This is a genomic window from Mycobacterium sherrisii, from assembly GCF_002102355.1.
In the GTDB taxonomy this organism is placed as follows: Bacteria; Actinomycetota; Actinomycetes; order Mycobacteriales; family Mycobacteriaceae; genus Mycobacterium; species Mycobacterium sherrisii.
Genome location: NZ_LQPT01000045.1, coordinates 1 through 54,633, shown reverse-complemented (window position 1 = coordinate 54,633; position 54,633 = coordinate 1). Strand labels below are relative to the sequence as shown.

Sequence of the window (54,633 nt, the reverse complement as noted above, 5' to 3'; positions counted from 1 at the left end):
AACTTGCCCGGCAACCCACCCAAATCCGTGGCACTCTTCCGCCGCACCAACTCCCGCGCCTTGCGCGCCGCGATGCGCGCCTGCGCCGACGAAACAGCTTTGTTTACAACGGTTTTGGCTTCCGACGGGTTGGCCTCGAACCAGTGGGTGAGCTGTTCGTTGCAAACTTTCTGGACAAACGACTTGACTTCGGTGTTGCCGAGTTTCGTCTTGGTCTGGCCCTCGAATTGCGGCTCGGCGACTTTCACCGAAATCACCGCGGCCAGGCCTTCCCGGATGTCGTCGCCGGTCAGGTTGGGATCCTTGTCCTTCAGCAGCTTCTTGTCCTTGGCGTACTTGTTCACCACCGAGGTCAACGCACTGCGGAAACCTTCCTCGTGGGTGCCCCCCTCATGGGTGTTGATGGTGTTGGCGAAGGTGTGCACCGACTCTGAATAGCCGCCGTTCCACTGCATCGCGATCTCGACTTCGTGGCCCGTCCCCTTGCCGTCGAAGTCGATCACGCTCTGCTGGATGGGATTTTTGGTGCGGTTGATGTGCTTGACGAAATCGACCAACCCGCCCGGATAGTGGAAAGTGCGATGCTTGACCTTATGCGGCTTGGCCGATTCGGCCGCCTGCTCTTCCGCCGACCGCGGCGCCTCGGCGGTGTCGCTCACCACCTCGTCGACCACCTCGTCCTGCTCGACGCGTTCGTCGGTCAGGTTGATCGTCAGGCCCTTGTTGAGGAATGCCATTTCCTGCAACCGGCGCGCCACCGTCTCGAAGTCGTACTGGGTGGTTTCGAATATCTCCGGGTCGGCCCAGAACCGAATGGTGGTGCCGGTCTTCTTGGTCGCCTCGCCCTGCTTGAGCGTGCCCGGCACCGCGCGGTCGTAATGCTGGAACCATTCATACCCGTCGCGTTTGACGTTTACTTCCAACCGGGTGGACAGCGCGTTGACCACCGACACACCGACACCGTGCAGACCACCGCTGACGGTGTAGCCACTGTTCTCACCACCGAATTTGCCGCCGGCGTGCAGCTGCGTCATGACGACGTCGACGGTGGGAGCCCCGGTGGCGTGCATCGCCACCGGGATGCCGCGCCCGTCGTCGGCCACCTCAACGCTGCCGTCATCGAGGATGCGGACGTCGACGCGGGTGGCGTAGCCGGCCATCGCCTCGTCGACCGAGTTGTCGACGACTTCCCAAATCAGGTGGTGCAGTCCTCGTTCACCGGTGGACCCGATATACATGCCGGGGCGTTTGCGGACCGCCTCCAGCCCTTCGAGCACGGTGATCGCTGACGCGCCGTATTCGTCTTGCGCCTTCTTCTTCTGGGCAGCCACGGTCGGAATGCTCTCCTTGGGGTTTCATGCGGGCGGTTCCAGTCACCGCAGCAGTCGCATCAGTCCACTCTACCGTGATTGAGGCCTGGGACCGATTCTCCGGGCGCGTTTCTGCCTGTCTGGACGCGCCGTGTGCCCAATTTCTTTATTGACGGTGCGTCCGGACGTGCGTCGTAGGGGTCCGTTTCGTTCTCGCGGCTCTGAGCCGTTGCTCATTTCTCCATCCCGACCGGCCTCAACGGGTGCGCGGACAAGCCGAAACGTGTCACCCGTAGGTGTCGCGCGGCCCACGACCGGAGATGTGCCTTGGCCCCTTACGCCAAGACGGCGCGGCCGGACCGGTGATTTTCAACGAGGTCACCACCCCGTTGCCGACCGCCGCGGCGATCTTGGCCAACAACTGCGCCTGGATCATCCGCAACTGGGTAGCCCAAGCGGTCGATTCGGCGGCCACGCTGAGCACACCGTCGTGCAGCGCGGTCGGCGTGGCGTGATCGGCGATCTGCTGGCCCACTACCGCCGCCCAATGACCGAAAACGGTGCCCTCGGCGACCCGCCCCGACCAGCCACGCTTTTTCGCGAGGTCCCGGGTAAGCCGACCGAGCGGCTGCGGGTCGCGAATATCGGGTCCCGGACCCGACCAGCTGCGCCGCCGGCCGGCTACCCGCCGCGGCGTCATGCCGCTGCCGCGGCCACGTCCGGCGTCCTTGCCCTGCGCCCGCGCCGCGGCCCGGGCCTCGTCGAGCGCGCGCCGCACCAGGTCGATTCCGCGCAGTTCGCTCGATAACGATGCCGGGCCCGCGTCGGGCTCCTGCTCTGAGCCGGTCATGCTTGCATCACCGAGATCCGGCCCGAGTCATCGTCTTGCAGATCGATGTGCACCTGCCTAGCGTCCCAGCCCGCGGGAATATCTTCCAGCACCGCCGCGGTAACCAACACTTGCTCCGCAGATTCGGCCACCGTGGCCAACGCCTGACGGCGCGCCGCGTCAAGTTCGGCGAAAACGTCGTCGAGTAACAACACCGGTTCCCCGCCGTCGGCCCGCAGCAATTCGTACGCGGCCAACCGCAATGCCAACGCAAACGACCACGATTCTCCGTGGCTCGCAAAGCCTTTCGCCGGCTGCTCGCCGAGCCGTAACTCCAAGTCGTCGCGATGGGGTCCAACCAGACAGACCCCGCGCTCCAGCTCCGCGTCCCGCCGCGCCGCCAGCGCGGACAGCAGCGTGGCTTGCAAGAATTCGCGGTCGCCGCCCACCTCACCAAGATTCTCGATGCCCATGCGATCGATGCTCGTTTTGTAGCCGACGGCGGCCTGTCGCGAACCCGGGGCCAACAATTGGTAGGCCTTCTCCACCTCGGGCGCCAACTGGTTCACCAAATCGGTGCGCGCGGCCATCAATTCGGCACCGTGCTCGGCGAGCCGCGCATCCCACACATCGAGGGTGTCCAATGCGCCCCGGTCGCCGCGATAGCGTGCCCCCGCCAGTGACTTCAACAGCGCGGTACGCTGCCGCAGCACCTTGTCGTAATCCGCGCGCAGCGCGCCGAGCACCGGGCGCCGTACGGTTGCCAAATCGTCGAGGTATCGGCGACGGTCGGCCGGGTCACCGCGCACCAGGGCCAGATCTTCGGGGGCGAATAACACCGCACGTAACACCCCCACCACCTCGCGGGTACTACGCACCGGCGATCGATTCAACCGCGCCTTGTTGGCGCGGCCGGCGGCAATCTCGATATCGATCGCGCATTCCCGACCGTCGTTGACCACGATCGTCGACACCACTGCCCGGCCGCTGCCCGCACGGATCAACGGCGCATCGACGCCCACCCGGTGAGAACTCAAAGTAGTCGAATACCACAGCGCCTCAATGAGATTCGTCTTTCCGTAGCCATTGGGCCCGACGAACACCGTGCGGCCCGGCCCCAGGTCGACGTCGGCGTGCGCCCAGGACCGGAAATCGCGCAGCCCTAACTGCCGGACGTACACCTATTCGGTCCTATCCAGGCAACCGAACAGGCATCAGCAAGTAGACGTAATCCGTGGGCAACGCCGAGAACGGGCCGGTGCCCGTGGGATGACTGTCCGCATCGAACGCCGGGCGCAGCAATGCCGGTTTGCCGGGAGTGGTAAAGCCGAACGACACCCGCTCGGCGTGCACCGATCCGAGCCCGTCGGTCAAATAGGTCGGGTTGAACGCGATGGTCAATGGCTCACCGGCGAAGTCGACGGCAACTTCTTCTTCGGCGCGACCGACGTCGTCGGCGCCCGCCGATAGCCGCAACGTGCCCTCGGAGAATTCCATCCGCACCTGCGCGCCACGGTCCGCGACCAGCGCGACCAGTTTGATCGCCTCGGTCAGTTCGGCCACGTTGATGGTCGCCACGGCGGTGTGTTCGGCGGGTAGCAGTTGACGGAACTTCGGGAATTCGGCGTCCAGCAGCCGGGTGGTGCTCCGCTTGCCGTTGCCGCTGATGCCCAGCAAACCGTCTTTGCCGACCCCCGAACCGCTGCCCAGGGACAACCGCACGTCGGAGCCGTCGGTGCCGGTTTTCGCGGCCTCCGCCAGCGTCTTGGCCGGAACCAGCACGGCCGCCTCGATGTCGGGAGACAACGCCGACCAGGTCAGCTCGCGAACGGCCAGCCGGAACCTGTCGGTCGCCGCCAAAACGACGGATTCGCCGGAGATCTCGACCCGAATGCCGGTCAACATCGGCAGCGTGTCATCCCGACCGGCGGCGATCGCGACCTGGCTGATCGCCTCGGCGAACAGATCCGACGGCAGGCTGCCGGTCTCCTCCGGCAGGGTCGGCAACGTCGGGTAATCCTCGACCGCCATCGTCGGCAACGAAAACTTCGCACTACCGCAGGTCAATGCCACCCGGTTGCCGTCGACATAGAAATCGATCGGCTTGTCCGGCAACGCCCGAACGATGTCGGACAATAACCTTCCCGAAACCAAAACACTTCCCGGAGAAGCGATTTCCGCTGCAATTTGCGCCTCTGCGGAGACTTCGTAGTCGAACCCGGAGACGGTCAGACCCTCGTCCGAGCCGGTCAGCAGCACGCCGGACAGGACCGGCACGGCCGGCCTGGAGGGCAGGTTCTTCGCCACCCATGACACGGCGTCGGCGAAAGAATCTCGGACCAGTCGGAACTTCAGGTCGGTGAGGCCAGCATTCGTCGTCGCCACGTCCATAGCGTCCCTTCACCTACCCCAATCCGAAACCGGCGGCTTGCCTGTGCGCCGCGCCACGACGTCCACTCGGCAGTCGAAGGCAGCCGAACAACAACCGTAGAGCTTCCGCGCCCATCTTGAAAGCTAATCGCGAAGGCCGACAACCCGAGTGGGTGACGACCAGACGTGCGGCGCGCAACGGTGCGTCCCCAGGGCTGTTCTTCAAAGAAGAAACAACGAAGAGATCTCAGTACCAGTATTAAGGCCTGTGCATTCTGGGGACAGCCGCCACTTGACGCAGCTAGCGCGGTGGCGGCCCTGTGGATGACGGACCGGGTAATTGTGTAGCCGGTGTGGGGCCGTTGGGGATGGCTCTGATGTGTGCACGTCGGTGCCCAGTACTTCACCGACAGTTGGCACGTTTGTGCACAACGCTGCGCACATCTGCGGGCTGTGGCTGGAGTTACAAACGAGCGAGAAGTTTTTGCAAAAAAAATCGGCGGCCCGGCGCGAGACGGGCCGGTTCAGCGCTTGGAACGCTGCCGGATCCGTGTGGTGAGTTCCTTGACGTGATCGAAGACTTCACGTCGCTCGGCCATCTCCGACAAGATTTTTCGCTGCGCGTACATGACCGTGGTGTGGTCCCGACCGAACGCCTGACCGATCTTGGGCAACGACAGATCGGTGAGTTCGCGGCAGAGGTACATGGCGATCTGGCGCGACTGGGCCAGTGCCCGAGTCTTGCCCGGGCCGCGCAACTCTTCGACGGTGGTGTCGAAGTACTCCGCGGTGGCGGCCATGATCGTCGCCGCGCTGATCTGCATGGTGCTGGCGTCGGCGATCAGGTCCCGCAGCACGATCTCGGCCAACGACTTGTCGATCGGCGTTTTGTTCAGGGACGCGAACGCGGTGACCCGGATCAGCGCGCCCTCGAGTTCACGGATGTTGCGCTCGATGCTGCTGGCGATCAGTTCGAGGACGTCGTCGGGCACCGCAAGGCGTTCCATCTGTGCCTTTTTGCGCAGGATCGCAATGCGGGTTTCCAGCTCGGGGGGCTGGACGTCGGTGATCAGACCCCATTCAAACCGCGTCCGCAGCCGATCTTCGAGGGTGGCCAGCTGCTTGGGCGGCCGGTCCGACGAGATCACGATCTGCTTGTTGGCGTTGTGCAACGTATTGAATGTGTGGAAGAACTCTTCCTGGATTCCTTCCTTGCCCTCGATGAACTGAATGTCATCGACGAGCAGGACATCGACGTCGCGGTAGCTCCGTTTGAACGCGACCTTGCGGTCGTCGCGCAGCGAGTTGATGAAGTCGTTGGTGAATTCTTCGGTCGAGACGTACTTGACCCGCATCCCGGGAAACAACCGCTGCGCGTAATTGCCTGCGGCGTGCAGTAAGTGGGTCTTGCCCAGCCCCGACTCACCCCAGATGAACAGCGGGTTGTAGGCGCGGGCCGGGGCTTCGGCGATGGCCAGGGCCGCCGCGTGGGCGAACCGGTTGGAGGCACCGATAACGAAAGTCTCGAACGTGTAGCGCCGGTTGAGGCTGGTGCCGCCCGCGGCGCCGGCGTCGGCGGCCAGTGGCCGGTCGGCGAAGTAGTTGGGCCAGTTCTGCTCGGCCCCGGAGATTTCGCCATTGTCGCTGCTCTCGAAGGCCTCGTCAACGTCACTTGACGTTTCTTGCCCGGGATCATCGGCGAAGGTGTCGCCCTGGGGGTAGGGGAGTTCGTCGGCGTCGTCGGCCGGTGGTGTGATGCGAACGCCGAGTTGGATCTGCTGTCCGAGTCGACGACTGAGTGCGTCGGTGATCGGGGTGCGTAGATGGCGTTCGATCTCGTTTTGCACGAAGCTGCTTGGCACCGACAGCAGTGCGAAGCCTTCGACAATCGTCAGGGGCTGGACGAGATTGAGCCACGCGCGCTGCTGCGGAGTGAGCGGGGTGACGAGCGTCGTGCGGTTGCCCGCGGCACCGTCTCCGTCGAAATCGCCGTTGAGTTCGGAGACGACCGCGTTCCACACGGTCGTGAAACCAGAACCGGGGTCATCGGTCAACGACGCATCTCCCTGGTCCGACGTCAAACCCTAACCACTTGCCGACAAAGCGACTGTCCACATAGTTATACACAGGTGTGGACAGGATAGACGGATGCGGGCCGAAACCTGCCGGTGACAGCTCGCAACCTTCGGGCCGGAGACAACCCGGGCCAGGTCGCCTACACCGCCAGTAGATCCGCCATCGTGCTTCGTTGTCACGCGCCGTCCCGGGTCTGAGACGGCATTGCCCGAAGCTAACAGTTTTCCGGGGCGCTGCCAACAGTTCTGTTGCATTCCAATGACGTTGATTGGCGGCAACCTGGGGAAGTGCGGCGCGGCCGGGCGGCGAAGCTGGATTGGGCCCGCGTCTTGTTGGCAGCGGCCAAGTTTGACCCAGCGAATCTGCGTCAGTACCCTCATACAGTCGCCCGAAAGTCGGCGATACGGCTGCGACCCAGGAGTTACGTCACCCGGGGACCGCGCCGGCCAGCAGCAGGACCACGTTCCGACCGACACGAAGCAATCTGGCTGAGCCAAACGTGACCGGCCGGAGGGCTGGGAAAGCTTCTAGCGAGACACAACGAGGAGAACGCCGTGGCCAAGGGCAAACGGACTTTCCAGCCGAACAACCGGCGCCGCGCGCGTGTGCATGGCTTTCGCCTGCGGATGCGGACCAGGGCCGGGCGTGCCATCGTGTCCGGCCGTCGCCGCAAGGGTCGCCGCGCGCTCTCTGCCTGATCTGACCGACGGGCTTGTTGGCGGTGCTTCCCGCACGTAACCGCATGCGGCGGTCACGGGAGTTCGACGCGACGGTGAAATACGGGATGCGCGCGGCGCAGCCCGACCTCGTCGTGCATATGCGGCGGGATACCGAAGACATGACTGACTCTGGGCCCCGCGTCGGGCTGATCGTGGCCAAATCGGTGGGCTCGGCCGTGGATCGGCATCGCGTCTCGCGGCGGCTCCGGCACGCGGTCCGCGGCATGTTGGCCGATCTGGAGCAGGACCACCGAATGGTGATCCGGGCGCTGCCGACTAGCCGGGAGGCGTCGTCGGCGCGGCTCGAGCAGGAACTGCGGCGCGGACTACGGCGCGTCCTGGAGCACGCGGGGTCGGGCCGTTGAGTGTGACGGCGCCGGCGGGCCAGCGCGTAGCCGGAGCGGGCGCGACCATCGTGCGCGGGCTGGTGTTCGCGATTCAGCTGTACCGGCACATGGTGTCGCCGCTGCGCCCGCCAACATGTCGTTTCATGCCGACCTGTAGTCAGTACGCCGTCGAAGCCCTCACCGAGTACGGCTTGTTTCGGGGAAGTTGGCTGGCGGTAATCAGGCTGGCCAAGTGTGGACCATGGCATCGGGGAGGATGGGATCCAATACCCGAGCGCGCCCCGGTAGAACGGGGCGGGCGGGTGATCGGTGCAGACACCAGCGCCGTCGGGGACGCCCCGGCGCCGCGAGGGGAGAGTGGATCTTTTGTTTGACGTGTTCAGCCTCGACTTCGTCTACTACCCCGTGTCGTGGATCATGTGGGTTTGGTACAAGTTGTTCGGGGCGTTGCTGGGACCCTCGAACTTCTTCGCCTGGGCCCTGTCGGTGATGTTCCTGGTGTTCACCCTGCGGGCATTGCTGTATAAGCCGTTCGTGCGGCAGATCCGCACCACCCGCCAGATGCAGGAACTGCAGCCCCAGATCAAGGCGCTGCAGAAGAAGTACGGCAAGGACCGTCAGCGGATGGCGCTCGAAATGCAGAAGCTGCAACGCGAGCACGGGTTCAATCCGATCCTCGGCTGCCTACCGATGCTCGCCCAAATTCCGGTGTTCCTGGGGCTCTATCACGTGTTGCGTTCGTTCAATCGGACCACGGGCGGGTTCGGTCAGCCGCAGATGTCGGTGGCGCAGAATCGCGCGACGGGCAACTACATGTTCAGCCCGGTCGACGTCGGGCAGTTCCTGGATGCGAATTTGTTCGGCGCCCCGATCGGCGCGTCGATGACGCAACGCACCGGGTTGGACGCCTTCATCGACTTCAGCCGCCCAGCCGTGATCGCGGTGGGCGCGCCGGTCATGATCTTGGCGGGCATCGCGACCTACTTCAACAGCCGGGCATCGATTGCGCGGCAGAGCGCGGAGGCCGCGGCAAATCCACAGACGGCAATGATGAACAAGCTTGCGCTGTACGTCTTTCCGCTCGGTGTGGTGGTCGGCGGCCCGTTCCTTCCGATCGCAATCATCCTGTACTGGTTCTCGAACAACATCTGGACGTTCGGTCAGCAGCATTACGTGTTCAGCATGATCGAGAAAGAGGACGAGGCCAGGAAGCAGGAGGCTCTGCAGCGGCGCGCGGCCAACGCTCCGCAGCCGGGCGCCAAACCGAAACGAAAGGGCGCACCGGCGAACGGGAACGCCGCGCCGCCCGATGAGGCGCCCGGCTCGGACGCCGGCGGCGACGGTAAATCCACGGGAAGTACTGCCGGACCCGATGCTTCCGGCGCTGACGGCGCGGCGAACCGGACGCCCGGCCAGACACCGAGGCCGGGGGCTAGACCCAAGAAACGGAAGCGGTAACGCCACAGCTTTACCGGGCCGTCGCCGAAGAGTGACTCGAAAGAGACAGGGACGGACCCATGGATGAGGGAGAGAAGATGACGGACGCTGACACCACCGAGCGGGACGTGGAGCCGCAGCCGGCGGTTGAGGATGCAACCGACGACACGGCCGAGGCGGCCGGCGGCGCCGACGAGACCGACGACCTCGAAGAGCGGTTGGTCGCCGAGGGCGAGATCGCCGGCGACTACCTCGAGGAGCTCTTGGACCTGTTGGACTTCGACGGCGACATCGACCTCGACGTCGAAGGAAACCGGGCGGTCGTGAGCATTGACGGCAGCGACGACCTCAACAAGTTGGTCGGTCGGGGCGGTGAGGTGCTCGATGCACTGCAGGAGCTGACCCGGCTGGCGGTGCATCAGAAGACCGGGGTGCGGAGTCGGCTGATGTTGGACATCGCGAGCTGGCGCCGTCGGCGCCGCGAGGAGCTGGCTGCCTTGGGCGACAAGGTGGCCCGACGGGTGCTGGAAACCGGGGAGCGCGAAGAACTGAAGCCGATGACGCCGTTCGAGCGGAAGATCGTCCACGATGCCGTCGCCGCCGTCGACGGGGTGCACAGCGAGAGCGAAGGCGTGGAGCCGTCGCGTCGCGTCGTCGTCCTGCACGACTGACCACCCGGGATTACAGCGGTGTAGTTCGCCGCACTGTAGGTCCCACGACCGGAGGAAATGTTTCACGTGAAACATGGCGGGGATGTTGATCCGGAGGAAGCGATCGTGGGCCGCGCCGCCACGGCACCCGACCCGGTGCCGCCGGCGGCGACCGAGGTCTTCGGCACTCGGCTCCGTGTCGCCGTGCAGTATGCGGAGGTGCTCGCTGCGGCGGGGGTGGAGCGCGGGCTGCTCGGTCCGCGAGAAGTAGATCGGATCTGGGAGCGCCACATACTGAACAGCGCGGCGGTGGGCGAGCTGCTCGCGGAGGGCGAGCGCGTGGTCGATATCGGCAGCGGCGCGGGGCTGCCCGGGATACCGCTGGCGATCGCCAGACCGGATCTGAACGTCGTCTTGCTCGAGCCGCTACTGCGCCGGAGCGAGTTTCTCAAGGAGACGGTTCTGGAACTAGGGTTGACCGTCGAGGTGGTGCGCGGCCGCGCCGAGGAGCCGTGGGTCCGGCGGCAGTGGGGCGATCGGGATGCCGCGGTGTCGCGGGCGGTCGCCGCGCTGGACAAGCTGACGAAGTGGAGCATGCCGTTGCTACGCCCGGGCGGACGGATGATCGCGATCAAGGGGGAGCGCGCCCCAGAGGAAGTCGAGCAACATCGGCGTGTGATGACGGCACTGGACTCAGTAGATGTCAGGGTGGTGACATGTGGCGCGAGCTATTTGCGTCCGCCCGCAACCGTGGTGGTAGCACGGCGCGCAGCACGGTCGCGACGCGGATCGACAGCACGGGCGGACAGGAGAAGGCCATGAGCTCGCCCCAGGATTGTGCGGACGGTGCGGGGCCGCAGGGCACGCCAGCCGCGCCGACGCAACCGCCGCAGACGGCGAATCAGTCCGCCGATGTTTCACGTGAAACATCGAACGAATTCGACACGCCAATCGGCGCCGCCGCCGAACGGGCGATGCGGGTCCTGCACACCACGTATCCGCCGCTGCCTAGGCCGTCCCACCGCCGAGTGTTCACCGTGGCGAACCAGAAGGGTGGCGTCGGGAAGACGACCACTGCGGTAAACCTCGCGGCCGCGCTTGCATTGCAGGGTTTGAAGACTCTCGTTATCGACCTCGACCCGCAGGGCAACGCCAGCACCGCGCTCGGCATCACCGACCGCCAGTCGGGCACGCCATCCTCATACGAGGTGTTGCTGGGGGAGGAGACGCTGGAGTCCGCGCTGCGGCGTAGCCCGCACAGCGACCGGTTGTACTGCGTGCCCGCGACCATCGATCTGGCCGGCGCCGAGATCGAGTTGGTGAGCATGGTGGCGCGAGAGAACCGGTTGCGCACCGCCCTCGCGGAGCTCGAACGATTCGACTTCGACTACGTCTTCGTGGACTGCCCGCCCTCGCTGGGGCTGCTCACCATCAACGCGCTCGTCGCCGCCCCCGAGGTGATGATCCCCATCCAGTGTGAGTACTACGCCCTGGAGGGTGTGTCTCAGTTGATGCGGAACATCGAGATGGTGAAGGCCCACCTCAATCCCCGGCTGGACGTAACCACGGTGGTGCTCACCATGTACGACGGCCGAACCAAGCTCGCCGATCAGGTCGCCGAGGAGGTCCGCCGCTACTTCGGCAGCAAGGTGCTGCGGACCGTCATCCCGCGCAGCGTGAAGGTCTCCGAAGCGCCGGGCTACAGCATGACAATCATCGATTACGACCCCGGCTCGCGCGGGGCGATGAGCTATCTGGACGCGAGTCGTGAACTCGCACAGCGCGATTAATTTCCGTTCGTGAAGGGACCACAATGACGCAGCCGTCACGCAGGAAGGGTGGCCTCGGCCGGGGCCTGGCTTCGCTGATCCCCACCGGCCCCGCCGAGGGGGACTCGGGTCCCGCGACCCTGGGCCCGCGAATGGGCGACGCGGCCGCCGACGTGCTGATCGGCGGGCCCGGTCCGAGTGTGAACGAAATGGGCGCGGTATATCGGGAGATTGCGCCGTCCGACATCGAGCCCAACCCGCGCCAGCCGCGCCAGGTGTTCGACGACGAGGCCTTGGCGGAGTTGGTGCACTCGATCCGAGAATTCGGCCTGTTGCAACCCATCGTGGTGCGGGCCGTGTCCGGATCGCCCAGCGGTGCCCGTTACCAGTTGGTGATGGGGGAGCGCCGTTGGCGTGCTGCGCAAGCCGCCGGCCTGGCCACCCTGCCCGCGATCGTGCGAGAGACGACCGACGACAATTTGTTGCGCGATGCCCTCTTGGAGAACATCCACCGGGCCCAGTTGAACCCCTTGGAAGAGGCGGCGGCCTACCAGCAGCTGCTCGACGAGTTCGGGGTTACCCACGACGAACTCGCGGCCCGGATCGGCCGATCACGACCGTTGATCACCAACATGATCCGGTTGCTCAAGCTCCCGATTCCGGTGCAGCGTCGCGTGGCGGCAGGGGTGCTGTCCGCCGGCCACGCCCGCGCGTTGTTGTCGTTGGAGGCGGGGCCGGAGGCGCAGGAGGAACTGGCGACCCGCATCGTCGCCGAGGGCCTGTCGGTGCGCGCCACCGAGGAGGCGGTGACGCTGGCCAACCGCGGCGACGCGACGCCGTCCACGGCGCCGCGCCGCAAGCCAATTCAGATGCCGGGCCTACAAGATGTCGCCGAGCGGCTGTCGAATGCGTTCGAAACCCGCGTGACGGTCAGCCTCGGCAAGCGCAAGGGAAAGATCGTCGTCGAATTCGCCTCGGTCGAGGATTTGCAGCGAATCATCGACGCGATGGACCCGCCCAAGGCGTGACCGGTCACCCGCTGTAATTACGTCACTGTGACACAGCACGGGGTTGGCGGGCATACCGCCCCGCCCCGAACCCCGCGATCAGACGGAGATCCATTGTGCACCAAATGATTTCGCGTCATCGCGGTGCCCCGCGACGCGGTCCGGGCCGATTTTGCGACCGGGATGACGTGGCAGGGTCAACACTGGCCCGGGACCGACAAACTCTCCTATCCTGGAGAGGTTCGTGGTGCACATCGGGCTGGAAACAGCCGGTTCGCGGCGATCGGCCGCGGTACGCACGGAGGCCAGGAGGCTAGTGTCTGCTCGAATCACGCCACTGCGGCTCGAGGCCTTCGAGCAGCTTCCCAAACATGCGCGCCGGTGCGTGTATTGGGAGGTGGATCCCGCGACGCTTGGCGACCAGGACCATCTGGCCGATCCAGAATTTGAAAAGGAAGCCTGGCTGTCGATGGTAATGCTCGAATGGGGCTCGTGCGGCCAGGTCGCGACGGCGATCCCCGACGAACGGAGTCAGTCCGAGCCACCGTGTCTGGGCTACGTCCTGTACGCCCCACCGGGGGCGGTACCGCGGGCGCGTCGGTTCCCGACCGCCCCGGTGTCGGCCGATGCCGTGTTGCTGACATCCATGGGTATCGAACTCGGAAACGACACAGACGATTTGGCGCACAGCCTGCTTGCCCAGGTGATCGACGAATTGATGCGCCGCGGTGTCCGGGCCTTGGAAGCCTTCGGCCGGACCCCGGCGGTGTCGGAGCTATCCGATCCGCGGCTGGCCGACCCCGCCACCCGGCCCGTGCTGGAATCGCTGTGCGACTGCTCGGTGGAGCGCTGCATCATCGACGCCGAATTCTTGCAAGACGTCGGTTTCGTTGTGGTAGCACCTCATTCGTACTTCCCGCGGCTTCGGCTCGAGCTCGACAAGGGATTGGGTTGGAAGGCCGAGGTGGAGGCCGCACTGGAGCGGTTGCTGGCGAATGCTCAGCTGCAGCAGCCGGTCGGGGCGGGGTCAGTTGCGGGAAATACGTTGCAGAACAAGAAGAATGGTTAAGATCCGCCGAGGCGGGTGGTCCGTTCCACGGACAGTTCGTGGGCAAGCAACTCCGCGAACGTGAAAGTGCCGGTGGGCCGGTCGTTTTTGCCGAGCAAGTACAGGCGTTTGACCGCGGCGAGGATCCCCTCGGCAATCGCGTCCCGGGTTTGGGTCGAGATCAGCCGCTCCCGGTCACCGGGGTTGGTGATGTAACCGACGTCAACCTGGACGGTGGGCATCCTGGTCAAGCGCAGCAGATCCCAGGTGCGCCCATGGGTCCGGCAGTCCCGCAATCCGGTGCGGGCCACCACTTCACGCTGAATGAAGTCGGCAAGGTTACGCCCGATCGTCGATACCGAGCCGTGCGAGTTGCCGAAGTGAAACGAGGCCACACCATTGGCCGAGGGGCTGCGCTGCGACTCGCAGCGCAGGCTGATCATCAGGTCCGCGCCCACGTTGTTGGCGGTCGCGGCCCGCTCGGCGTCCGACGGGCTGCGGTTGGTAGGCCGGGACAAAAATGTCTCCATGCCGATGGCCGTCATCCGGCCTTCAAGCCGACTGGCCAAGTCCCACAAGATATCTGCTTCGCTAATTGGGCCGCCGGGACCCTGCGCGATCAGCCCGTGGTCGTCGCCGCCGCGGCCCGGGTCGATGATGATCCGTTTGCCGGACAGGCGCGGACCCGACCGCCGGACCAGCTCTTCTTCCCGGATGGCGTGGGGCGAACCGCCGCTGACTCGTGAACTCAGAAAGTACAAGGAGCGCAACGTCTCCGGGCCGCAGATTCCGTCCGCGGACAGGCCGTACTCACGCTGATAGGACATCAATGCGTTGTGCGTTTGCAGACCGAAATGCCCGTCGACCAGACCGGTGTAGAAACCGAGATCTTGCAGCCGGGCCTGCAGCGTGGCGACGTCATCACCGTAGAGCGGTGCCCCGAACTGGTGATACAGGGTGCGCGCGCCGAGCCGGTAGGAGGCTTCTTTGAGTGCCCGGTAGGTGGCCTCGCCGACGATGCCGTCCACGAGCAATCCGCGGTGCTGCTGAAAAGCCCTTACGGCCTGGTCGAGTTGCGAATCGAAGACGTCCGGGGCAACCTGGCGGCCGGTGCTCAAGTCGTCCCCCGAGTTGTCCAGTAACCCCAAAGCGGCTAAGGACGCCCGGATTTCGGTCACAGCTGCGCTGCGGTCACCACAGCGCAACGCGTCGCCGTTTTCGCGGCGCGGACTCGACATACCAAGGGCCCTCCGGGACATCCTGACAGGCTGACAAAAGCATTACAGCTAATCGGTATTGTCGCAGATACTTCTTGATTTTCGGAAAACCCCAGGCCGAACGGCGGGGCACCGCTCAGGCGGATCGATGTCAGGTCAGGTTGGGGACCGCGTCCGACAACTCACGCAACAGCGCAGCCTTACCCTTGGCCCCGACGATCCGCTTGACCGGCTGGCCGTCCTTGAACAGGATCATCGTCGGGATCGACACCACCTGGAAGTCGCGCGCCGTCTCCGGGTTGGCGTCGACGTCGAGTTTGGCGACGGTCAGCTGATCCGAGCGCTCGGCAGCGATCTCCTCGAGAACCGGGGCGACCATCTTGCACGGTCCGCACCAGGTCGCCCAAAAATCAACCAACACAGGCTTGTCGCTGGACAAGACATCGCTGGAAAAAGACGCGTCGGAGACTTCCTTTGTGGCTCCGGCTTTTTCGGCATCGCTCATCGTGGTGCTCCAATCAGATTGGTACTGTCCGCATTCCCGGCTTCCGGCTCCCCGGCCTCGTCGTGTTCGGCCAGCCAGCGCTCTGCGTCAATCGCTGCGGCGCAACCGCTTCCGGCCGCCGTGATCGCCTGGCGGTAGCTGCGGTCGACCAAGTCGCCCGCGGCGAACACACCCTCAACCGTCGTGTATGTGGTGTGGCCCTTGACCTGAACGTAGCCGTCGGCGTCGGTGTCAAGGACGTCGCGCACCAGAGCCGACCGCGGATCGTGACCGATCGCGACGAATACGCCCGTCACCGGCAACACGGTCTCTTCGCCGGTTATGTTGTCGCGCAACCGCAATCCGGTCACCGTCGTGTCGCCTTCCACCGCGACCACGCTCTGGTTGGTCTTGAACGTGATCTTGTCGTTGGAGCGCGCACGGTCCAACATGATCTTGGAGGCTCGGAATTCGTCGCGCCGGTGCACCAGAGTCACGCTGCGGGCGAACCGGGTCAAGAACGTCGCCTCTTCCATTGCTGAGTCGCCGCCACCGATCACCGCGATGTCCTGGTCGCGGAAGAAAAACCCGTCGCAGGTGGCGCACGCGCTCACCCCGCGGCCCAGCAACTCCTGCTCGCCGGGCACCCGCAGGTACCGCGCGGCGGCACCCATCGCCAAGATCACCGACCGCGCCTTGAAGGTTTCGCCCTCGGCGGTGGTGACCGATTTGATCGGGCCCTGCAACGACACCGATTCGACGTCCTCCATCCGCAAGTCCGCCCCAAAGCGCAGGGCCTGCTCGCGCATCTGGTCCATCAGCTCGGGGCCGGTGATGCCATCGCGGAAACCGGGGTAGTTCTCCACCTCGGTCGTCGTCATCAACGCCCCGCCGAAGGACGTCCCCTCGAAGACGAGCGGCGCCAGTTGCGCGCGGGCGGTGTAGAGAGCGGCGGTATACCCGGCCGGACCCGAACCGATGATGATGACGTCGTGAATCTTGTCATGGGCGGTGTCGGTCATGGGTGCCTTTCCGGTGCGGATGCTTCAACCGTGTCGAACGCCAGCGTAGGCGCGGCTGTTCCCGGCCGTGTCGCGCAACACGTCACCACTCTAAGGGCGCGGAATCTGGGTGCTGGCCAACAGCCCGGTGTCGGCGGCGCTGCAGTTCAGGGCCACCGCGAAGACCGCCAGGTCGGTTGGTGTATCCGCGGGGAGAACCAGCAGTACACCGGGGCGTGCATTGATCTCGACCGGCCGCGCCCCGAGCACCGGAGTGGCGGCGGGATACCCCAACCCGGCCAGGCAGGACGCTCGTCGGGATGCGTCGGAGAGCGGACCGTAGTCGGGAGTGCGACCGAGTAGCCCGCTGATCTCGGCCGCCGACAGCGGGATCGTCATCGGTGGTGTCGACACCGTGATGTGCTCGATGGTCGTCGGCGTGCTTGGCGCCGCGGGCTGCTCGTGCAGCAGGGCGGCCGTGCCGAAGGCCACCGCGGCGAGGGCCGCGCCGATACCGGCCAGCCCCGCGAAGATTTTGGCCGGACGGATGCCCGGACGCGCCGAGTGAGCCGCCGTTGCGGCGTGGTCGTCGCGCAGCGCGCCGGCGATCCGGGCGGTCATGGTGGCGGGTGGCTCCGGCGCCGATTGCGGATCCGCGCCGACCGCGGCGACGTCGCGGCGCACCTGGTGCAAGGCCTGCAGCACGCGTTGGGCGTCCGGGTCGTCGCGAACCTGCCGGCGCACCCGGGCCGCCGTGTCGTCATCCAGCAGACCGGCCTGCAGGTCGGCGAGCAGCTCCACGCTCGGCGCCGGTTCTGACCCCGGTGACCCGTGCGGGTCCGGCTGGTCAGTCTCCGGTAGGTTCGCGGGGTTTTCCGTGTCGCCCATCCACCCCAGTCTCCGTCATGCCCAGGGCGAGGGTGGGCTCCGGCCCTGGCCGCGGACCCGGGGGGCGCGCCGGGGTGTGAGTGCCGGCGTCGAGATAACCGAGCAGTTCGGCCAGCCGCACTCGGCCGCGGGCGCACCGGCTCTTGACGGTGCCTTCCGCGACACCCAGCAGCGCCGCGGTGTCGGCGATCGAGTAGCCCTGCATGTCGACCGCCACGATGGTGGCCCGCTGCTCGACCGGCAGGCGCAGCAGCGCCCGTTGCACCATCATCGCGGTCTCGACCTGACCCGTGCGGTCCGGCACCGGGTACACATCCTCGAGCGGCGCGGTGCGGTGAGACCTGGTGCGGCGCAGCCGATCCAGGCAGGCGTTGACCACAATCCGGTGCAGCCAGCTGCCGACCGCGGCGTCGTAGCGAAACGAACCGGCACCCCGGTGTGCGGACAGCATGGCCTCCTGCAGGGCGTCCTCGGCGTCTTCGGGAGTGCGGCTGGTCAGCCGGGCCAGGCGGTGCAGCTGGCGGCGGTGACGGTGGAAAAGCTCGCCGAAGGCGTAGCGGTCACCGGCGACGTGGGCCGCGAGCAGCTCGGCGTCGCTGCGGTGCTGCCGTGTCTGTTCGCCGATGCCCACGGGCGGACACTAACCAATCGGTGATCCGCCAGCACTTCACTTGACCGCGGAGCTGTGAGTCTCAGGAGGCCGCCTGGATGGTGATGTTCGAAAGCTCCGAGCGGTTCTTTCCGTCGGTGTTGCCCAGGGTGGTGATCCACACCAACACGTTCGACGTCTTCGCGCCCGCGCGCACCGGGATGGTGTTGTGCCCCGGCTTGAGCGCGGTGGCCGGCACCAGCAGGGAAGTGTCTTCCAGCCGGCTCGGTGTCGGGGTGGACGAGGAGCGGATCTCGACCTTGGTGCCGGTGCTGGGGGTGTCGACGGACACCGCGCCGACCACCGTCGGGCTCGGCAACTGCAACATCAACCCGACCCCGTTCTTGAAGCTGGGGAAGGGCACGGCGTCGGTGTAGATGTCGGTCTGCCAGCCGGTGGTGGAGTTACCGTCGATGGCCATGCCCGCCTGGCCCGGGTTGTCGGCCTCCCCGTCGGGGGAGTAGACCGTGGCCCGGATGGGTTTGACGACACTTCCCGACGGCGCGGCACTCGCCGACGACGACGCACTCGACGAAGTCGGTCCATTGAGCCCGAGCTCGTCCTTGTTCAGGCCGCCGCCGACGTTGCCGAAGATCTTGCTGACGATCGAGGCCAGCACCAGCAGCGCGACCACGATCACGGCGATCGCCGCGGCGCCACCGATCAGCAGGTTGCGCCGTCGCCGCGCCAGCGTCGCATACTCGTCGCGTTCCACCGGTGCAGCGGGCGGCGGCGGCGGGGAATCGTCGACCGGACCCAGCACCTCGGTCCGGTCAGCGACCGCGGTAGCCTGCTGCAGCAAATTCAAAAGCGTTGAAGCGCTGCGGATTCCGCCGTCTTCCTGCGCTGCCCGGACGGCTACCGCGGAGACCTGGAAAGGAATGTCGCGGTCGATGGTGCTGGGCTCCACGGGAAGGCCCGACGCGTCCCGCTCGGCCGGCGCGAGCCCGCTGCGCACCCCGGACTCGGGCAGCGGCCAGCGGTTGACCAGCAGCGCGTACAGCGAGGCGCCGATGCCGCGGATGTCGTCCTCGGGATTGGCGTCCGGCATGGTCGCCGGATAGGCCAGCACGACGTCGCCGTCGATGCTGACCCGGATGCGGCTGGGGTGATCGATCGACAGGGCCACCCCGGCACGGTGGGCGGCGTCGGCGGCCGCGGCCAGTGACTGCATGGCGCGGACCGCGCCCAGCGGTGACGGAGCGGTGTCGGCCACCTCCTGCAGCGAGCCGCCGCGAATCCACTCCGCGACCACCAGGCCGCCCTGCTGGCTGTGCACGACGTCGAGCACCCGGGCAATGCCCGGCTTGTCGATCCGGCTGAGCCGCAGCGTGCGGGACAGGATCTCCTGCAACACGTCGCCGGGCAGACTGCCGTCGGGGTCGACGAAGGTGAGCGCCACCTGGCGGTCCAGGGCCGTGTCGAGTGCCTGCCAGAACTGCAGCGGCGGCGCACCGCCATGGAAGACCAGCAACCGGTACCGGCCGCCGGCGATCCGGGCGCCGGGAACTAGATGGGCATCGTCGCCGGGCGACTCTGCACCGCGATCGCGCGACGCGTCGGCCGGCATCGAGCCGCGGCCCGCGTCGCCGACGGCCCCGCCATTGCGCTGGTCAGGCGGTTGCGGAAACGCCGGGCCCGGCTCCCGGGCGGTCGGGATTTCCGGCTGGAAGTCACCGGCAGCGGCGCGCGGCCGGTCGCCGCCGGCTCCGGGGCCGGGTGCGGCGCTTTCGACGGGGCGATCGGTCACCTCCGGTCCTTTCATCAGCCGGGCATTCCCTGCTCGTTCCGGAGGCCTACGCCGGATCGGCTCCTGGACCGCATTGACCCCCGGCGGGGACGAATTCCTCTGCTCAGGGTACGTGACCGGGCGGCGGTGAGACGATGCCCGGGGCGTAGCCGTCGCGCGGGATGGCGGGGCCGTGCGGAAGCCCCCGCCGACGCGGCGCCGGACCGCGGCCACGACCGCCAGCGCCTCCGGCACCTGCGCGCGGACCATGACCGTCGCCATGATCGGCAACATGAGGCACCCGAGGATCAGCAGCCGCAGCAGCGAGCCGGCCGCACCGCCGTGCGCCGTCAACTCGGCCAGCCCCAGCAGCCGATCGACGACATGCGCGATCAGCCCGCCCAGCATCGACGCGACGGTGGTCACCAGGACCGTTCGCACCTCCGTCCGTCCGACCAGATGGCCGCCGGCCGGCAACAGCGTGTGACGCAGCAGGACATAGCCGACGATCGCGCCGGCCAGAAAGCCGATGCCGTTGGCCAGCCCGAGGAAACCCGCCACCAGTTGTGGGTCGTCGATGACGTGCGGGGCCAGCACCGAGCCGGCGATCTTGACGGCGGTGATGACGAGGATGATCACGATCGGCGTCCAGGGCTGCTCGCGCGCGTAGAAGACGCGCAGCTGCAACAGCACCAGGCCGTAGGGGATCAGCGTGAACGCCGACAGCGCGATCGCGGCACCCAGGTAGCCGGCGTCGGTGCCGCCGAAGTGCCCGTAGGCGAACAACGCGCTGCCGATCGCGGGCCCACCGACGGTCATGAACGCCACGATCGGAATGAGAGTGATCAACGTCAGCCGGGTGGCCAGCGATAGGTCGGCCAACACGGCCCCGGTGTCGTTGGCTGCGGCGTTGCGACTCAACCGCGGCATCACCACGGTCAGCACCGTCACGCCGATCATGCCGAACGGCAGCATCAACACCAGCCAGGTGTAGTTGTAGATCGCCGGGCCGGAAGCCGCTGCGGTACTGGCGATTTGGTTGCCCACCACCAAGCCGAGCTGACTGATCAGCACGTAGAGCACCATGGCCGCGGCCATGGTGCCGAACCGCTTGAGCCGCTCGTCGATGCCCCACAGCGGCCGTAGGCTCACGCGTTCACGCCGCAGCGCGACCAGCAGCACGGCGGTCTGTGCGAATACGCCCAACGTGGTGCCGATACCGAGGACCAGCAGCTTGGCGTTGCCCATCCGGACAGGGTCGACCGAAAGTTGGCCGGGGACAACCAAATACACTGCCAACGTCAGCAGCGCGACGACATTGTTGACGACCGGGGCCCACGCGGTGGGCCCAAAGACGTTGCGAGTGTTCAGGATTGCCATGAACACCGAGGTAAGGCCGTAGGCCAGCACCTGGGGGAGCAGCAAATAGGCGAACGCGGTGGTGAGCGGCTCGTTGACTTGCGGGTCGCGGCCGAGCATCAGCCGAACCAGCAGCGGCGCGGCGGCCACCGACACCACCGTCGCGAACAACAGCAGCGTGGTCGTCACCGTCACCAGTCGGCGCACGAACGCCGCGCCGCCGTCGGGGTCGCTCTGCTCGGCGCGGGCCAGCACCGGCACGAAGATGGCGGTGAACGTCGCCTCCAGTACGAGCGCGGCGACCAGGTTCGGCAACTGATTGGCCACCGAGAAGGCGCTCGACAGTGCCGCACCCAGGATGGCGGCCAGCACCACGATCCGGCCGAAGCCGGTGATCCGGCTGACCAGTGTCGCGAAGGCCATCGCCCACGACCGGGAGACCAGCGCGGAGTCGGACAGTTCCACCCGCCGCGTGGGCAGTTCGGTTACCGGCGGCAGCGGTCCGGTCGGTGGCGGCTGATGCCGCCGCGGCGGCTGGTGTGCAGGGGGCCGCCGGTAGGCGGGGTTCATACTCGGTGCTCTTCGTCCACGCGAGCGCCGACACCGTGCCGGTCGGGTGGCTGCTGGTGCGGTGGGTCGGGACGGTCCAGGTCGGCACGGTCCGGTTGACCCCGGAACCGGTGCCACAGCCGTCGGCCAGCGAGGACGAACAGCACCGCGGCGGCGGTCAGGGTGATCGCAAAGAGCACCTTGCCGTAGGCGTTGGAGTGCACCGACAAACGCACCGGTTCGCCCAGTCGGGTGCCGTCCGGGGTGCGCAGCGTGACGTCGATGGCGACGCGCTGGGTGAAGTTCACTTCGATCGGCACCCGCAACGGCAGATAGCCAGGGGGCAACTCGATCTGCCCGACGTCGGTCACGGTCATCCCGGGCGGCGCGTCGACCTGCAGGCGGACCTTGATCGGGACGGCGAGGCCGTTGTGCAGGGCCAGCGGCAACGGGCTGTGCTCGGTCGCCAGGGTGTAGGAGCCGCCCGGGTTCACGATCGTCACCGCGCCGAACAAGTCGTTGATCGTGGTGCCGACCACCTGCAGCCGTTGCCTGGCCAACTCGTTGCGGCCGTCGGGCGGATCCGACTGGCTCAACGCGCGCAGCATGTCCTCGCGCAGCGGGGCGGTGTACTGGACGCCGGTTAATCCGGTGCGTTCATCGGTGCTCAATGCCGCGGTCAGCCGCCACAGCCGGCCGGTCTGACCGTTGATGTCGGTGGTGACGGTCTCGGTGAAGCGGCCACGACCCGGGCCGGAAGCCATCGGCGGCGCGCCGGGCTCGGTCCGCGCGGCGGCCTCGGCGATCACGGCGCCGAGCGGGCGGGGCACGCCGAGTCCGGACCGGATGGTGGTTGCCAGCGCCGTGAGGATGACCTGCGCATCGTCGGCCTGCAGGTTCCAGGTTGCCGGTGGGACCAGGAGCTGGGTGCGTGGCGGGGCGTCGTGGTCCAGGGCATGCCAGAACATGGAACCCAGGGCGTCCTGGCGGCGCGCGGTGTTGGAGTCATGCGTGAGCCGGACGGTCAGCGACGGGTCCAGATAGGTGGGCACGCTGGGGTCATTACCCGCTCCGGCCAGCGCCGCACCCACGGCGGGATCGAACGGCGCCAGCACCACCTGCGGGGATAGCCGCCGGGGAGTGGTGTCGACGTTGCCCGATCCGTCGGCGGAGGACTGGGAATCCTTGGCGACCAAATCGGCCGCGGCGATCGCCACCGTGCTGTTGTTGGCGTTGAGCAGATCGACCGCACCGGCGGTGAGCGGACCGTCGGGCAGCAGCGTGGCGCCGCGGGCGGACGAAACGTCAAGGATTCGGTCGACGATGTCACCCACGCTGGTGGTGGCGACGGCACTGAGTCGCGGATCGTTGACCCGCTGCAGGGCGTCCAGGTCGGCCTGCGCGTAGGGCAGCGGGGTCACGCAGACGCGGTGAGCCAGCGCCCGCAATCGGTTCAGCCAGCCCGTCGCCGCGCCCTGGCCACCGCCGGGGTGGGTGGGTGTGCCCGGTTGCTGGGCCGGCCCGTCGGGGGAGTTGGACACCACGTATCCGGCGGTCATCGCGTTGACGGTGACCAGCAGATCCGGATCGACGGCCAGGCACAAGGCGCGGCCCACGGCGCCGTCGGGATCGACGTCATGGCTGGCGGCGACCTCGGCAGCGGATAGCAAGATGTCCAGCCGGCCGCCGGTGCCCAGCGAGGTGGCCAGGTCGTCGTCGACCAGTCGGACCGGGACGGTGCCACCGGGTTGCCCCGGGGCCAGCCGGGGGCGGTCGGCCAGCGGCCACAGCATGGTCACCCAGACGGGTTTCGACGTGTCGGGTGCCACCGCGGATTCCAGGGAGTCGGCGCGGTCGGGCGGCACTCCGATCACCGGCAGCAGGAACCGCGCGTTGTCGAGCCGGGCGGGCGCCCCGTAATCGGGTGTGCCGTTGACGTTGACCAGCAGCGGATAGATGCCCGGCTGTTTGATGCCCAGCGACGGCTTGTTCAACGAGCGCAGCGGCGCGGACAGGGTGAAGCCGACCTCCTGCCCGCGCTGCAGTTCGGGCGCGATGGTCAGGAAATCGGCCGCCGGCTGGTACTGGTCGGTGGCGCCGTCCAGTGACGTGCGCAGCCCGACCGAGGTGTCCACCGCGGCGGCATGTTCGAGCCGCACCATCACGTCCCGGACGGGGCGGTCGCCGATGTTGGCCACCATTCCGCTGACCGTGACGACCGGCGGACTGGTGGTGGTGACCACGTCCGGGGTGACCTGATCGATGCGGACGCGGATGAACGGCGTCGACCCGGGTTCGTCGGCGACGGCGTGCGGCACGCCGGCGGGTCCGGTGAGCAGCACCGTAAACCCGGCCACCAGGGCCACCACGGCGGCCAGCCGCAACCAGCCGGTCCAGCAGGAGCGCGGCGCGGTCACGACCCTGGCCCGTGGCCATTGCTGCGGCCGGGGGGTTTGTTGTCGGAATGGCGGGTGCGCGAGTGGGTCTGCGGATTGCGCCGCGGCGTGCTGGGCGGCAGCGGCGGGAGCGCGGCGGGCCCGTCGCTTTGCAGCTTGCCGATCAGTTCGTCGGCAACCTGGGCCAGGCGGCGCTCGTCGGCGTAGGCCAGCCGCGACGGCAGCTCCCGCATCGGCACCCACGCGACCTCGGCGACCTCGAGGTCCTCGTCGGACAGCTCGCCGCCGGAGAAACGCATTAGATAATGGTGCACGGTCTTGTGCACGCGGCGACCATCGGTGACGAACCAATAGTCGATACGGCCCAGCGCCGCCAGCACGCTGCCCCGGATCCCGGTCTCTTCGGCGACCTCGCGGATGGCGGTCTGTTCCGCGGTCTCGCCCTGTTCGATGTGCCCCTTGGGTAGCGACCACAGCATCCGGCCGCGGCGGTCGATCCGGCCGATCAGGGCCGCCACCTGCGCGTCTCGCGGGCCGTCGATGCCGTCGATGACCAGCCCGCCCGCGGAGGTCTCGTGTACGGTGCGCAGCCGTTCGGGCATCCCGCGTTGCGTGCGAGACCGGCGCCGGTTGCTCGTCTTACTTGCCGGGGGGTCGGCGGTTACCTTGGTTTCGGAGTCCTTGTCGGAGGCTTTGGCGCCGCCACGACGCCGACGGCGCCCGCGGCGCCGACGTGGTTTGGCCTGTTCGCCATCCGACACCCAAGCGATAGTAGCTGGCACGAACGGGTCTTCCGGACATACTCGCCGCCGATGGCGCGCGGCGGCGGTGCCCGTGCCCTCGGGTTGTTCACCGGGCCGTCCCGGCCCGCATCGTCACCCGTGGGGGTTGTTGGTCGGGTTCCTCACCGGGCCGTCCCGGCCCGCATCGTCACCCGACTAGGCTGACCGAACGTGTCCGACGCCGCCCAAGATGTGGAGCTGCTGGCTTCAGCTGCCGTCACCCTGAACCGGCATGCCGAGGTGCTGCGCGAGCTGGGCACGTTGTTCGAGGCCGCGGGGCACCAGTTGTATCTGGTCGGCGGATCGGTACGAGATGCTTTGTTACGCAGGCTGAGTCCGGATCTGGATTTCACCACCAGCGCCCGACCGGAGCAGATCCAGCAGATCGTTCGCGGGTGGTCCGATGCGGTGTGGGACACCGGCATCGCATTCGGCACCGTGGGTGTCGGCAAGGGCGAGCTCCGGCTGGAGATCACCACCTTCCGCGCGGACAGCTACGACCAGGTGTCGCGGAATCCTGAGGTGCAATTCGGTGATCGCCTCGAGGACGACTTGGTGCGCCGAGATTTCACGGCCAACGCGATGGCGGTGCGCATCACGGCAGCCGGCCCGGGTGACTTCGTGGATCCGCTCGGCGGTCTGGCCGCGCTGCGCGCCCGGGTGCTCGACACCCCGGCCGCGCCCGAGGTGTCCTTCGGCGACGACCCGTTGCGGATGCTGCGCGCGGCGCGGTTTGTCGCGCAACTCGGATTCACCATCGCCCCCCGGGTACGGATGGCGATCGAACAGATGGCGCCGCAGCTGGCCCGGATCAGCGCCGAACGGGTGGCCGTCGAACTGGACAAGCTGCTATTGGGAACCGACCCGGTGGCCGGGATCGACCTGATCGTGCAGACCGGAATGGGTGACGTCGTCCTGCCCGAGGTCGGGGGCATGCAGATGGCCATCGACGAACACCACCAGCACAAGGACGTCTACCAACATTCGCTGACCGTGCTGCGTCAGGCCATCGCCCTGGAAGACCCACCCCCAGAAGGGGGCCCAGATCTGGTGCTGCGCTGGGCCGCGCTGCTGCATGACATCGGCAAGCCGGCGACCCGACGCCACGAGCCGGATGGTGGTGTCAGCTTCCACCACCACGAGGTCGTCGGCGCGAAAATGGTCCGCAAACGGCTGCGGGCACTTAAGTACTCCAAGCAGATGGTTGACGACGTCTCCCAGCTGGTCTATCTGCACCTGCGGTTCCATGGCTACGGCGACGGAAAGTGGACCGACTCGGCGGTGCGCCGCTATGTCACCGACGCCGGGCCGCTGCTGCCCCGCTTGCACAAGTTGGTGCGTGCCGACTGCACCACCCGCAACAAGCGCCGGGCCGCCCGGCTGCAGGCAAACTACGACCGCCTCGAGGCGCGCATCGCCGAGTTGGCCGCGCAGGAGGACCTGGCCCGGGTACGCCCGGACCTGGACGGCAACCGGATCATGGAGCTGCTCGGCATCCCGGCGGGACCACAGGTCGGGGAGGCGTGGCGCTTTCTGAAGGAGCTGCGATTGGACCGCGGGCCGCTTGCCGAAGAAGAGGCGACCGCGCAGCTGCTGGCCTGGTGGCAGGCCCGCGGCAACGCCTGACCGGCCCCGCCGTTCGCCGTCCAGCGTCCCGTGCGGCCCGCCGATCGGTTCTGGGATTTGCCCATGCCGTTGGGCGTGGTCTACGCGGTGCGCCACCCGCGTTTGCCGCGGCTGGAGGCGTTCAAGATCTGCGGTGTCGTCCACGGGTCGCGCAATACCGAAGTCGCTCAACAGGATTCGCGGGCGCCGCCGTCATCGGGCCGGCTGATCACGATGCCGCCCGGTTTGACATCGCGGTGCAGCAGCCCGCGGTGATGCGCGCGGTCCAATGCCGCGGCGACCGCGGTCACAGTCGCCACCACATCCCCCCGGGGCATTCCACCCGGGTAGTGCTGATCCAGCAGCGCGCGGATATCAGGGCCGTTGGCATAGTCCATGGCCATCCACAGCTGGCCGTCGAATTCGCCGCGGTCGTGCACGCCGACGATATGTGGATGCCACAGACTGCCCGCCAGCTCGGCGTGGTTCGCCCGCCTGGCTGGCATAGCGCGAGCCAACAAGACCGGTTGGGAACTGGCCGCGATCGAGACGCGTCGGAAAGGTTGTGGATTACTGCTTGGCAGCGGACGACGGCTCCGCGGCATTCTGGCACGGACAACCCGACCTCGACCTCGACCACGACGGTCGACTGGAATCAATCGGTCTGGATTTCGACCATGACGGGCTGCGCGACGACGCCCTGGGCGATTTCGACGGCGACGGTGTCGTCGACCACGCCGTGCTCGACCTCGACAACGACGGCACCCCCGAGGCGTACTTCACCGACGACGGTACGGGGACCTGGGCCGTTGCCGCGGATCGGGGCGGGGGCCTGCGATGGTATGGGCTCGACGGCAGCGAGCACACCGGCGGTCCGCTAGTCGACTTCGACGGACGGGGCCACCCCGACGACCGGCTGGTGGACAGCGACGGCGACGGCCTGGCCGACCGGGTGCTGTGTACAGATGAGACGGGTGTGACCGGTTATGTGGACACCGACGGCGATGGGCGGTGGGACGTCCGGTTGACCGATACCGACGGCGACGGTGCGGCCGACGGCGCCGGCACGCTTTGAGAAAGCCTGAAAAGGCCTGACAAGGCGTTTTGCGGTCGCCGCCCCGGGGTAATTCGACGCCTGTATAGCAGCCGAGAACTGAAGTGACAACGTGCAATACCTGTCTAGACTGCTATCCATATCCCAGGTCGGGGAGCTTAAGGAATCGAGGGAGAAACATGGCGGGGACGACAGTTGTCACTCCGGAACTATTACGCAGTGCAAAACAGCGCATCGAAGCGCGACTGGAAGAGGCAGCCGCGATTGCCAATCAGTATTTGAGTGGCCATGAAAACATTGTCAGTGCCACCGGGTGGGCCGGCCAAGCCGGCTCGACCTCGCTGAACACGGCCGGCCAAATCGCCAATGACCTGCATCAGGTCATGACAGGCGGCAACCGTCTGGCACATGGCCTTGGCCAGACGGCAACGCTGATGGAACATCACGAAGCGGATTCCGCCCACAGCCTCAATGGCGTGTTCGGCGGCGGTGTGCAGTCGACCTAGTTTGACCTGTCGTTCGACGTGTCACCCGAGACATTTACAGACCTATTTAGTTAAGGACCAACGAACATGGCAGATCAAATTGTTTACAACCACGCCGCCGTCAGTGGGTTGTCGGGCGATATTGCGGCGCAGGCGTCACAGTTGATGGAAATCCACGACGACGTCCTGCACATCACCCAACAGCTGGCCGAGTTCTTCCAGGGCCACGGTGCGACGACGTTCTTCGATGCGCAACAACAGATGTTGCGTGGGTTGCAGGACATGATCCAAACCGTCAGCCTGCACGGGCACACCGTAAACACGGTGCACGAGAACGCGATAACCACCGATCACAACACGAGCCTGTTCTTCGCATAGTCCCGGCTTTGCGGGGCGCACGCGAGCGTGCGCCCCGCGCCTGGCTTTAAGGGAAGACCGTGCTAACCACCTCCCTGGACGGCCTGTGGGTTCTGCAGGTACTCACCGGCATCGAGGTCCTCGCTCCCGAAATGGGGCTGCGGCCCCACCTGCCCAGCGTCGAGCCGAAGCACAAGGCGCTGCAACATCCGGTGACGCCCGAGCTGCGGGCCGCCGGGGTCGTCGACGAGACAGACTCCGTCGACGGAACCATCGTCGAATGGCTGACGGTGTTGTCCCGCCGCGACATCGGGCTGATGATCCACTTCCGACTGCCCGGCGACGGTGAGCCCACCCGCGCACTGCTGGCCCGGTTCGCGCATTGGTGGGTCTCCATCGAGCGCTCGGGAGACCTGGTTCGCATCAGCGGGGCGGGCATCGCGAGCAACGAGAGCGCCGCCGGCGCTGCGCTCAGCGCACAGATCGAACGCCTCTGCGGCGCAAGCGATCCCGCGCCGCTGCGACCCGTGACGCTGGACGTGGACGCGCTGCGCGTCGCGGCCACCGACCAGAACCGTCTGCAGGAATTCCTGGCTGGCCAGGGCCTCGAGCCCGACCAGCTGCACCTGCTGAGACTGGCCACCGACACCGACCAGTCGGCCCAGGCGTCCATTGTGGCCATTCAGTCGGGGGTGGATAACGGCCGACCGACCCGCACCCACATCGATCAGGGCGCGGTGACGATCATCGATACACCGGAAGGCCGGCTCGTCGCCGAACATGTTCCGTCCGCGGGTAAGCAGTGGATGATCATCGCCCCGGGCACAAAGAACAACATCGGATCTGCGATCAGCCACATGATGCGGCGGCTGCCCGCCCACCAAGAATGGTATTCGTACCGAAAAGTCGTGTAGTCGAAAGGTAACGCGAAAATGATAGCATCGGCATCGTGACGAATCCGTGGACGGGCTCATCCAATTCTCCTGAACAAAGCGGACCGACTCGGCGAGACGTCCCCGCCGCGCGTTACCAGAATCAGGACTCGGTATCCGGAACATTACGCATTTCCGACATGGTCGCGCCGCGCAAAATCCCGCCGGGTAGCGGCTGGCGAAAATTTGTTTATCAAGCAACGTTTCATACCGTCAACTTCGGTGAGTCACCCGCCGAAAGACATTATCGGGAATTGCAAGAGCGAATCCGACGCCACATTCGCAAGCAGTACGTGATCGGGGTGGTTTCGGGTAAGGGCGGTGTCGGCAAGACCACGATGACGGCGTGCATCGGCGCGGTCTTCCGGGAGTGTCGCCCCGAGAACGTTGTCGCGATTGACGCCGCGCCCGGCTTCGGCACGCTGGCCGGGCGGATCGACGAGTCGCCGCCGGGTGACTACGCCGCGGTCCTCAACGACACCGATGTCCAGGGCTACGCCGACATCCGGGAACACTTGGGGCAGAATAGCCTTGGTCTTGACGTACTGGCCGGGAACCGGGCGTCGGACCAACCGCGGCCGCTGGTGGCCTCGATGTTCTCCGGGGTGCTGTCGCGGCTGCGTCGCACCCACACCGTCATCGTGGTGGATACCTCGGACGACCTCGAGCACCCGGTGATGAAGGCGGTGCTCGACGCGTGCGACACCCTGGTCTTCGTTTCCGGTCTGACCGCCGACACCTCGTTACCGGTGACCCGGGCGATCGACTTGCTGCGCTCGATGGGATATCACGAACTCGTGTCGCGCAGCATGGTCATCCTGAACGACAGTCGCGACAAATACGATGCCGAGGCGCGTACTTATCTCACCGAGCGATTCGCACAATCCGGCGCGACGGTCGAGTTCATGCCGCATGACCCATTCCTTGCCAAAGGCGGGATCATCGATACGCGGCACGAGTTGAAGAAGAAGACTCGGCTGCGCCTATTCGAAATCACTGCGGCATTGGCTGACAAATACATTCCAGATGCCGACAGGCCGCGCTAGTGTCCGCGTTTGTGGGTAAGGTTTCTTTTCCAGCCCGCTGCGCGGTCGCGGTCGTATGTGGCGAACATCTGGTTTCGCAGGTCTACCCCGCCTCGGTGCCGATCGAGGCCTTCCTCGACAACGTGGTCGAGCTGCTCAACGAGGAACTGAAGCGCCGGGGGTTCACCGGACTCGAGCCCGGTGTCGGGTATGAACTGCACAAGGCCAACGGGGTCCGGCTCGACGTAACCAAGACCCTCGACGAACTCGGCGTCGAGGATGGGGCCACGCTCACTCTGGTTCCCGCGGTAGCCGGAGAGTCGTTCGAGCCGCAATACGAGTCGCTGTCCACGGGTCTAGCCCGGGTCGGCAAGGCCCTGTTCGAACCGGTCACCCTGCAAACCGCGGCGCGCACCGCCCTCGTCATCGTCGCGATGACCGCCGTGACCGTGTTGGGATTGGCCGTGCGGCAACGGCTTTCCACCGATGCGTTGCTGCCCACGATCGTGACCGCTGCCGTCGGCCTGTTGATCGCCGGCGGTGCGGCCACGGTGTGGCGGTGGTGGCCGGGGCGCCTCGACATGATCGACGGTCTGGGCTGGATCGCGGTGCCCTTGCTCACCGCAGGCTTCGCCTCCGGTGCCCCTGGGCGCCTCGGCGCCGCGCACGCGTTCATTGCTGCGCTGGCCGGTGCGGTGTTGACATGCGGGATCGCCGCTGCGACAAGGCGACACGCCAATGTGGCGGCCACCGTGGTGACCGTGCTCGGGCTCGCCGGGCTAGTTGCCGCGGCGCGGATGTGGTGGCCGGTTCCGGCGCAGTGGCTGGGGATGTGCACGCTGGTTGCCTTGCTGCTGCTGTTGACGATGGCGCCGACGATCGCGTTGTGGGTCGCCCGGATCCGGCCGCCGTACTTCGGGTCGATCACCGGCCGGGACCTGTTCCGGCGCAGCGCCGGTCTGCCCGCCGACGCGGTCGCACCCGTCGACGAAGGCAGCGACGAGGAAGCAAACTCCGACACCACGCCCCGCGGCGCCCAGATTGCGGCGGCGGCCGTCCGGGCCAACAACGTTTTGACCGGAATCTGCGCCGCAGCCGGACTGGCACTGCCGGTCGCGGTGTGGGTGACGCTGATGCCGGGACATGACCGCAGCACGCCCGCGGCGGTGCTGGCCGGACTGTTTGTGGTGATCTTCATCAGCCGCGGCCGGGCCTTCGCCGACAAACGTCAGGCCGTCGCGCTGGTATGCGGAGCGGCGGCGGCCGTGTGCGTGGCGGTGATCAAATACGTTGTGCACGAGCCTGCTTCGTCGGGCTCCACGCTGCTGTGGGGTGCGCTGGCGCTGGCCGCCTTCGGCGGTGCGGGCCTGCTGGCCGCGTTGCTGGTGCCGATCACGAGGTTTACTCCGCTGGTGCGAATGACCGCTGAGTGGGTGGAAATCGTCGCGATCATCGCGGCGCTGCCGCTGGCCGCGTGGATCGGCGGGTTGTTCACCTGGGTGCGCATGCGATGACTCGGCGGGCGCTCACTGTTGCCGCATTGGCCCAGCGGGTCGGCGCCGCGGCACTAACGACCGTGCTCGTGACGTTGATCGCCGGTCTTCCGGTGGCGCAGGCTATTCCGCCACCGGTGGTGGACCCGGGCCGGGTTCCGCCCGACGGCAAACCGGCCGCCGAACAGCCGATGCGGCAGAGTTTCGCCTGCGCGCGGACGATCACCGTCGCCGACCCCAACGTGGCGTTGCCCGCACCCGGTTTCACCATGCTCAACGTCAGCAAGGCATGGCAGTACTCGACCGGCAATGGCGTCGCGGTGGCGGTCATCGACACCGGTGTCAACCCCAGCCGGCGGTTACCAGTGGTCGCCGGTGGCGACTACATCATGGGCGGCGACGGCCTCAGCGATTGCGACGCGCACGGCACCATCGTGGCGTCGGTAATCGGTGCCGCGCCCCAAGGCACTCCGATGCCGCCACCGATGCCAAGTGCGCCGGCGTTCCCGCCACCGGCCGGTCCGCCGCCGACCGACGCCGGCGCTCCGCCGCCCGGGGGGCCCCCGCCGCCACCCGCACCACCACCGCCGCCGTCACCGGTGACGATCACGCAGACGGTCCCGGCCGCACCGCCGCCGCCACCGCCGCCGCCCGACGCGCCGTCGAACGGACCTGGCGACCCGGCGCCGGGCCAGCCCGACGATCCCGAGGTACCTCCACCGCCGCCGGGTGCGCCCGACGGTGTGGCGGGCGTCGCGCCGCACGCGACCATCATTTCCATCCGGCAGTCATCGCGCGCCTTCGAACCGGTCAACCCGGGCCCCGGCGACTCGGAAGGCCGTAAAAAGGCCGGCACTATCGCCACCCTGGCGAGCGCCATCGTGCACGCCGCGAACATGGGCGCCAAAGTGATCAATATCAGTGTGACGGCCTGCGTTTCGGCCGCCGACCCGCTGGACCAAGGCGCGATCGGGGCGGCGGTTTGGTATGCCGCCACCGTCAAGGACGCCGTCGTCGTCGCCGCAGCCGGTAACGACAGCGAGGACGGGTGCGCGCAGAACCCGACCTTCGACCCGCTCAACGCCGCCGATCCGCGCGACTGGCACCAGGTCAAGACGGTGTCGTCGCCGTCGTGGTTTTCCGACTACGTCCTCTCGGTTGGCGCGGTCGACAACACCGGCGCGCCGATCAACAAAAGCCTGGCCGGGCCGTGGGTGGCGGCGGCGGCACCGGGCGTCGGGATCATGGGGCTGTCACCGGAGACCGGGGGACCGGCCAATGCCTACCCGCCGATTCGTCCGGGTGAGAAGAACATGCCGTTCTGGGGCACCAGCTTTTCCGCCGCGTATGTCAGCGGTGTGGCCGCGTTGGTGCGGGCCAAGTATCCGGCGTTGTCCGCTCACCAGATCATCAACCGGATTCTGCAGACGGCGCACAATCCTCCGCGCGGGGTCGACAACCAGGTCGGTTACGGCGTGGTCGACCCGGTGGCGGCGCTGACGTTCGATGTGCCTGCGGGCGAGCGTCTTCCGCCGGGAGCCGCCACCCGGGTAGTGCACCCGCTGCCGCCGCCACCGCCGCCGGATCACCGCGCCCGCAACGTGGCACTGGTGTTCGCCGGGGTCGTGGTAGCCGCGATCGCGGTGGTGTCGCTGATCGTCCGAGCGCGGCGCGAACGATGAGAGCCGGAACCAAGCTGGCGATCATTGTCGCGATCTTCATCTCCGTTCTGGCCGGGTGGGCCATCGGCGGATATCCCGGCGCGGCAGCGGGTTTGGTGATCGGGATCGCCGTCGGTGTCATCCGGTGGCGGGGCCAGCAGTTGTGGTCCTGGCTGATCCTGTGGCGCCGGCGGCGTTCCCCGATCTGGTGGACCGAGCCCCTCACGGTCGCCAACGACCGCGCCGGCGGGGGGATCCGCTACCAGGACGGCGTCGCCGCGGCCGCGGTTCAACTGCTGGGAAAGGCGCACGCGCCGACATTGTTCACCGGGTCGACCGCGACGTTCACCGACAACGCGTTCGATATCGCCGAGCTGGTGCCGCTGTTGCACCAAAGCCTGGGCCTCACCGTGGGTTCACTCAGCATCGTCACCGCGGGCGCCCGCCGACGCAGTACCGGTGATTACCCGCGGGTGTACGACACTTTGATCGGCACGCCGCCGTATGCGGGACAGCGCGAAACCTGGCTGATAGTAAGGATTTCGGCGCTGGACAACGTGGAGGCGTTGCGTGGCCGAACCTCCGTCGGTACCGCGACCCTGGCGGCGGCGCAGCGAATCAGCGCGGCCATGCGCCAGCGCGGGATCCGCGCGAAGGTGGCCACGGCCACCGACATCGTGGAGATGGAGCGTCGGCTGGGGCGCTCCGCGCTGGACGTTTCGAACCGGCGCTGGCGGTCGGTGCGCAGTGACGGCGGGTGGCTGACGACCTATTGGTACCGGCCCGGTGACCTCAGCACCGAGACGTTGGCACAGGCCTGGTCGGCGCGTGTCGACGGGATCGCGCAGAACATCACGCTTTTCGGCTCCAAAGCGGGGCCCGTCAGCGCCACCGCCACCGTGACGGTGCGTACCGCCCAGCCCCCCACGGCGTCGCTGAGCATGCGGCTGCGCACTCTGCGCGGTGAACAGGCGCAGGCGGTGGCCGCCAACCTGTGCGGCCCGTTGCCGGCGTTGCGCGGCATCCGCCGCGGCCCGCTGCGGGGTCCGCTCGTCATCCCGATCGGGTCGTCGGGTGTGCTGCTCGGCAAGGTCGCCGGCGGGAACCGGATGTTGCTGCCGTTCGACGACGCCGGCGAATTCAGCCGCGTACACATCGCCGCGGAGGACGCGCTGGCCAAGCGGTTCGTCATCCGGCTCGCCGGTGCCGGCGAACGGATCACCGTCCACACCCGAAACCTGCAGCGCTGGGCCAGTGTTCGCATGCCCGACATCGCCGTAACCGATCAGCCCAAGCCGGCGTCCGGCACGACGGTGAGCGTGGTGGACGGCAGCATGTCGCCGGCGCCGCGTCCGAACACATTGATCTCCGTCGGGACGCCAGGCGAACCCTATCGGGGAACCGCGAACGTGCTGATCACCCAGACGGGACCGGCCACAGTGGACGTGACCGCCGCCGACCATGTGCATTCGGTGGAGGTGGAGCTGTTCCGCGCCGAGAATCGGTACGTATCGTCGGAGCCGATGGCCTTGCGAACTCCTGAGCTCGAAGCGATGGACACCCCATGACCAGTCCGGTCGCCGCACGCAAGCACTTCGACCAGGCGATGGCGTTGCTCGACACCGATGTTGCCGGCGCCGCGGCGCGATTTCGCGAAGCGACCGAGGTCGACCCCTCGATGGCCGACGCCTGGCTGGGCCGGATCGCCGCGGGAGACGAGGCGTTGTCGACCATCGAGCAGCTGTACAACTGCGGAAGCCGCCTGCATCGCGAGACCAACCGGATCGGCGCACGCCTCTCGGCACCGATCAAGGCCGGCCCCTATCTGTCGATTTCGGTTACCGAGGCCTCGCATGCCGGCCTGGCGCTGGCCAGCGCCTTGATCGACGCTGGCCAGTACGAGAAAGCCGAAGCGTTGCTTGCGGATTCGACGCTGCTGGACACCTGGGAGAACCATCAGTGGAAGCAGTACATCGAGGCCTACTTGATGTTCGCGACGCAACGGTGGCCCGATGTCGTCTCGGTGGCAGCGGCCATCTTGCCGCCGCAGGCGATCATCATGTCGGCGGTCACCGCGGCCATCTGCACGCTGGCGGCGCACGGCGCGGCCCATCTTGGACAGGCACGGGTGGCGCTGGAGTGGACCGACCGGGTCGAGCTGCGCACCGGCTACGGCGGGACCGAGGCGCGGCGCCAGCAGCTCGAAACAGCCGTCACCGCAATAGATCCCAACGACTTCCCGCTCATCGCGGCCGACCTTGCCTATGTGCGCGGGATGGCGCATCGGCAGCTCGGTGAGGAGGCCAAGGCGCAGATCTGGTTGTCCAAGGCCACGATCAACGGGGCTCTGCTCGAGCCGGCCAAGCAAGCGCTGGCGGACCCCGCCCTGCAGCTGGTGGTTACCGACGAGCAGTCCATACGTTCGCGCACCAACAAATGGGATGTGACCACCGAGCGGTCGGCGCAGCAGCGCGAGGAAGAAGAGCATCAAGAGCGGCGCAGCGAACTGCTGCAAGAGGGCCGGGCGCTGCTCGACAACCAGGTCGGACTGGCCGACGTCAAGCGGGCGGTCGCGGAACTAGAGGACCAGATCGAGGTGCGCGCCCTGCGGTTGGCCGCGGGCCTGCCGGTGGCCAATCAGACCAACCACATGCTGCTTGTCGGGCCGCCCGGTACCGGTAAGACCACCACCGCCGAGGCGTTGGGGAAGATCTACGCGGGGCTGGGCATCGTGCGCCACCCGGAGATCATCGAAGTGAAGCGCGCCGACTTCTGCGCTGAACACATCGGGGCCTCCGGGCCGAAGACCAACGAGCTGATCAATCGGTCGCTGGGCCGCATCCTGTTCATGGACGAGTTCTACTCGTTGGTGGAGCGGCATCAGGACGGCCGGCCGGACATGATCGGGATGGAGGCCGTCAACCAGCTCTTGGTGGCGCTGGAGGTGCACCGTTTCGACTTCTGCTTCATCGGCGCCGGATACGAGAAGGAAGTTGACGAGTTCCTCACCGTCAACCCGGGTCTGGCGGGCCGGTTCAACCGCAAGTTGCGGTTTGAGTCCTACACGCCCGACGAGCTGGTGGAAATCGCCGTCCGATACGGCAAACCACGCGCGACCCTTCTTGATCCCGCCACGGCCGACGCGCTGCGCGCGGCGTGTGCCACCTTGCGCGACTACCGCGCCCCCAACGGGGAACACGGCATCGACGTCATGCACAACGGTCGCTTCGCCCGCAACGTCGTTGAACGCGCGGAACGGCTGCGCGACTCGCGGGTCGCCGCGCAGCATCGCATGGACAAGGGTTCGGTGACCGTGGCGGACCTGCAGACGCTACGCACCCAGGACATCGTGGCGGCGGTCAAGGACGCGTGCACGGAAAAGCATGTGCCGATAGTGCTTTGACGTCTTGGCCGTGGCCGGAAGCGCTCATCCGATCTGGTCGATCAGCGTTTCGATGGCCTCCGCGACATGGGCGGGGACCGGTTCGTCGGCCTCGGCACGCGCGATCATGCCCTCGGCCACCCCGGCGGCCACGGCCGTCTCTTCGGGGGTCAGGTTGGCCCGGCGCCGGGCGGCATACAGCCGCTGGCCCAACGGTGCGCCCGGGGCGGTCGCTCCGAGCATCATCAACTCATCACGATGCCGGCGAACGGCGCTGAGCGCCTTGATCAATTCGGGGGTGATCCGGCTGATCCGGGTTGCCCGGACCGCGACCGCTTCGAGTTGGCGCAAATCGGCGAGGATGGGCGCGGCGCGTTCGACAAATCCGGCGTCATCGGCCGGCGGCAGGGCGGCGATCGCCAGGCTGCAACCGTCCACGGCGGCCACGACGGCCTGAGCGACCAGGGACGCCGCGCCGCCGGTGTCGGTGCCGTCGCCGGCGCCATCGTCGGGTGGGGCGACGGCGTCAGGCTCGGTGGCGACCGGTTCGCCGCGGCGGATCCGCTCGATGGTTCCCGCGGGCCACCGCAGTACCTCCTCGAGCTTGGTGCGCGTCCGCTTTCGCGGCCAGCTGCGTCCCTTTTCGAACGCGATCAGTGCGCCGGCGTTGATGATGCCGTCGGCGGCAAGGCTGCGTTGACTGATGTCGAGCTCGCGGCGGCGGGCCGCGGCCGCGGCACCGGCACGAACCACGCCCGGATCGAGTGCCGTGCTGTCGCCACCTTCCAGGTGGCCGGCGCCATGCTGCACCGCCTGGTGCGACCGCACGACGCCGAGCGGCACGACTTCCGCCCGTTCCCGGCTTACCTGGTCGAACCGTTGCACCCGGCGATCATATCGCATCGCTATGGTTGCAGCGCGCAGTTCTTGCCCGGCCGGGCGACTTTGGAACGAGGTCCACGCCGACAACAGCGTACACACGCTGCAGTTTGCGTCGAGCAACCTGGGGCGCGCATCAACCCGGCATGACCTCGTCATTCACGCCTGCCGGGGAAGCCCTACGCACCGCCTATCTCCGAAGCCATCCACATAACCGTTGCATTGCGACGGTTATGTGGATACGCTGACGAACATAGCCCGCAGAACCGCAGCGCTTACTGAAGACCGACTGGAGGAACGTAGGGATGACCGCGACCGCTGTGTACAACATCCCGTTGGGCGCCTGTACCAACGACCCCGATCGCTGGACGACGGAGCCGGATGCCGAGGCCAAAGCGCTGTGCCGTGCGTGCCCGCGGCGGTGGCGCTGCGCCCGCGACGCCGTCGAGATTCCCGGTGCCGAAGGACTGTGGGCCGGCGTCGTGATTCCCCAATCGGGTCGGCCGCGGGCCTTCGCGCTCAACCAATTGCGGTCGCTGGCCGAGCGCAACGGATACCCCGTGCGTCAGCACATGAAGTCGGCCTGATCCCCCATGACCGGCGAATCTGAGGCAGCGACCGGCGGCAACCGGACGCGGTGCACGACCCCCCGCTGCGGCACGCGCAAGGCCGTCGACCGTCATGCCGGTTCGAACCGGAAGACCGCGACCCGGCCCGCCAGTGCTTCGAATTCGTCAGCCGTTCCATCACGCACCATTCCCGCGCGTTTCGCGAATGCCACACCGACGGGCACCTTCACGGCAAACACCCGCAGTACCGGCCGCGCCTGCGCAGCGGTGAGTTCGACGATCCGGACCCGGCGTGACCGGCGGCCCCGGCTGAGCGTGCCGGTCCCCGCGGCGCGGGCATTGGCCGCCCAGTCGGCCCCGGGGTAGCCGGCCACCACGTAAAGGCCGTCCTGATATTCGAACGGTGTCATCGGGGTGCTCCGCGGTTGACCCGACTTGCGACCCGGCACCGTGAGCACCATTGCGGGTCCGGTCGGTATACCGAGTCGCTGGACCGCCATCATCAGTTTGTTCATCGGCTTGAGGTAGCGCGGCGGCTGCGGTTCGGACATCTTGACTCCTATCTGCCAAACCCGGCGATCGACGAAGATCTGCGGCTACGACGGGCGCGCGGCCGGGAAAGTTACAGTCAAAGCGCGTAACTTTTCCCGGCACCAGATCGTCGATGTTTCATGAACCAGTTCCCGCCACCCACCGACCGGATCGCCGACGCCTGGTACCGCCACCGCCCGTATCTGGTCAATCTTGGCTACCAGATACTCGGAGACGTCGGCGACGCCGAAGACGTTGCGCAAGAAGCATTTCTGCGGTTGTCGCGGGTTGACGACGGTGAACTCGATGACGTTCGCGGCTGGCTGACCGTGGTCACCAGCCGACTTTGCCTCGATCAGCTGCGCTCGGCGCGAGCGCGCCATGAGCGGCTGGGCCGCGGCGCGCTCGAGGACCTCGACGTAGCGCCGGCACCCGGGCTCGACCCGGCGGACAAGGCAACCCTCGACGACGAGGTGCGGGCCGCGTTGCTGGAAGTCCTGCAACGCCTCAACCCGGGCGAGCGGGTCGCGTTCGTCTTGCACGACGTTTTCGGCGTTCCGTTCGACTCGATCGCCGAAACGGTCGGTCGTCCGGTCGGCACCTGTCGGCAATTGGCGCGGCGCGCGCGAGCGAAATTCATTGCGGCGCAACCGAGCCCGAACGAGGTGACGCCCGCCGAGCACCGGCTGGTGACCGACACGTTCATCACTGCCTGCGCCAACGGAGACATCGCGGCGCTGACCGCGGTGCTGCATCCGGCGGTGTGGGGCGTGGGCACCCTGCTGGGGGATCCGCCGCCGCCCCCGCAGATCAACCACGGGCCGCCGGCGGTCGCGACAAACCTGATGCGCTACTTGGGCCCGGGTGTCACGCTGGTCAGCGGTCCCGCCGGGCAACCGGTGCTGTTGGCGTTCGCCGAACGCCGGCTGTTCGCGGCCATCGTGCTGACCCTGCAGGGCCCGCTGGTCGGCAAGATCGAGGCGATTGCCGACCCGGCGGCGCGAGCCGCGACCACCTGAGGAACGGCATCAGCCGCCGGCGTTGTCCTCCGGGCCGGACGTGCCGGGCCGCGCACCCCGCGCCCCGTCGGCAGTAGCGAAGAACCCGGCGATCATCGCAGTGGCCTCCAGAAACTTGCGGCGGGTGGCGAGGGCCATCTCGTGCTTGACGTCGATGACACCGCCGGGGCGCAGATGCGGATCGAATGGCACCTCCACCACCGGACGCCCGTGCTCGACGAACTCACGCACCAGCAACGCCCGGGTGCGTTTGTCGGCGTGCCCGTCGGAGTCGTTGAGCACCACGAGGGTGTGCTGCAGCAGCGTTGTCATGCCCTGATCCGACAGCCACTCCAGCGTGCGGGCCGCCGCGGACGCCCCGTCCGCCCACGGTGACGACACCACGACCAGGGCATCCAGGTCGCGCAGCACTTCCTGGGTGACGGGTGCATCCATCGTCGAACCGCAGTCGATCACCGAGATCGTGAAATGGCGGTCCAACCGGGCGGCGGCTTCCCGGTAGATCGCGGGATCGAGCACCCGCCGCGGTCCGGACGCCGGCTCGCCCGCGAGCACATGCAGACCCACCGCGTTGCGGCCCACCCGGGCGGCGACGTCGGCGAACGACTCCAGGTTCTTGTCCGCGGTCAGCTCCCAGAACGAGCTCGTCGAGCGCGGATCGATGCGGCTGCTCAACCGTCCGAAGGCGGTATCGGCGTCGATCGCCACGACGTGGTCTTGGTGGCGCAGTTCGGCGAACAACGACCCAACGCTGGCCGCGACGGACGTCTTACCGACGCCACCCTTGCCCACCACTCCGACCTTGTGATTGCCCCGGAACGCGGTGCGGATGGCCGCCTCGAATTCGGCGTCTCGCAGTTGTGCGGGTGACGGTCCCAGCTTGACGAGACCGAAGGTGAGCAGGCGCAGGACCCGGCGCCAGCCGCGTTCCAGCGGTGCGGGCGGGACGGCGGGCGCGGGTTTGGGGGCGGCGTCGGCCACCGGTATCCGGGTCGTCGCCATATGCGTGACGAGCGAGGGCGGCGGGTCGGGCCGAAGCGGCGGTGGTGGCGGTCCGGCCGGCGCCGACGGCCGGGGCAACGGCAGCGCGGCGGGCCGCGGCGGTGGCGGTCCAGCCGGTGCTGGCGGTCGGTGCATCGAGGGCGTCGGAACCGGTCCGGACGGGCGTGGCGGGACAGGTCCGACCGGGCGCGGGCCGGGTGCGAACCCCTCGCTGGGGGGCGGTGTGGGCCGCGGCGTAGGCGGGGCGTTCTGCGGACCCCGCGACGGCGGACCGGGCGGAGGTGCAGCGGGGGCGCTGGGCCGGTCGGGCTGCAGACGGTCCCGCAGGAATTCGTCGCGCTCGTTCATGGGCTCCTCGGTGCCGGGCGATGGATCGTCGCGTGTCGCGGCCGAACAGCAGGGGTGATACGCGACCGGCATCTTCGCACGCGTCATCTCAGTATCGCGCAAACTCCGCAGGCCCGGACCCCGAGCCGGCGCCGGGCCGGGCTTGTCCCGCCGCGCCGGTCACCGGTGACCCGCACACGTTGGCCCCGCGCTGTATCCCTGTCCCGCAGTGCGCGATGCTGCCGGCCTGTGATCGTGGCCATCGGCGGTCCCCGGATACGACGCGCGTCACAGCAAACCCGATGAGGCGGCCCGCGGGGCGGCCGGGTTGCGCCCGTGTGCGCTGTCGTGGGTGGGTTGATGAGCCGCGCAAGCCCATTTGCGCGGGTCATCGCGGGCGGGCCGCAGCGAATTTACGTCGCCGCTACCTGCCGGGCTACACTTGCAGAAGTTGGCATGTCAGGCGGTTTTTGTCATATCGTTTTACGACTTGTCGAGACCGGGTACACGCCACCGTTCAGCGCCGCACGGACGATTCCCATATCGGATCATTTTTCCGCCTGGGATACAGCCTATCGACAAGACCGAAGGGGCCAGCCCGCAACCTCCGGGTGCGGCCCCGTCGGAGCCACCGAAAATGGCCGCAACCGGCCGCGCAGCAAGTTCTGGTGAAGAGGCAGGTGCATATGACGCCCGAGCGCGTTGGGTTGTACAACCCCGCGTACGAGCACGATTCGTGCGGGGTAGCCATGGTCGTCGATATGCACGGCCGCCGCAGCCGCGACATCGTCGACAAGGCGATCACCGCGCTGCTCAACCTCGAACACCGTGGTGCCCAGGGCGCGGAGCCGCGCAGCGGCGACGGCGCGGGCATCCTGATTCACGTCCCCGACGCCTTCCTGCGCGAGGTCGTGGACTTCGAGCTGCCGGCACCGGGGAGCTATGCCACCGGCATCGCCTTTCTGCCGCAATCGTCCAAGGACGCCGCCGCCGCGTGCGCCGCGGTGGAAAAGATCACCGAATCCGAGGGGCTGACGGTCCTGGGCTGGCGCAATGTCCCCACCGACGACTCGTCGCTGGGTGCGCTCTCGCGCGACGCCATGCCCACATTCCGGCAGTTCTTCATAGCGGGTGCCTCCGAGATGGAGCTGGAGCGCCGCTGCTACGTCGTGCGCAAGCGCGCCGAGCACGAGCTGGGGACCAAGGGCCCAGGCCAGGATGGGCCCGGCCGAGAGACGGTTTACTTCCCCAGCCTGTCCGGCCAGACCATGGTCTACAAGGGCATGCTGACCACGCCGCAGCTCAAGGCGTTTTACCTTGACCTGCAAGACGATCGGATGACCAGCGCGCTGGGCATCGTGCACTCGCGCTTCTCGACCAACACCTTCCCGTCGTGGCCGCTGGCGCACCCGTTCCGCCGCATCGCCCACAACGGCGAGATCAACACGGTCACCGGGAACGAGAACTGGATGCGCGCCCGCGAGGCGCTGATGAAGACCGACGTCTTCGGATCCGTTGACGATCTGGAGAAGTTGTTCCCGATCTGCACCCCGGGCGCTTCGGACACCGCCCGCTTCGACGAGGCGCTGGAATTGTTGCATCTGGGCGGCCGCAGCCTGCCGCACGCGGTGCTGATGATGATTCCCGAGGCCTGGGAGCGCAACGAGTCGATGGATCCGGCCCGGCGCGCGTTTTACGAGTACCACGCATCGTTGATGGAGCCGTGGGACGGCCCGGCGTCGATGACGTTCACCGACGGCACCATCGTCGGCGCCGTGCTTGACCGCAATGGCCTTCGCCCGTCCCGCATTTGGGTTACCAAGGATGGCTTGGTGGTGATGGCCTCGGAGGCCGGTGTCTTGGACCTGGACCCCTCGACGGTGGTGCAGCGCATGCGACTGCAGCCGGGCCGGATGTTCCTGGTGGACACCACCCAGGGCCGCATCGTCGCCGACGAGGAAATCAAGGCCGAGTTGGCGGCCGAACACCCCTACCAGGAGTGGCTGGACCGAAACCTCGTTCCGCTGGAGTCGCTCCCGCAGGGTGACTACATCCGGATGGCCCATGACCGACTTGTCATGCGGCAGTCGGCATTTGGCTACACCTACGAGGAGCTCAACCTGCTCGTGGCTCCGATGGTCCGCACCGGTGCCGAGCCGATCGGATCGATGGGCACCGACACCCCGGTGGCGGTGCTGTCGCAGCGTCCCCGGATGCTCTACGACTACTTCCACCAGCTCTTCGCGCAGGTGACGAACCCCCCGCTGGATGCCATCCGCGAAGAGGTGGTGACCAGCCTGCAGGGCACCACCGGCGGCGAGCGCGACCTGCTCAGTCCGGACGAGTTCTCCTGCCATCAAATCGTGCTGCGGCAGCCGATTCTGCGCAACCACGAGCTCGCCAAGCTGGTCAACCTGAACCCTGACGACGAAGTCAACGGGCGCCCACATGGCATGCGCTCCAAGGTAATTCACTGTCTGTACCCGGTCGCCGACGGTGGCGCCGGGCTGGCAGCGGCGTTGGAAGACGTGCGCGCGCAGGCGTCCGCCGCGATCGCCGACGGCGCCCGGGTGATCATTCTTTCCGACCGCGATTCCAACGAGCGGATGGCGCCGATTCCGTCGTTGCTCGCCGTCGCCGGTGTGCACCATCACCTGGTGCGCGATCGGACCCGTACGCACGTCGGTCTGGTCGTCGAGTCCGGCGATGCCCGCGAGGTGCATCACATGGCGATGCTGATCGGCTGCGGCGCCGCCGCGGTCAACCCGTACCTGGCCTTCGAGTCGATCGAGGACATGCTCGACCGTGGCGTGATCGACGGGATCGACCGCGACAAGGCGCTGAGCAATTACGTCAAGGCCGCCGGTAAGGGCGTGCTGAAAGTCATGTCCAAGATGGGCATTTCGACGCTGGCGTCCTACACCGGTGCCCAACTGTTCCAGGCCATCGGAATTTCGGAGGACGTGCTCGACGAGTACTTCACCGGGCTGGCCTGCCCGACCGGCGGCATCACCCTGGACGACATCGCCGCCGACGTGGCGGCCCGGCACCGGCTGGCTTACCTGGATCGGCCGGACGAGCGTGCGCACCGCGAACTCGAAGTGGGTGGGGACTACCAGTGGCGCCGGGAAGGCGAGTACCACTTGTTCAACCCGGAGACGGTGTTCAAGCTGCAGCACGCCACCCGCACCGGGCAGTACAAGATCTTCAAGGAGTACACCCGCCTGGTCGACGACCAGAGCGAGCGGATGGCCTCGCTGCGCGGGCTGCTCAAGTTCCGCGGGGACGTACGCCCGCCGGTTCCGCTGGATGAGGTCGAGCCGGCCAGTGAGATCGTCAAGCGCTTCTCCACCGGTGCGATGAGCTACGGCTCGATCTCCGCGGAGGCGCACGAGACGCTCGCTATTGCGATGAACCGGCTGGGTGGCCGGTCCAACAGCGGTGAGGGCGGCGAGGACGTCAACCGTTTCGAGCCAGACCCCAACGGCGACTGGCGTCGCAGCGCGATCAAGCAGGTCGCCTCGGCACGATTCGGCGTCACTTCGCACTACCTGACCAATTGTTCGGATATCCAGATCAAGATGGCACAGGGCGCCAAACCCGGTGAGGGCGGCCAACTCCCGGGACACAAGGTGTACCCGTGGGTGGCGGAAGTCCGGCACTCGACACCCGGCGTCGGCCTCATTTCACCGCCACCGCACCATGACATCTATTCGATCGAGGATCTGGCGCAGCTGATTCATGATCTGAAGAACGCCAACCCGCAGGCGCGGGTTCACGTGAAACTGGTTTCGGAGAACGGCGTCGGCACGGTCGCGGCCGGGGTATCCAAGGCCCACGCCGACGTGGTACTGATTTCCGGCCACGACGGCGGCACCGGTGCGACGCCGCTGACTTCGCAGAAGCACGCCGGTGCTCCCTGGGAGCTGGGGCTGGCCGAGACACAGCAGACCTTGCTGCTCAACGGGTTACGCGACCGCATCGTCGTTCAGGTGGACGGGCAACTCAAGACCGGCCGCGACGTGATGATCGGCGCCCTGCTCGGCGCCGAGGAGTTCGGTTTCGCCACAGCGCCCTTGGTGGTCGCGGGCTGCATCATGATGCGGGTGTGTCACCTCGACACCTGTCCCGTCGGTGTGGCCACCCAGAACCCGCTGCTGCGGGAGCGTTTCACCGGGAAGCCGGAATTCGTCGAGAACTTCTTCATGTTCATCGCCGAAGAAGTCCGGGAGTACATGGCGCAGTTGGGTTTCCGCACGTTCAACGAGGCCGTCGGCCAGGTGGGCTCGCTGGACACCACGCTGGCGCGGGCGCACTGGAAGGCACACAAGCTGGATCTGGCCCCGGTGCTGCACGAGCCCGAGTCCGCGTTCATGAACCAGGACCTGTACTGCAGCTCGCGTCAGGACCACGGCCTGGACAAGGCGCTGGACCAGCAATTGATCGTGATGAGCAGGGAGGCACTGGATTCCGGCAAACCCGTCCGGTTCTCCACCACGATCAGCAACGTGAACCGCACCGTGGGCACCATGCTCGGCCACGAGTTGACGAAGGCTTATGGCGGCCAAGGCTTACCGGATGGAACGATCGACATCACCTTTGACGGGTCCGCGGGCAACAGTTTCGGCGCCTTCGTGCCCAAGGGCATTACCTTGCGGGTGTACGGCGACGCCAACGACTACGTCGGCAAGGGCTTGTCGGGTGGCCGCATCGTGGTCCGCCCGTCCGACAATGCGCCGGCCGACTACGTCGCCGAGGAAAACATCATCGGCGGCAACGTAATTCTGTTCGGCGCCACCAGTGGGGAGGCTTTCTTGCGCGGCGTGGTCGGCGAACGGTTCGCGGTCCGCAACTCCGGCGCCCATGCCGTCGTTGAAGGCGTCGGTGACCATGGTTGCGAGTACATGACCGGCGGCCGGGTGGTGATCCTGGGGCACACCGGACGCAACTTCGCGGCCGGCATGTCCGGCGGTGTGGCCTACGTCTACGACCCCGAGGAACAATTGCCGCAGAACCTGAACACCGAAATGGTGGACCTCGAGGCGCTCGACGCCGACGATGCCGAGTTCCTGCGCGGCATCATCCAGGCGCACGTCGACGCCACCGATTCCGCAGTCGGACAGCGGATTCTTGCCGACTGGCAGGGACAGGGGCGGCACTTTGTCAAGGTGATGCCGCGCGACTACAAGAAGGTGTTGGAGGCGATCGCCCAAGCGGAGCGCGACGGCGTCGATGTCGACAAGGCGATCATGGCGGCCGCGCATGGCTGATCCAACTGGCTTCCTGAAGTTCACTCACCGGGAGCTGCCGCAACGGCGGCCGGTCCCGCTGCGATTGAAGGACTGGAAAGAGGTCTACGAGGACTTCAACGACGACACGCTGCGCGAGCAGGCCTCGCGGTGCATGGACTGCGGTATTCCGTTCTGTCACAACGGCTGTCCGCTGGGCAACCTGATCCCCGAATGGAATGACCTGGTGCGCAGGGGGCGGTGGCGCGATGCCATCGAGCGGTTGCACGCCACCAACAACTTCCCGGACTTCACCGGGCGGCTGTGTCCGGCGCCCTGCGAACCGGCGTGCGTGCTCGGCATCAACCAGGATCCGGTCACCATCAAGCAGATCGAGCTGGAAATCATCGACCACGCCTTCGAGGAAGGGTTCGTCGAGCCCAAGCCGCCGACCAAGCTGACCGGAAAGACCGTCGCGGTGATCGGTTCGGGTCCGGCCGGGTTGGCCGCGGCCCAACAACTCACCCGCGCGGGACACAGCGTCACCGTCTTCGAGCGTGCCGACCGGATCGGCGGACTGCTGCGCTACGGCATTCCGGAATTCAAGATGGAAAAGCGCGTCTTGGACCGTCGCCTCGACCAGATGCGGGCCGAGGGAACCGAATTCAAAGCTGGTGTCAACGTCGGCGTTGACATCACCGCCGAACAATTGCTCGCCGATTTCGATGCGGTGGTGCTGGCCGGCGGCGCGACCGCCTGGCGTGACCTGCCGATCCCGGGGCGCGAATTGGATGGCATCCACCAGGCGATGGAGTACCTGCCGTGGGGCAATCGCGTGGCATCGGGCGACTTGGCAGACGGGGTGCTGGGCCCCGACGGGCAGCCACCGATTACCGCCAAGGACAAGAAGGTCGTCATCATCGGCGGCGGTGACACGGGAGCCGACTGCCTGGGCACCGCACACCGGCAAGGCGCTGCGTTGATCCACCAGTTCGAGATCATGCCGCGGCCGCCGGAGGCGCGCGCGGAATCCACGCCGTGGCCGACCTATCCGCTGATGTACCGGGTCTCCTCGGCGCACGAAGAAGGTGGCGAACGGGTCTTCTCGGTCAACACCGAAAAGTTCGTCGGCACCGACGGGCGCGTGACCGCGCTCAAGGCGCACGAAGTGCGGATGCAGGACGGCAAGTTCGTCAAGGTCGACGGCTCCGATTTCGAACTTGAGGCCGACCTGGTGTTGTTGGCAATGGGATTCGTGGGCCCGGAAAAGGAGGGCCTGCTCACCGAGCTCGACGTGAAGCTCACCGAACGGGGCAACGTCGCGCGCGGCGCCGATTACGAGACGTCGGTGCCCGGCGTTTTCGTTGCCGGCGACATGGGTCGGGGTCAGTCGCTGATCGTATGGGCGATCGCCGAGGGGCGGGCTGCCGCGGCGGGCGTGGACCGGTATTTGATGGGGTCAACCGCCCTTCCGGCGCCGATCAAGCCCACGGCTGCACCGCTTCAGTAGTCCCACTAGTCCCATTAGTCCCTCCAGAAACACGCTGGTTTTGACCGGCGAGCCTGCGACAGTTTGCCAGGCGCTAGGTGTCTAATGGCCAATTGTGTGCTTCGTCACAGCGGAGTCGCGGTAGAACAGATCGATCGCAGGAGTGATCACTGTGCATGTGAATCCAGTACCTCGTTCGCGGGTGGGGCGAATGGCCTGGTCTTGGCTTCGTCACCCGGTCAAGAGCCGTGAGTTCCCCGCCAAGCGGGAGCGTCTGATCACCGCCGAGGAGATGCTCCTCTTCGGTGCCTAGCTACTCAACTCGACGACCGGCGGGGCTGCGCCGAATTTGCTCGGCTCGGCACAGTCCCGGCAACAGGTCACAGCAGCATCAACAACCACACCGGCAGCCCCGCCGACCGGGTCAACCGGCGTAGAGCCCCGAATCGCGGATCGCCTCGGCCAGCGGCTCCAGCACGGCGGGGGTATGCGGCGGCGGCAGGTAGACGATGCTCAGATCCAAGCCCTCGGCGCCGAGCGCGCCCGCCGTTTCGATGACCTGCTGGTAGTTGAGATCCTCACCCAGCCGCACGTGCGCCGACATGGTGATCTCCTTGGGGTCGCGGCCGATGTCCGCACACCGCGCCGCCAGCACGTCGCGCTTGCGGGCGAACTCTTCGGGCGTCCCGCCGGCGAAATTCCAGTGTTGGGCGTACCGCGCGGTGAGCGGCAGGGTGCGCTTCTCGCCGCTGCCCCCGATGCAGATCGGCGGGTGCGGACGTTGCGGGCCCTTGGGCTCGTTGCGCGCGTCCTTGAGTTGGTAGTACTTGCCGTCAAAGTTGGTGGTGTCCTTGGTGAGCAGGCTGATCAGCACCTCGCAGGCCTCCTCGAAGCGATCGAAGCGTTCCCGGATGCTGCCCAGCTCGATGCCATAGGCACCCGACTCCTCCTCGTTCCACCCGGCGCCGATGCCCAGTTCGAGCCGGCCGTTGGAGATGATGTCGAGCGCGGCGGCCATGTTGGCCAAGACGGCGGGGTGGCGGTAGTGGATGCCGGTGACCAGGGTGCCCAGCCGCAGCCGCTTGGTGGCCTGGGCCAGCGCCGTCAGCGTGGTCCAACCCTCCAGGCACGGTCCGGTGCTGTCGGAGAAGATCGGGTAGAAGTGGTCGAACGTCCATCCCGACTCGAAGAGTTCGATGTCGTCGGCGGCCTGCCACACGGCGAGCATGTCCGCCCAGGTGGTGTTTTGTGGGGAAGTCTTGAAGGCGAATCGCATGCAATCGACGTTAGTCGAACTTTATGAAGCGCAACTAAACTCAGTCCCGCGATGAGCTACTCGTTGGGACTCGACACCAAAGTCACCCTCCTCGCGGCGGGGCTGATCTTTTTGCTAGCGCTCGTCCTCGGGGTCTGGAAGTACCGGCAAATCGTGACGTCGCAGGAGCACCGGGCCCATCCGTATGTCGATATCGCCCATCGGGCTGCGTTGCTTTACTCGTTCGCGACCCTGTTGCTGGCGGTTTTCGTCGAACTGAGCGCCTGGCCGACGGGGGTCAACCTGAGCGCGGCAATGGTCGTCGTGTTCTTCTTCGTCGGAGCGATCGCCGCCTACATCGAGCACGGCGCGCGACGAGACACCGTCAATCAATTCGAAAGCCCGGCGCGCGGCACCGCGGTGGCGATGGTCCTGCTTATCGTCGGCGAGAGCGGGGGGTTCGCGGTGGTTTTCACCGGCTTCATCGCGGGCCAGCCGTGGTGATTGGGCAGGCTTGGCGCTGACCTGCGGGACCCGGGCACACTGGTGTGATGGATCCGGTAACCGCGCTGCGGCAAATCGCCTACTACAAGGACCGGAGCCGGCACGACCCGCAGCGCGTCATGGCCTACCGCAAGGCCGCCGACATCGTCGAAGGGTTGGACGACGCGGAACGTGAGCGGCACGGCCAAGCCAACAGCTGGCAGAGTTTGCCGGGCATCGGACCCAAGACCGCGAAGGTCATCGCCCAAGCCTGGGCGGGCCGCATACCCGACGCGCTGATCGAATTACGGGGTGCTGCAACCGATCTCGGCGGTGGTGAGGTGCGCGCGGCGCTGCGCGGTGATCTGCATCTGCACTCCAACTGGTCGGACGGGTCGGCGCCGATCGAAGAGATGATGGCGACCGCGGCGGAGCTCGGCCACGAGTACTGCGCGTTGACCGATCACTCGCCGCGCTTGACGATAGCCAACGGCCTGTCACCGGAGCGGCTGCGCAAACAACTCGACGTCATCGACCGGCTGCGCGACGAGTTCGCACCGATGCGCATCCTGTCGGGCATCGAGGTGGACATCCTCGAGGACGGCAGCCTGGATCAGGAAACCGAACTGCTGGAACGCCTCGACGTCGTCGTCGCCAGCGTGCACTCCAAGCTGGCAATGGATTCGTCGGCGATGACCCGCCGGATGGTGCGCGCGGTCTGCAACGGTCACACCGATGTACTCGGGCACTGCACGGGGCGGCTGGTCGCCGGCAACCGTGGCATTCGCCCGGAGTCGCAGTTCGACGCCGAAGCGGTCTTCACCGCCTGCCGGGACCATGGCACCGCGGTCGAGATCAACTCCCGCCCCGAACGGCGCGACCCGCCGACCCGGCTGCTGAACCTGGCGCTGGAGATCGGCTGTGTCTTCAGCATCGACACCGACGCGCACGCACCGGGTCAGCTGGACTTCTTGGGCTACGGCGCGCAGCGCACACTCGACGCCGGCGTCCCGGTCGACCGCATCGTCAACACCTGGCCGGCCGACAAACTGCTGGAGTGGACCGCGTCCAACTGACGTCCGACTGCGGGGTTCAGTCCGGCAGATGCGGCACTTCTAGACCCGAGTCGCGACCGATCAACACACCGCGAGTGAGGGCGGACTTGCCGAAGCGACGGCGTACCTGATCGACCGCCGCGTCCACGCTGGTCGACTCGCCGTCGAAGGGCAGCATCAGCTGTTGGGCGCCGGTGCGATCGATACCCGATACCGCAAACCCCACCAGCGTCAATCCGCGCTGCGCGATCAGCGGGACGGCGGTGGCGACCAGCTGGCGCGCGACGGCCAGGATCGGTTGCGTCGACGCCGTTGGCCACGGCAATGTGCGCGACCGGGTGGCCCGGGTGAAATCGTCGAACCGCACCCGCAGCACGACGGTGCGTCCGGTGCGCCCGGCGGCCCGCAGCCGAGCGGTGGTGCGGTCGACCAGGTTGACCACCACGGCGTCGAGTTCGCTCGGCGACATTCGGTTGCCCGCACGGCCGAGCGCCCGCTGGGCGCCGACCGACCGGCGGCACACGCCGGTATCGACCCGGCGGCGGTCGATATTGCGCGACAGCGCAAACAGCTGCCTGCCCATCGCGGCGCCGACCAGCGAGGCCAGCGTCGCCTCGCTGAGTTCGGCGATGTCGGCGACCGTGGCCAGCCCGTACGCGTGCAACTTTTCGGCGGTCACCGCACCGACGCCCCAAAGCCGGCGGACCGGGAGCGGCCGCAAAAAGGCCAGCTCTTCATCCGGCGGTACCAGCAGCAGGCCGTCGGGTTTGGCTTCCTGGCTGGCGACCTTGGCCAGGAATTTCGTCCGCGCAATTCCAACCGTGATGGGCAGACCCACCTGGTCACGCACCGCGGCGCGCAGCCGCGCCGCGATCTGGACCGGCGTGCCCGATACCCGCCGCAAACCGCCGACGTCCAGAAACGCCTCGTCCACCGACAGCGCCTCGACCAGCGGAGTGGCCTGCCGAAACACCTCGAACACCGCGTCGCTGGCGCGCGAGTAGGCCGACATGCGCGGCGGCACAACGGCCGCGCCCGGGCACAGCCGCCGGGCCTGCCGGGCGCCCATCGCGGTGCGCACACCGTACGCCTTCGCCTCGTAGCTGGCGGCGAGCACCACACCACCGCCGACGATCACCGGGCGGCCGCGCAGGGTCGGGTCGTCGCGTTGTTCTACAGACGCGTAGAACGAGTCCAGGTCGGCATGCAGGATGGACGCGTCATGCCGCACGAACATATGTTCGCATGCGGGCCCGACAACTAGCCGGATTCGCCGTAGATGCTGCTGACCCAGATGTGGGTGAGGGTGTCGACGACTCGCTGCTGGTCGACGGCCGGCGTCTCTGCCGACAGCGCCGCCATCATCGTCCGCTCGTTCATCTGATTGAGTGACGTCGCGAGATCCGCGGCCGGGATCGTGTGCGGTGCGGCGCCGCGTTCGCGTTCCGCGGTGATCATCGCGGCCGTCTGGTCGATCCACTTCTGCATGAATCCCAGCCACGTCGTGCGGAGCTCGGCGTTGGTGGCCAACGCCTCGGTCGCGGCGCGGGCCAGCGCACGGTGCGTGCTGAAAGCGGTGAAAAATGCCTTGATGCCGTTGCGCCACACCCGCCGGGGGTCGGTCGGCAGCCGTTGGATGGCCCCGTCGAATTCCGAGTCCGCACGCGCGATCACCGGCTCGAGCAGCGACAGCAGCACCGCCTCTTTGGACTTGAAATAGAAGTAGAACGTCGGGCGGGACAGGCCAGCGCCTTTGGCCAGGTCATCGACCGAGATGTCGGCGAGCGACCGCTCTTGGAGCAGCCGCTCGGCGGTCGCCAGGATGGCTTGCTCGCGATCGTCACCGGACGGGCGCAGGGCACGCCGTCCGCGCAGGGCACGGGTCTGGCCGGCAGTCGTCACACCGGATACTTTACACATCGTTGAGAACCTCAACAGTGTGTTGACTACCTCGACATCGCGTTGATAGCGTGGCGCTATGACTGAGCACCTCGACGTCGTCATCGTGGGCGCCGGCATCTCCGGCGTGAGTGCGGCGTGGCACCTGCAGGAGCGGTGCCCGTCCAAGAGCTACGCCATCTTCGAGCGTCGCGATGATCTGGGCGGCACCTGGGACTTGTTCAAATACCCCGGCATTCGGTCCGACTCGGACATGTTCACTCTCGGCTTCCGGTTCAAGCCATGGCAGTCGGCGAAATCGATCGCCGACGGCGCCGACATCAAGGCTTACATCAAGGAAACCGCGGTCGAGAACAAGATCGATCAACACATCCGTTACCGCCACCGTGTGGTGGCCGCCGACTGGTCCGACGCCGAGGGCCGGTGGACCCTCACCGTCGAACACGACGGCCAGCAGCGCGAGATCACGTGCTCCTTCTTGTTCGCGTGCACCGGCTACTACAACTACGACGAGGGCTACTCGCCTACCTTCCCCGGCGCCGACGACTTCGAGGGCACCATCGTCCATCCGCAGCACTGGCCCGAGGACCTCGACTACGCGGGCAAGAAGATCGTCGTGATCGGCTCCGGAGCCACCGCGATCACTTTGATTCCGGCGCTGGTGAATTCGGGCTCCGGCCACGTCACGATGCTGCAGCGCTCGCCCACCTACATTGGATCGCTGCCCGGGGTGGATCCGTTCGCCGCGCGGACCAACCGGCTGCTGCCGGAACGTCTTGCGCACGTGGCCAACCGCTGGAAGGCCATCGCGTTCAGCACCTTCCAGTACCAGCTCGCCCGGAAACGGCCGGCGTACATGCGCAATCTGCTGATGACGATGGCAAGGCGACGGCTGCCGGAGGGCTACGACGTCGAGAAGCACTTCGGTCCCCGCTACAACGTGTGGGATCAGCGGTTATGTCTGGCGCCCGACGGCGACTTCTTCCGGACCATCCGGCACGGGAAGGCAGACGTCGTCACCGACACGATCGACCGGTTCACCAAGACCGGGATCGAGCTCGACTCCGGTGCGCATTTGCAGGCCGACATCATCATCACCGCAACGGGTTTGAACATGCAATTACTCGGCGGGGTGCAGCCGACCCGAAACGGCCAGCCCTTCGACCTGACGTCGTTGATGACCTACAAGGGCCTGATGTTCTCCGGGGTGCCTAACTTCGCGATCACCTTCGGTTACACCAACGCATCCTGGACACTGAAGGCCGATCTGGTCTCCGAGTTCGTCTGCCGACTGTTGAATTACATGGACGACAAGGGTTTTGACATTGTCGAACCCCAACATCCGGGCGAGGACGTCGACGAGCAACCGTTCATGGACTTCAACCCCGGTTACTTCCAGCGGTCCATGCACCTGCTCCCCAAGTCGGGATCGCGGGCGCCGTGGCGGCTCAAGCAGAATTACTTCTTCGACATGCGCATGATCCGACGCGGCAAGGTCGCCGACGAAAATCTGCGGTTCTCGAAGAAACGGGCGCGCGTCGCGGCCTGATCAGCCAGGCGCTACACGACCACTATGCCGTCGTCGTCGCTGTAGGCGATCTGACCCGGCACGAACGTCACTCCGCCGAGGCTGATCTCGATATCACGTTCGCCGGCACCGGTTTTGGTGCTTTTGCGGGGATTGGTGCCCAACGCCTTGATGCCGATCTTTAGGCCGCGCAGCGCGGCCGCGTCACGTACCGCGCCGTTGACGATCAATCCGGCCCAGCCATTGGAACGGGCGAGTTCGGCGATGCGGTCGCCCACCAGCGCGGTGTGTAACGAGCCGCCGCCGTCTACCACCAGCACCCCACCCTCGTTGGGTTGTGACAGCACGGATTTCAGTAGGGCATTGTCCTGAAAGCAGCGCACGGTGCTGATCGGCCCGGCGAACTCGGTGCGTCCGCCGAACTGGCGGAACTGAATGTCGCAGCTGCGGACGCCGGCGCCGATGTCGTCGACGAGGTCGGCAGTGGCGGTGAATGCGACGCCCATCAGTGCCGCCTCAGTTGGCGGATCAGCAGGATCGCAAGCAGACTCAGCGCGACTGCCACCGTCACCGGGAGCGCCGACTGCGCGGCGATCGACCGCGAGAGGTCGGCCGGGACCGGGTCGTTGGCGCGCTCTACGGTTGACTTCGCTTGCGCCGCAGCGTCTTTGGCGGCAGCAGCAATCTCGGCAGTGGACTGGGGCTGGTTGCCAGTCGGCGTCTGCGGTTGTTGCGGCGGGGTGGGGGAGGGGCTGGGGG

The 54,633-nt window shown here is 67.0% G+C and carries 47 protein-coding genes and 1 pseudogene; 26 read left to right on the top strand and 22 right to left on the bottom strand.

What is annotated here, in order from left to right:
- The 5 genes from AWC25_RS08550 to dnaA all read right to left on the bottom strand — a co-directional run.
- On the bottom strand, positions 1–1,331 hold a 1,331-nt coding region (locus AWC25_RS08550; RefSeq protein WP_085166629.1), incomplete at its 3' end, for an ATP-binding protein.
- Positions 1,332–1,596: 265 nt separating this feature from the next.
- Positions 1,597–2,160, bottom strand: a complete 564-nt coding sequence (locus tag AWC25_RS08545; RefSeq protein WP_069401454.1) for a DUF721 family protein — start codon at positions 2,158–2,160, stop codon at positions 1,597–1,599.
- On the bottom strand, positions 2,157–3,320 hold the full coding sequence (recF, locus tag AWC25_RS08540; RefSeq protein ID WP_085166628.1) for a DNA replication/repair protein RecF: 1,164 nt from the start codon (positions 3,318–3,320) through the stop codon (positions 2,157–2,159). The genes AWC25_RS08545 and recF overlap by 4 nt, the downstream gene beginning before the upstream one ends.
- 10 nt (positions 3,321–3,330) lie before the next feature.
- Positions 3,331–4,530: a DNA polymerase III subunit beta gene (dnaN, locus tag AWC25_RS08535; RefSeq protein WP_069401456.1), complete on the bottom strand. Its 1,200-nt coding sequence runs from the start codon at positions 4,528–4,530 to the stop codon at positions 3,331–3,333.
- Between the two features lie 503 nt (positions 4,531–5,033).
- On the bottom strand, positions 5,034–6,563 hold the full coding sequence (gene dnaA, locus AWC25_RS08530; RefSeq protein ID WP_085166630.1) for a chromosomal replication initiator protein DnaA: 1,530 nt from the start codon (positions 6,561–6,563) through the stop codon (positions 5,034–5,036).
- Between the two features lie 576 nt (positions 6,564–7,139).
- Between dnaA and rpmH the strand changes: the two genes are divergently transcribed.
- The 9 genes from rpmH to AWC25_RS08485 all read left to right on the top strand — a co-directional run bounded on the left by rpmH (position 7,140) and on the right by AWC25_RS08485 (position 13,583).
- Complete coding sequence (rpmH, locus tag AWC25_RS08525) at positions 7,140–7,283, top strand: 50S ribosomal protein L34 (RefSeq protein WP_003874369.1); 144 nt, start codon at positions 7,140–7,142, stop codon at positions 7,281–7,283.
- Between the two features lie 23 nt (positions 7,284–7,306).
- Positions 7,307–7,669 carry a ribonuclease P protein component gene (gene rnpA, locus AWC25_RS08520; RefSeq protein ID WP_069401510.1) on the top strand — a complete coding sequence of 121 codons (363 nt, stop codon included), beginning with the start codon at positions 7,307–7,309 and terminating at the stop codon, positions 7,667–7,669.
- 2 nt (positions 7,670–7,671) lie between these two features.
- Positions 7,672–8,025, top strand: a complete 354-nt coding sequence (yidD, locus tag AWC25_RS08515; RefSeq protein ID WP_142278742.1) for a membrane protein insertion efficiency factor YidD — start codon at positions 7,672–7,674, stop codon at positions 8,023–8,025.
- Positions 8,009–9,109, top strand: coding sequence for a membrane protein insertase YidC (gene yidC, locus AWC25_RS08510; protein ID WP_085166627.1), 1,101 nt, complete (start codon positions 8,009–8,011; stop codon positions 9,107–9,109). The genes yidD and yidC overlap by 17 nt, the downstream gene beginning before the upstream one ends.
- Before the next feature lie 77 nt (positions 9,110–9,186).
- On the top strand, positions 9,187–9,759 hold the full coding sequence (locus AWC25_RS08505; protein ID WP_069401512.1) for a Jag family protein: 573 nt from the start codon (positions 9,187–9,189) through the stop codon (positions 9,757–9,759).
- A gap of 57 nt (positions 9,760–9,816) precedes the next feature.
- Positions 9,817–10,560 (top strand): 16S rRNA (guanine(527)-N(7))-methyltransferase RsmG, encoded by a 744-nt coding sequence (rsmG, locus tag AWC25_RS08500; protein ID WP_085166626.1) that lies wholly within the window; start codon positions 9,817–9,819, stop codon positions 10,558–10,560.
- Positions 10,557–11,528, top strand: a complete 972-nt coding sequence (locus tag AWC25_RS08495) for a ParA family protein (RefSeq protein WP_084229439.1) — start codon at positions 10,557–10,559, stop codon at positions 11,526–11,528. The genes rsmG and AWC25_RS08495 overlap by 4 nt, the downstream gene beginning before the upstream one ends.
- A gap of 23 nt (positions 11,529–11,551) precedes the next feature.
- Positions 11,552–12,535 carry a ParB/RepB/Spo0J family partition protein gene (locus tag AWC25_RS08490; RefSeq protein WP_085166625.1) on the top strand — a complete coding sequence of 328 codons (984 nt, stop codon included), beginning with the start codon at positions 11,552–11,554 and terminating at the stop codon, positions 12,533–12,535.
- A 295-nt stretch (positions 12,536–12,830) separates the two neighbouring features.
- Complete coding sequence (locus AWC25_RS08485; protein WP_069401460.1) at positions 12,831–13,583, top strand: acetyltransferase; 753 nt, start codon at positions 12,831–12,833, stop codon at positions 13,581–13,583.
- Here the strand turns inward: AWC25_RS08485 and AWC25_RS08480 are convergent.
- The 8 genes from AWC25_RS08480 to AWC25_RS08445 all read right to left on the bottom strand — a co-directional run bounded on the left by AWC25_RS08480 (position 13,580) and on the right by AWC25_RS08445 (position 24,595).
- Positions 13,580–14,800, bottom strand: a complete 1,221-nt coding sequence (locus tag AWC25_RS08480) for an N-acetylmuramoyl-L-alanine amidase (RefSeq protein ID WP_069401461.1) — start codon at positions 14,798–14,800, stop codon at positions 13,580–13,582. The two genes, AWC25_RS08485 and AWC25_RS08480, sit on opposite strands and share 4 nt — an antisense overlap.
- Before the next feature lie 130 nt (positions 14,801–14,930).
- Positions 14,931–15,284: a thioredoxin gene (trxA, locus tag AWC25_RS08475; protein ID WP_069401462.1), complete on the bottom strand. Its 354-nt coding sequence runs from the start codon at positions 15,282–15,284 to the stop codon at positions 14,931–14,933.
- Entirely contained in the window at positions 15,281–16,285 is a 1,005-nt protein-coding gene (trxB, locus tag AWC25_RS08470; protein ID WP_085166624.1) for a thioredoxin-disulfide reductase, read from the bottom strand. The genes trxA and trxB overlap by 4 nt, the downstream gene beginning before the upstream one ends.
- Positions 16,286–16,375: 90 nt before the next feature.
- Entirely contained in the window at positions 16,376–17,152 is a 777-nt protein-coding gene (locus AWC25_RS08465; RefSeq protein WP_069401464.1) for an anti-sigma factor, read from the bottom strand.
- Positions 17,112–17,783, bottom strand: a complete 672-nt coding sequence (sigM, locus tag AWC25_RS08460) for an RNA polymerase sigma factor SigM (protein ID WP_084229440.1) — start codon at positions 17,781–17,783, stop codon at positions 17,112–17,114. Before sigM ends, AWC25_RS08465 begins: the two co-directional genes overlap by 41 nt.
- A 61-nt stretch (positions 17,784–17,844) precedes the next feature.
- Positions 17,845–21,459, bottom strand: coding sequence for a murein biosynthesis integral membrane protein MurJ (locus AWC25_RS08455; protein WP_069401465.1), 3,615 nt, complete (start codon positions 21,457–21,459; stop codon positions 17,845–17,847).
- Positions 21,456–23,855: a DUF6049 family protein gene (locus AWC25_RS08450; protein ID WP_069401466.1), complete on the bottom strand. Its 2,400-nt coding sequence runs from the start codon at positions 23,853–23,855 to the stop codon at positions 21,456–21,458. Before AWC25_RS08450 ends, AWC25_RS08455 begins: the two co-directional genes overlap by 4 nt.
- Positions 23,852–24,595, bottom strand: a complete 744-nt coding sequence (locus AWC25_RS08445) for an NUDIX hydrolase (protein ID WP_069401467.1) — start codon at positions 24,593–24,595, stop codon at positions 23,852–23,854. The genes AWC25_RS08450 and AWC25_RS08445 overlap by 4 nt, the downstream gene beginning before the upstream one ends.
- Positions 24,596–24,787: 192 nt before the next feature.
- Between AWC25_RS08445 and AWC25_RS08440 the strand changes: the two genes are divergently transcribed.
- Positions 24,788–26,242 carry a CCA tRNA nucleotidyltransferase gene (locus AWC25_RS08440; RefSeq protein ID WP_085166623.1) on the top strand — a complete coding sequence of 485 codons (1,455 nt, stop codon included), beginning with the start codon at positions 24,788–24,790 and terminating at the stop codon, positions 26,240–26,242.
- Between the two features lie 167 nt (positions 26,243–26,409).
- Here AWC25_RS08440 and AWC25_RS08435 read toward each other — a convergent pair whose 3' ends face one another.
- Positions 26,410–26,727 (bottom strand): protein kinase domain-containing protein, encoded by a 318-nt coding sequence (locus tag AWC25_RS08435; protein ID WP_372513435.1) that lies wholly within the window; start codon positions 26,725–26,727, stop codon positions 26,410–26,412.
- A 59-nt stretch (positions 26,728–26,786) separates the two neighbouring features.
- Between AWC25_RS08435 and AWC25_RS08430 the strand changes: the two genes are divergently transcribed.
- The 9 genes from AWC25_RS08430 (at position 26,787) to eccA (ending at position 36,631) form a co-directional block, all read left to right on the top strand.
- On the top strand, positions 26,787–27,296 hold the full coding sequence (locus AWC25_RS08430; RefSeq protein WP_069401470.1) for a pullulanase: 510 nt from the start codon (positions 26,787–26,789) through the stop codon (positions 27,294–27,296).
- A 158-nt stretch (positions 27,297–27,454) separates the two neighbouring features.
- Entirely contained in the window at positions 27,455–27,781 is a 327-nt protein-coding gene (locus AWC25_RS08425; RefSeq protein WP_069401471.1) for a WXG100 family type VII secretion target, read from the top strand.
- Positions 27,782–27,847: 66 nt separating this feature from the next.
- Complete coding sequence (locus tag AWC25_RS08420; protein ID WP_069401472.1) at positions 27,848–28,138, top strand: WXG100 family type VII secretion target; 291 nt, start codon at positions 27,848–27,850, stop codon at positions 28,136–28,138.
- Positions 28,139–28,197: 59 nt separating this feature from the next.
- Positions 28,198–29,031 (top strand): ESX secretion-associated protein EspG, encoded by an 834-nt coding sequence (locus tag AWC25_RS08415; protein WP_069401473.1) that lies wholly within the window; start codon positions 28,198–28,200, stop codon positions 29,029–29,031.
- A 35-nt stretch (positions 29,032–29,066) separates the two neighbouring features.
- The gene (locus tag AWC25_RS08410) at positions 29,067–30,095 is read left to right on the top strand and encodes a MinD/ParA family ATP-binding protein (RefSeq protein ID WP_244899476.1); all 1,029 of its coding nucleotides are present in this window, start codon (positions 29,067–29,069) and stop codon (positions 30,093–30,095) included.
- 11 nt (positions 30,096–30,106) lie between these two features.
- Entirely contained in the window at positions 30,107–31,588 is a 1,482-nt protein-coding gene (eccD, locus tag AWC25_RS08405; RefSeq protein ID WP_084229444.1) for a type VII secretion integral membrane protein EccD, read from the top strand.
- Entirely contained in the window at positions 31,585–33,249 is a 1,665-nt protein-coding gene (mycP, locus tag AWC25_RS08400) for a type VII secretion-associated serine protease mycosin (RefSeq protein WP_085166621.1), read from the top strand. Before eccD ends, mycP begins: the two co-directional genes overlap by 4 nt.
- The gene (eccE, locus tag AWC25_RS08395) at positions 33,246–34,796 is read left to right on the top strand and encodes a type VII secretion protein EccE (RefSeq protein ID WP_085166620.1); all 1,551 of its coding nucleotides are present in this window, start codon (positions 33,246–33,248) and stop codon (positions 34,794–34,796) included. The genes mycP and eccE overlap by 4 nt, the downstream gene beginning before the upstream one ends.
- Positions 34,793–36,631, top strand: coding sequence for a type VII secretion AAA-ATPase EccA (gene eccA / locus AWC25_RS08390; RefSeq protein WP_069401477.1), 1,839 nt, complete (start codon positions 34,793–34,795; stop codon positions 36,629–36,631). Before eccE ends, eccA begins: the two co-directional genes overlap by 4 nt.
- 24 nt (positions 36,632–36,655) lie before the next feature.
- Here eccA and AWC25_RS08385 read toward each other — a convergent pair whose 3' ends face one another.
- Positions 36,656–37,399, bottom strand: a complete 744-nt coding sequence (locus AWC25_RS08385; RefSeq protein WP_169717118.1) for a transcriptional regulator — start codon at positions 37,397–37,399, stop codon at positions 36,656–36,658.
- Between the two features lie 395 nt (positions 37,400–37,794).
- Here AWC25_RS08385 and AWC25_RS08380 point away from each other — a divergent pair, with 395 nt between their 5' ends.
- Positions 37,795–38,076 carry a WhiB family transcriptional regulator gene (locus tag AWC25_RS08380; protein WP_069401478.1) on the top strand — a complete coding sequence of 94 codons (282 nt, stop codon included), beginning with the start codon at positions 37,795–37,797 and terminating at the stop codon, positions 38,074–38,076.
- Positions 38,077–38,168: 92 nt separating this feature from the next.
- On the opposite strand, the gene AWC25_RS08375 is transcribed toward AWC25_RS08380, so the two are convergent.
- Positions 38,169–38,609: a nitroreductase family deazaflavin-dependent oxidoreductase gene (locus AWC25_RS08375; protein ID WP_069401479.1), complete on the bottom strand. Its 441-nt coding sequence runs from the start codon at positions 38,607–38,609 to the stop codon at positions 38,169–38,171.
- Between the two features lie 120 nt (positions 38,610–38,729).
- Here AWC25_RS08375 and sigI point away from each other — a divergent pair, with 120 nt between their 5' ends.
- On the top strand, positions 38,730–39,608 hold the full coding sequence (gene sigI, locus AWC25_RS08370; protein ID WP_085166619.1) for an RNA polymerase sigma factor SigI: 879 nt from the start codon (positions 38,730–38,732) through the stop codon (positions 39,606–39,608).
- A 9-nt stretch (positions 39,609–39,617) separates the two neighbouring features.
- Here sigI and AWC25_RS08365 read toward each other — a convergent pair whose 3' ends face one another.
- Positions 39,618–40,958, bottom strand: a complete 1,341-nt coding sequence (locus tag AWC25_RS08365; protein WP_232327150.1) for a MinD/ParA family ATP-binding protein — start codon at positions 40,956–40,958, stop codon at positions 39,618–39,620.
- Between the two features lie 665 nt (positions 40,959–41,623).
- Between AWC25_RS08365 and gltB the strand changes: the two genes are divergently transcribed.
- Both gltB and AWC25_RS08355 read left to right on the top strand, forming a co-directional pair.
- Complete coding sequence (gene gltB / locus AWC25_RS08360; protein ID WP_085166618.1) at positions 41,624–46,207, top strand: glutamate synthase large subunit; 4,584 nt, start codon at positions 41,624–41,626, stop codon at positions 46,205–46,207.
- Positions 46,200–47,675, top strand: coding sequence for a glutamate synthase subunit beta (locus tag AWC25_RS08355; protein WP_085166617.1), 1,476 nt, complete (start codon positions 46,200–46,202; stop codon positions 47,673–47,675). The genes gltB and AWC25_RS08355 overlap by 8 nt, the downstream gene beginning before the upstream one ends.
- A gap of 403 nt (positions 47,676–48,078) precedes the next feature.
- On the opposite strand, the gene AWC25_RS08350 is transcribed toward AWC25_RS08355, so the two are convergent.
- Positions 48,079–48,930, bottom strand: coding sequence for an LLM class F420-dependent oxidoreductase (locus AWC25_RS08350; protein ID WP_069401484.1), 852 nt, complete (start codon positions 48,928–48,930; stop codon positions 48,079–48,081).
- A gap of 51 nt (positions 48,931–48,981) precedes the next feature.
- Between AWC25_RS08350 and AWC25_RS08345 the strand changes: the two genes are divergently transcribed.
- Together AWC25_RS08345 and AWC25_RS08340 are read left to right on the top strand one after the other, a co-directional pair.
- Positions 48,982–49,413, top strand: coding sequence for a hypothetical protein (locus tag AWC25_RS08345; protein WP_085166616.1), 432 nt, complete (start codon positions 48,982–48,984; stop codon positions 49,411–49,413).
- 47 nt (positions 49,414–49,460) lie between these two features.
- Positions 49,461–50,468, top strand: a complete 1,008-nt coding sequence (locus AWC25_RS08340; protein ID WP_069401486.1) for a PHP domain-containing protein — start codon at positions 49,461–49,463, stop codon at positions 50,466–50,468.
- A 16-nt stretch (positions 50,469–50,484) separates the two neighbouring features.
- Here AWC25_RS08340 and dinB read toward each other — a convergent pair whose 3' ends face one another.
- Together dinB and AWC25_RS08330 are read right to left on the bottom strand one after the other, a co-directional pair.
- The gene (dinB, locus tag AWC25_RS08335) at positions 50,485–51,684 is read right to left on the bottom strand and encodes a DNA polymerase IV (protein WP_085166615.1); all 1,200 of its coding nucleotides are present in this window, start codon (positions 51,682–51,684) and stop codon (positions 50,485–50,487) included.
- Positions 51,685–51,707: 23 nt separating this feature from the next.
- Complete coding sequence (locus tag AWC25_RS08330; protein WP_085166614.1) at positions 51,708–52,349, bottom strand: TetR/AcrR family transcriptional regulator; 642 nt, start codon at positions 52,347–52,349, stop codon at positions 51,708–51,710.
- 76 nt (positions 52,350–52,425) lie between these two features.
- On the opposite strand from AWC25_RS08330, the gene AWC25_RS08325 reads away from it, so the two are divergent.
- Entirely contained in the window at positions 52,426–53,895 is a 1,470-nt protein-coding gene (locus AWC25_RS08325) for a flavin-containing monooxygenase (RefSeq protein WP_069401489.1), read from the top strand.
- 11 nt (positions 53,896–53,906) lie between these two features.
- Here the strand turns inward: AWC25_RS08325 and rraA are convergent, their stop codons facing one another.
- Positions 53,907–54,380, bottom strand: coding sequence for a ribonuclease E activity regulator RraA (rraA, locus tag AWC25_RS08320; protein WP_085166613.1), 474 nt, complete (start codon positions 54,378–54,380; stop codon positions 53,907–53,909).
- Positions 54,380–54,633: pseudogene (locus AWC25_RS27125) on the bottom strand (Rv3852 family protein); the annotation flags it as partial. The gene rraA and the pseudogene AWC25_RS27125, both read right to left, overlap by 1 nt.

What these genes read in the sequence shown, in the direction of transcription:
- AWC25_RS08545 (WP_069401454.1), bottom strand. Translation starts at nt 2,160, where the DNA reads ATGACCGGCTCAGAGCAGGAGCCCGACGCGGGCCCGGCATCGTTATCG.
- dnaN (WP_069401456.1), bottom strand. Translation starts at nt 4,530, where the DNA reads ATGGACGTGGCGACGACGAATGCTGGCCTCACCGACCTGAAGTTCCGA.
- AWC25_RS08505 (WP_069401512.1), top strand. Translation starts at nt 9,187, where the DNA reads ATGACGGACGCTGACACCACCGAGCGGGACGTGGAGCCGCAGCCGGCG.
- rsmG (WP_085166626.1), top strand. Translation starts at nt 9,817, where the DNA reads ATGTTTCACGTGAAACATGGCGGGGATGTTGATCCGGAGGAAGCGATC.
- AWC25_RS08495 (WP_084229439.1), top strand. Translation starts at nt 10,557, where the DNA reads ATGAGCTCGCCCCAGGATTGTGCGGACGGTGCGGGGCCGCAGGGCACG.
- AWC25_RS08490 (WP_085166625.1), top strand. Translation starts at nt 11,552, where the DNA reads ATGACGCAGCCGTCACGCAGGAAGGGTGGCCTCGGCCGGGGCCTGGCT.
- AWC25_RS08480 (WP_069401461.1), bottom strand. Translation starts at nt 14,800, where the DNA reads ATGTCGAGTCCGCGCCGCGAAAACGGCGACGCGTTGCGCTGTGGTGAC.
- trxA (WP_069401462.1), bottom strand. Translation starts at nt 15,284, where the DNA reads ATGAGCGATGCCGAAAAAGCCGGAGCCACAAAGGAAGTCTCCGACGCG.
- trxB (WP_085166624.1), bottom strand. Translation starts at nt 16,285, where the DNA reads ATGACCGACACCGCCCATGACAAGATTCACGACGTCATCATCATCGGT.
- AWC25_RS08465 (WP_069401464.1), bottom strand. Translation starts at nt 17,152, where the DNA reads ATGGGCGACACGGAAAACCCCGCGAACCTACCGGAGACTGACCAGCCG.
- AWC25_RS08455 (WP_069401465.1), bottom strand. Translation starts at nt 21,459, where the DNA reads ATGAACCCCGCCTACCGGCGGCCCCCTGCACACCAGCCGCCGCGGCGG.
- AWC25_RS08435 (WP_372513435.1), bottom strand. Translation starts at nt 26,727, where the DNA reads ATGCCAGCCAGGCGGGCGAACCACGCCGAGCTGGCGGGCAGTCTGTGG.
- AWC25_RS08425 (WP_069401471.1), top strand. Translation starts at nt 27,455, where the DNA reads ATGGCGGGGACGACAGTTGTCACTCCGGAACTATTACGCAGTGCAAAA.
- AWC25_RS08420 (WP_069401472.1), top strand. Translation starts at nt 27,848, where the DNA reads ATGGCAGATCAAATTGTTTACAACCACGCCGCCGTCAGTGGGTTGTCG.
- mycP (WP_085166621.1), top strand. Translation starts at nt 31,585, where the DNA reads ATGACTCGGCGGGCGCTCACTGTTGCCGCATTGGCCCAGCGGGTCGGC.
- eccE (WP_085166620.1), top strand. Translation starts at nt 33,246, where the DNA reads ATGAGAGCCGGAACCAAGCTGGCGATCATTGTCGCGATCTTCATCTCC.
- eccA (WP_069401477.1), top strand. Translation starts at nt 34,793, where the DNA reads ATGACCAGTCCGGTCGCCGCACGCAAGCACTTCGACCAGGCGATGGCG.
- AWC25_RS08380 (WP_069401478.1), top strand. Translation starts at nt 37,795, where the DNA reads ATGACCGCGACCGCTGTGTACAACATCCCGTTGGGCGCCTGTACCAAC.
- AWC25_RS08375 (WP_069401479.1), bottom strand. Translation starts at nt 38,609, where the DNA reads ATGTCCGAACCGCAGCCGCCGCGCTACCTCAAGCCGATGAACAAACTG.
- sigI (WP_085166619.1), top strand. Translation starts at nt 38,730, where the DNA reads ATGAACCAGTTCCCGCCACCCACCGACCGGATCGCCGACGCCTGGTAC.
- AWC25_RS08365 (WP_232327150.1), bottom strand. Translation starts at nt 40,958, where the DNA reads ATGAACGAGCGCGACGAATTCCTGCGGGACCGTCTGCAGCCCGACCGG.
- gltB (WP_085166618.1), top strand. Translation starts at nt 41,624, where the DNA reads ATGACGCCCGAGCGCGTTGGGTTGTACAACCCCGCGTACGAGCACGAT.
- AWC25_RS08355 (WP_085166617.1), top strand. Translation starts at nt 46,200, where the DNA reads ATGGCTGATCCAACTGGCTTCCTGAAGTTCACTCACCGGGAGCTGCCG.
- AWC25_RS08350 (WP_069401484.1), bottom strand. Translation starts at nt 48,930, where the DNA reads ATGCGATTCGCCTTCAAGACTTCCCCACAAAACACCACCTGGGCGGAC.
- AWC25_RS08345 (WP_085166616.1), top strand. Translation starts at nt 48,982, where the DNA reads ATGAGCTACTCGTTGGGACTCGACACCAAAGTCACCCTCCTCGCGGCG.
- AWC25_RS08340 (WP_069401486.1), top strand. Translation starts at nt 49,461, where the DNA reads ATGGATCCGGTAACCGCGCTGCGGCAAATCGCCTACTACAAGGACCGG.
- dinB (WP_085166615.1), bottom strand. Translation starts at nt 51,684, where the DNA reads ATGTTCGTGCGGCATGACGCGTCCATCCTGCATGCCGACCTGGACTCG.
- AWC25_RS08325 (WP_069401489.1), top strand. Translation starts at nt 52,426, where the DNA reads ATGACTGAGCACCTCGACGTCGTCATCGTGGGCGCCGGCATCTCCGGC.
- rraA (WP_085166613.1), bottom strand. Translation starts at nt 54,380, where the DNA reads ATGGGCGTCGCATTCACCGCCACTGCCGACCTCGTCGACGACATCGGC.